Here is a 55,558-nt window from a genome sequence, read left to right as displayed (position 1 = left end):
ATCAGCTTCACCTGCGTCACGATTTTCATCGTCACAATCGCAGCATTGGTCTATGTCACCTCGATGGGAGCCAAACCCCAATATCCGCGGGGGTCGTAGCGTCGTCTACGCCCTCCATGCTCACTTGGTCTTCACGCCCAAGTATCGGCGTGGACCCTTCACCGACGAGATCCTTGAGCGCTGCGAGGAGGTCATGCGCGCCGTATGCGCGGACTTCGAAACCAAGTTGGTCGAGTTCAACGGCGAACGCGACCACGTGCACCTGCTCGTTCACTACCCGCCGAAGGACGCCCTGTCGCGACTGGTCGGTTCACTCAAAGGAGTATCCGCGCGCCGGCTCCGTCAGGAGTTCCCCGAGCACATCCGCAAGCACCTGTGGGGCGCCCACTTCTGGTCGCCCTCGTACTTCGCCTCGTCCTGCGGCGGCGCGCCGCTCGGCATCATCAAGGAGTACATCGAGAACCAGAAGCGACCCGACTGACCGTCACCCCGGAGGCGAGGAGAACTCCGGCGCTCCGCGCCTCCGGGTCAAGGATGCGATTCCTCCCGGGCCTGAAGGCCCGGGGTTCCTCGCAAGACCAGGCTGAACTGCAGAGGTCGCGCCGCATACGGGGCTCAAGGTGCTGAGGCATTAGGGGCGTTGTACAGGTCGACCATCGTGCGTACGGGAGGCGGCAGCCAGTCCTCGGACGATGAGTCGTTCTGGGAGAGCTGTTCGAGTACCTCGGTGGGCGTCGGGCGCCCGTTGGGGTCATGGTCGAGGCACCGGGTGATGGTGCCGACGAATCGAGATGGCAACAGGCTGAGGGCGGCCTCCAGGGATTCACCGTCCGTGAGCGGCATGGCTCCCGCGGCGTGGCACAGCACCATGCCAAAGGCGTAGACGTCCGTGGCATGCGTGATCGGTGCGCCGGTGAGCTGTTCCGGAGCGAGAAACCCAGGCGTGCCGACGACGTAGTCGGTACGGGTGAGTGCGGTGCTGTCGAGGGCTCGGGCGATGCCGAAGTCGATGATGCGGGGACCTGAGCTGGAGATAATGATGTTGCTGGGTTTGAGGTCACGGTGGATGATGCCGCAGGCATGGATGCGCTCGAGCGCTTCGGCGACGCCGAGGGCGAGAGTATGCAGGGTTCTTGTGGGCAGAGCACCCTGCTGCCCGAGGACGTCGTGCAGTGACGGGCCGGGGATGTACTCGGTGGCTAGCCAGAGCGGGTTGCCGTGGGCGTCAGCGTCGACCACCGGCGCGGTGTGGAATCCGCCGACACGGCGTGCGGCTTCGATCTCGCGGGTGAATCGCTCCCGGAACGTTGGGTCCGCAGCGAATTCCGGCCGGATGACTTTGACCGCGACCAGGCGCTGCCCCGGAGACCGGCCGAGATAGACCGTGCCCATCCCCCCTTGGCCCAGCAGAGCCGTCAGGTGGTAGCGGCCGATACGGCGAGGATCGTCCTGCCGCAGCGGCTGGTGTCCGGGGGCGGAGCCGGTCTGGACGGACGACTGTGGTGTGCTCCGCGTCGCTCTGCTCCCGCCGACGAGGCTGGCGGCACGCTTGTCCCGGTCGGTGCGCTTCTGCTTCTCCATCGAAGCCTGAATCGGGGTGGGCGGTGCGATCAACTTGATGTCGACGCGGTGGACGCGGATGCCCCAGCGTGTGGTGGTCTCGTCGAGAACGCCGCGCAGGGTCGCGGTGATCTCCCCGCGGGAGGTCAGGGTCCGTTCCAGGTCCATGCGGGCGACGATGCTGCGCAACCTGGTGACACTGAGTTCCTCGATTGCCTGGATGAAGTTTGTGACTTCGTAGGTGGCGGCCCTCGCGTCGGTCACCTGGTAGGAGATGACAGTGTCGATATCAACGACCAGGTTGTCCTGCGTGATCACCTGTTGCGGCGGAATCGTAAGGACCTGTTCACGCAGGTCGAGCCGGATGCGGATGGTGTCGATGAGCGGGACGACGATGTTCAGGCCGGCATTGAGGGTGCGAGTGTAGCGCCCGAAGCGTTCCACGATTGCGGTGCTGGCCTCCGGAATGACATGAATCGTCTTGACCAAGACTATGAAAACAAACACCACCAGAATGATCAGGACAATGATGATCGGTTCCACGGTGGCTCCCCCCGCCCCTCTGGTTTCCCTGCGCTGACGTCAGATCGTGCCGCGCAGGAGTCTTCCAGATCTATCTCATGAGTGGGCTTGTGTTCACTGACGGGGGCGCATGGCGCACCGGACGGGCTGACTGTCGATGGTGCGGGCGGCGATCTGCGTGAAGGTGGGCATACCGAGGTCGACCGCAGCGGTGTGGCGGGCCGGCTCGGCGTCGAGTTGCGCGAGTTTGTCCTCAGCGCCAGCGAGGCTCACTTGGAGACCTTCAACCTCGCCACGCCAGCCCTCCCGCTCGGCCTCGGCGATCCGGGCGAGAAGGGTTTCGCGGATCTCGACGAGCCGGTCGCGCTGGGTGGGGTCGGGCCGGCGGTGCCGGTCTGCTCGATGCCGCTGGCCTGCCACCGCTGCTGCTGAGCCCAACGAGTGACGGGCGCGGATGCGCGCTCCACGCTTCGAGATCATCCCGTGGCGGGTTTCCGGCGTATCGGGGTCACACCCCGACACCGGACCGCCGCCCGATCCCGCCCTCACCGCTCCCTGCCGTGCCGCGCCCGTCCGCGCCGTGCCGCGCCGGACCGCCACACGGACTGGCGGTTTGTGCACCATTGCGCCGAAATAGTCCTTTAGCTGGGTGATCGCGGCGGGTTCGGGGTAGGCACCCGGCATGATCACTGTTGGGGTCGAGGAGGAGTACCTGCTGGTCGACCCGCATACGCTCCTGCCCGCTCCGCTCGTGCAGGACGTGCGCGCCACGGCCCGGCTGGCACCGATCGCGGACGAGCGGGAGGTCCAGGACGAACTGCTCCAGGCGCAGATCGAGGTCGCCACCCCCGTGTGCACGGCCCTGGAGGAGGTGGGTGGTCACCTCCTGAGGCTGCGGCACGCGGTCGCCTCCGCCGCGCAGTCGAACGGCTGCCGCGTCGCGATCTCGGCCACCGCGCCGGTCAAGGGCGCCCTCCCCGTGCCGATCACGGGCACGGCGAGGTATCTGAAGATGCGGGGAGAGGCCCGGCTGCTGGTCGACGAGCAGCTGATCTGCGGGATGCACGTCCACGTGGGGATGCCCGACCGGGAGACCGGCGTGGCCGTCCTGAACCGGTTGCGCGTCTGGCTCCCCACGCTGCTGGCGCTCTCCGCCAACGGGCCCCTGTGGGACGGCCGGGACACCGGCTTCGCCAGCTGGCGCACGATCATCTTCGGCCGCTGGCCGGTCAGCGGCCCGGCACCGTACTTCGCGGGACTCGCGGACTACGAGGCACGGGCCGACGCGCTGCTGGAATCGGGCCTGGTCCCCGACCGGGGCCAGCTGTACTGGCACGCCCGGCTCTCGGAGCGGTATCCGACCGTAGAGGTGCGCTGCTGCGACGTGCAGCTGGAGGCCGACGACGCGGTGATGCTCGCCGGGGTGGTGCGCGCGCTCGCCGCCACCGCGATCGCCGAGGAGAAGGCGGGGGCCGCTCCGGCGCTGTGCCGGGCCGAGCTGCTGCAGGCCGCGACGTGGCACGCGGCCCGGCACGGGATGGCCGGCACGCTGATGGACCCGCAGGGTCGGCTGCGCAGCAGCGGCGACGTGCTGTGCATGCTGCTGGGCCACATCGCCCCCGCTCTCGAGGAGAGCGGTGACTACCGCGAGGTGAGCTCGCTCCTCCACCGGCTGCTCCAGCGGGGCACGGCGGCCGACCGCCAGCGCCGGGCGCTGGCCGAGGCCGGCCTGCCTGCGCTGGCGGCCCTGATCACCGCCGACGAGTCCACCGCGTGAGCGTCGGCCGGGGCGCGGATCGAGCGGCCGTCACGTGCGCAGACGGCTGTTGGTCCCGTCGTGGTCGTCGGCGCTCTCGTCGTTGAACCAGTAGTCGCCCGCGGCCAGGTAGCGGAAGGAGTGCACGCTCTTCCCCGGCAGGGCGACGGTGACGGCGCGCATGCCGTCGCGCCGCGGGGCCAGGGTGTGGGTGCCGGGCTTCCAGTCGTTGAAGTCGCCGACCACGCTGACGGGGCCGGGCGGGGTGTTGGCGGGCAGGACGAAGGTGACCTCGGTGCGGTCCTTGCACTGCTTGCGTTCGAGCACGGGGAGGGGCTCCTGACGGCAGGGCTGCTGTGTCTGCCCATGCTCGGACCGCCGACGGTGCCCGGCGCGCGGACGCGGCCGTGGCGCCGCGCCGCCTTCACCCGCCCGGCGCTCCACCGCGGAACGGCGTCCGGGCCCCGTGGTCCGGCGCGCGCGGCGGTGAGCGGGCCGGGCGGGCGGCCGTGGCGCGGCGTGCCCCGGTCGCAGGTGCCATGCTGGAGGGAAGTGGAGGGCCGACGCCCGGACCGCCGGGCGGGCCCCGTCAGCAAGGGAGAACGACGTGCCTGGTCTTCTTCGAGGAATCGCGCGGACCGCGGTGGTCGCCGGTACGGCGACGGCGGTCTCCAACCGCGTTTCGCGTCGGCAGGGCGGCCGGTGGGCCGAGCAGGAAGCCCAACAGCAGCAGGCCGCCGCGCCCGCCCCCGCTCCGGCTGCCCCTCCCCCTCCGCCCCCTCCGGCTCCGACGATGGCGGATGACATGAGCAGCAGGATCGACCAGCTCAAGGAACTCGGAGCACTGAAGGAGCAGGGGCTCCTGAGCGAAGAGGAGTTCGCGCAGCAGAAGAGCAAGCTCCTGGGCGGCTGAACGGTTCTGCCGTCCGGGAGCCGGACGGCAGAACAGGTGCCCGCCGGTGGAGGGACGTTTCCTCCACCGGCGGGCACCTGCGTCGACGGACCGCTGCTCGGCTACCCGCCTTCTCCCGCTTCCTCCGCGTCGAGGGAGGCGAGGATGGCCTGCACGGGAATGCGGCCGCTCGCCACCATCTGCGCGCCGGCGCGCCGCAGGGCCCGGGCGAAGGGTGCGGCCCACCGGTTCTCGTAGACCAGGATCGCGGCCGCGTTGCCCGGCTGGAGTGCGTGGCCGGCTTCGTCGAGGTCGTCCTGGTCGAGCAGATCGGATGACGCGCCGTCGAAGACGGACAGGCTCATGGAGCCCGCGTCGTCCTGGTCGAGGCCCTCGATTTCGAGGGCGGTGACGGTTCCGTCGGCATCCTTCTGCACGAAGCGGAGGTCGAGGATGCGAACGAGGCCCTTGTCCACCAGGTCGATCAGCAAGGGGAACGCCTCGCCCGTCAACCGGGTTCCGGGGAACTCGACGACCAGGTAGTCGACGGGGCCCATGTCTTCGATGTCGTCGTTCATGAACGCTCCTGGCTTCGTCGGGCGGGGAAACGCAGCGATGCCCGGACATGATCCTGTTCTCATTGCAGCACCCGCCGTGCGGCGCCGCACCTCCGCGCCGTGACCGCCGCGCAGGGCGTGCGGGGCTCGGATCAGCCCGTTCCGGTGAGCTGGTAGAGGCTCCTGGCGACGAGCCACAGCCCCAGGAGGAGGCAGGTGACGACGATCGCCGGGTCCTTGTGGCGCTCCAGCCACCCGCGCAGGCCCAGCAGGACGCTTTGGGCCTTCCGGGGTGAGAACACCATGTACAGCTCCATGGCCAGCAGGGTCGAGGTGGCCAGGACGCAGAAGGCCATGAGGGCCAGGAAGGACTGGGCGTGGGAGAGGTCGGCCTGCACGACGGTGGCGGCGGCGGCGCTGACCATCCCCCAGGGCTGGAGGAGCACGGCGAGGCCCGCGGCGGACCATCCGGTGGCCTCGTCCATCCTGGAGGTCACGGACGAATCGGGGGTGGCGGCGGAAGCTGCGTCCCCCTCCTGCGCGGCCCCCGCGGCCCCCTCCCGCGCGGCCGGCTCCGGGCCGGCCGCCCTGCGGCGGCGGCTCAGGCGCCTGCGGTGTTGGCTGTACACGACCAGGCCCAGCCCGATGACCAGCGTGGCCACGAGCGCTCCGATCGACGGGGGCGAGCGCGGTGGCGGCGGCTGGCCACCGGTGAGGAGCAGGACCAGCGCCATCACGGTCACCAGGCAGGCCAGCCAGGCGAAGATGAACGCCAGGCCGTTGCGCACGCCGCGGGACCCGGACACCACCAGCACGAAGGCCATGATGGGCAGCGGGAACAGCGTCACGGCCAAGCCGATGAGGAGCAGGTCGAGCACCATGGCAGCGGCTCTCGGGAAGGGAGGGCCCCGGCCCCGGCCCGGTCAGGCGGGCACCGGGGTGAAGGGGAACAGCCCGTCCGCTCCGGACCGCACGATGCCGTAACTGCTCTCCGGCACCTCGTGCCAGGCGCCGGGCAGGTCCCCGAGGGGCTCGGAGACGATGAGGCGGGTCTCGTCGGAGACCTCCTGGAGGAAGGCGACGTCGGGGTGCAGCCGGCGCAGCGCGTCCACCCGGCTGCTGTAGAACAGGGACCGGGATTCGTGCTGGCTGGAGTAGCGGAAGGCCCACACGCTCTCGCCGTCGGTGACGGCGACCGTCATCTGGAGGGGGAACTCCACCCCGTGGTCGTGTCCGGCGCGTTCCACGACGCCGGCCATCCGGGCGATGGCGGTGGGCGGGTCCTGGTCGAGGCCGAAGGTGAGGGCGAGGTAGAACATCGTCTCGGAGTCCGTGGTTCCCCCGATGTCGGCGTACAGCGCGGGGTCGACGAGCATCGTGAGGTCGCGGCGCATGAGGTGGAAGCCGTTGATGGCGCCGTTGTGCATGAACATCCAGCGGCCGTTGCGGAACGGGTGGCAGTTCGACTGCTGCACGGCCGTCCCGGTCGACGCCCGGATGTGGGCGAAGAAGAGGTGGGAGCGGACGTGGTCCGCCATCTCCCGCAGGTTGCGGTTGTTCCAGGCGGGACCGACGTCCCTGAGGAGCGCCGGAGTGGGGTTGTCCTCCGCGTACCAGCCGACTCCGAACCCGTCACCGTTCGTGGTCTCCACACCGAGCTTGGAGTGCAGGCTCTGGTCGATCAGCGAGTGGGCCGGTTTGTAGAGGATGGTGTCGAGCAGCATGGGCGTTCCCGAGTACGCGAGCCATCGGCACATGTGTCATCACCTGCGTCCCTACGGCATCGCGGGAAGCGGATACGTCTTCCCGCTCGCCCCCCGGATGTGCGGCCATCCCATTCTGGGGTGCCTCCTGCGGGAGCGCCACGCGACGCCGGGCGTCCCGGGCTCCGCCGCCCTTGCGCCTTCCGCCGCGGTCGTACGGGTTGCCGTGCGGGGTACCCCGGACGGACCTACGGTTGATGCAGGCCCGGCGCTCGCGGGATGCCCGATGCTCCCGCAACCAGCCCTCCCAGGCTCGGCGTCGGGGGCACACGGGAAGGCACCCGGAATGGCCACTGCATCAGAAACCCCGGTCCTGGACACCCTCGCCGCCATGACGATCGACTCGCTCGAACGGTGCGGGATGTCCCCGGACATGCTCATCCTCACGCGCATCGCGGCCCTCGCCGCCTCGGACGCTCCGCCGATCTCCTACCTGGCCCACATCGACCCCGCCATCAGGTCGGGCGTGACCGCCGAGCAGCTGCAGGACGTCCTGGTCGCGATCGCCCCGATCGTGGGAACGGCCCGCGTCATGACGGCGGCGGGCAACCTCACCTCCGCCTTCGGCGTAGCCATCGCCGTCGCGGACGCCGCGGCCGAGGCCGAGGTGGAGAGCAAGCGCTGAGAGCAGCCGCGCCCCCGCACCGGTGACGGAGCGGGGGCGTCGGCGCGGAGAGGGGCCACGGCGCCGCCCCGGCCGCCGCGCCCCGCGCGACTCGACGGCCGCAGGGCCGGACAGGAGGGCCTCGGATGTCCCAGCAGGCGACCACGGCGATGCGCGCGTCACTTCACGCGACCGCCGAGGAACGCGCGGCACTCGGCAAGGAGGCCCGGCGGCGCTCACCGCGGTCGGGACACGCGGCGTACGAGCCCGCTCCGGACAGACCGGATCCGCTCACGATCCTGGAGGCACAGTCCGCGACGCGGGTCCCGGAACTGGTGCCGATCCGCTACGGCCGGATGACCGAGTCCCCGTTCCGGTTCTACCGGGGCGCCGCCGCGATCATGGCCTCCGACCTGGCCGGCACCCCCGACTCGGGAATCACCGCCCAGCTGTGCGGTGACGCGCACCTGCTGAACTTCCGGCTGCTGGCCTCGCCGGAGCGGGGGCTGATGTTCGACATCAACGACTTCGACGAGACCCTGCCGGGCCCCTGGGAGTGGGACGTCAAACGCCTGTCGGCGAGCTTCGTCATCGCCGCGCGGGCCAACGGCTTCGAGGACGCCGAGCGCGCCCGCATCGTGGGCGGCACCGTACGTTCGTACCGCGAGGCGATGATCCGGTTCGCCGGCATGGGCAACCTCGACGTCTGGTACACGAAGATCGACGATGCCCGCCTCAAGGACCTCGTCTCCGGCCCGCGCCACAGGGAAAGCCGGCAGAAGCTGGACCGCGCCCTGGCGAAGGCGCGGTCCCGGGACACCCTCCAGGTCTTCGACAAGCTCACGCGGGTGGTGGACGGCCGGCCGAGGATCGCCGCCGACCCCCCACTGCTGGTACCGATCTCCGACCTGCTGCCGGACGCCGAACGCGCCGCGCTGGAGCGCCAGTTCAGGGGGCTCATCGAGCGGTACGGGATCACGCTGCCGACCGACCGGCGCCATCTGCTGGCCGACTACCAGCTGGCGGACGTCGCCCGCAAGGTGGTCGGGGTCGGCAGCGTCGGCACCCGCTGCTGGATCTTCCTGCTCCTCGGCCGGGACGGCGGCGACCCCTTGTTCCTGCAGGCCAAGGAGGCAGGCACCTCCGTGCTCGCCGAACACCTCGGGGCCAGCCTCTACCGCAACCAGGGCGAGCGCGTGGTCGCGGGACAGCGGCTGATGCAGGCCACGAGCGACATGTTCCTCGGCTGGGAGCGGGTCGACGGGTTCGACGGCAGACGCCGCGACTTCTACGTGCGCCAGCTGCGCGACTGGAAGGGCATCGCGATGCCGGAGACGATGACGCCCCTGCAGCTGGAGACCTTCGGCGGCATCTGCGGCCTCACCCTGGCACGCGCGCACGCCCGGTCCGGCGACCGGATCGCGATCGCCGCCTACCTGGGGGGCGGCGACGCCTTCGACCGGGCCCTCGTGACGTTCGCGGAGGCCTACGCCGACCAGAACGAGCGCGACCACCGGGCACTGCTCGACGCGGTGCGCACGGGGCGGCTGCCGGCGGAGGAGATCCCGGCCGCCTGAGGGGACGCATACACCATCCGCTCCGAGATGGGAAGACATTCAACCAACGGAGCAGGGGTGGACACGACTGGTTGCGCGTACGAAAACCCGGGGCCGGAAGTCGTCTTCCTTCATGGAATCAACCCACGTCAGGCTTGACGATGAACCTACGGCGTCGTAAATTCAAGCGAAGCGACTCGTGAGCAACTGGAAGGAGGCGAAGTCGGATGTCCACCATCTCCGCAGCGCCTCGCCCGGCTCACCAGATCGCCTGGGCTCCCGGTCGTGTCGCACACGGCTGCTGAACAGCCCCCCTCCCGGCGTGCCCGATAGCGGCCCCGGATCTCTCCACCTCTTTCACCCTTTACGGCACGTCATTGCGTGCTGCTCTGCTGCGCTCCGGGTTTTCGAGCTGCGCCACTGAAATAGAAAGCTCATGAAATGGCGACTAGGATAGTCAGATCAATCGCGCGCCGAAATGGGGACGTGCCATGGTAGCGGCGCGCATCACCGTCAACGGAAAAGAAACCCCCATCGCACCGGCCGCACCCCACACCACGGTGCTGGATTTCCTGCGCGATCGCGGTCTGACCGGAACCAAGGAAGGCTGCGCCGAGGGTGAATGCGGCGCCTGTTCGATCCTGGTGGCCCGTCCCGGGGTGAAGAAGCCCACCGACTGGGTGGCGGTCAACGCCTGCCTGGTCCCGGTCGCGTCGCTCGACGGTCAGGAGGTCATCACTTCCGAGGGCCTCGCCACCGTCGACGAATCGGGCACGCCGACCGCTCTGCACCCCGTGCAGGAGGAGATGGCCGTACGCGGCGGCTCCCAGTGCGGGTACTGCACGCCGGGATTCATCTGCAGCATGGCCTCCGAGTACTACCGGCCGGACCGCTGCGCGCACGCGGAATCGTCCGACACCGCCGAGGCCGACGCCGAACACGGTCCGAACGGTTTCGACCTGCACTCCCTGAGCGGAAACCTGTGCCGCTGCACCGGTTACCGTCCGATCCGCGACGCCGCGTACGCCGTCGGCTCGCCCGCCGAGGACGACGTCCTGGCGCAGCGCCGCGACCAGGCCCCGCCGGAGCCCGCCGCCACCGCGTACGAGCAGGACGACAGCGTGTTCCTGCGGCCGGGCAGCCTGGCCGAAGCCGCGCAGCTGCTGCGCGACCGGCCCGAGGCGGTCGTGGTCTCCGGAAGCACCGACTGGGGCGTGGAGGTGAACATCCGCTCCCGGCGTGCGGAGTGCGTGGTCGCGGTCGACCGGCTCCCGGAGCTCCGTGAGCTGCGTGTCGAATCCGACCACATCGAGATCGGAGCGGCACTGACGCTCACCGAGATCGAGCGCCGCCTCGACGGCAGCGTCCCGCTGCTGGCGGAACTGTTCCCGCAGTTCGCGTCCCGGCTGATCCGCAACAGCGCGACCTTCGGCGGCAACCTGGGTACCGGTTCCCCCATCGGCGACAGCCCGCCGGTGCTGCTCGCTCTGGAGGCGTCGCTGGTACTGGCCGACGCCGACGGCGAGCGCGAGGTCCCGCTGGCGGACTACTTCACCGGCTACCGGCAGAGCGTGCGCCGCCCCGGCGAGCTGATCCGCGCGGTGCGCGTCCCGCTGCCGCTGTCGCCGGTCACGGCGTTCCACAAGATCGCCAAGCGGCGCTTCGACGACATCTCCAGCGTGGCGGTCGCCTTCGCCCTCGACATCGAGGACGGGATCGTCCGCAAGGCGCGCATCGGCCTGGGCGGCGTCGCCGCCACCCCGATCCGCGCCCTCGCCACCGAGGCCCTCCTGGAGGGCCTGCCGTGGACGGCGCAGACCGTCGAGGCCGCGGCCGAGGTACTGAAGGCCCAGGGCACGCCGATGAGCGATCACCGCGCCAGCGCCGGATACCGCTCCGCGATGCTCGGCCAGAGCCTGCTGAAGCTGTACGCAGAAACCACCGAGGCGGTGTCGTCGTGAGCCATTTGTCCGAGATCCCCGAGAAGCCCGTCGTCGGCGTGTCCATGCCGCACGAGAGCGCCACCCTGCACGTCACGGGCACCGCGCTCTACACGGACGACCTGGTGTACCGCACCAAGGACGTGCTGCACGCCTACCCGGTCCAGGTCATGAAGACCCACGGCCTGATCACCGCGCTGCGCACGGAGCCCGCGCTCGCGGTACCCGGTGTGGTCCGCGTGCTGACCGGGGCGGACGTGCCCGGTGTCAACGACGCCGGCATCAAGCACGACGAGCCGCTGTTCCCCGACACGGTCATGTTCCACGGCCACGCGGTCGCCTGGGTGCTCGGCGAGACCCTGGAGGCGGCCCGGCTCGGTGCGGCGGCCGTCGAGGTCGAGCTCGACGAGCGGCCCTCCCTGATCACGCTGCAGGACGCGATCGCGGCCGAGAGCTTCCACGGCGCCCGGCCGCTGATGGTGGCCGGAGACATCGACGCAGGCTTCGCCGATTCCGCGCACGTGTTCACGGGTGAGTTCCAGTTCTCCGACCAGGAGCACTTCTACCTGGAGACGCACGCGGCGCTGGCCCACGTCGACGAGGCCGGGCAGCTGTTCATCCAGAGCAGCACCCAGCACCCCTCGGAGACGCAGGAGATCGTCGCGCACGTCCTCGGCCTGCACAGTCACGAGGTGACCGTGCAGTGCCTGCGGATGGGCGGCGGCTTCGGCGGCAAGGAGATGCAGCCGCACGGGTTCGCGGCCATCGCTGCCCTCGGCGCGAAGCTGACCGGGCGGCCGGTGCGGGTGCGGCTCAACCGCACCCAGGACCTGACGATGTCCGGCAAGCGCCACGGCTTCCATGCCACCTGGAAGATCGGCTTCGACGCCGAAGGTCACATCCAGGCCCTGGACGCCACGCTGACCGGCGACGGCGGCTGGAGCCTGGACCTGTCCGAGCCGGTGGTGGCCCGCGCGCTGTGCCACATCGACAACACGTACTGGATCCCCAACGCCCGCGTCGCCGGTCGCATCGCCAAGACCAACAAGACCTCCAACACCGCCTTCCGCGGCTTCGGCGGCCCCCAGGGCATGCTGGTGATGGAGGACATCCTCGGCCGGTGCGCGCCGCTGCTCGGCCTGGACCCGATGGAGCTGCGCGAGCGCAACTTCTACCGGGAGGGGCAGTCGACGCCGTACGGCCAGCCGGTGCCCCAGCCCGAGCGGATCTCCACCATCTGGCGGCAGGTCCAGGACGACGCGGCCGTCGCCGACCGCAAGCGTGAGATCGCGGCCTTCAATGCCGCGCACCCGCACACCAAGCGGGCGATCGCGCTCACCGGGATCAAGTTCGGCATCTCGTTCAACCTCACCGCCTTCAACCAGGCCGGTGCGCTGGTCCTGGTCTACAAGGACGGCTCCGTCCTGATCAACCACGGCGGCACCGAGATGGGACAGGGCCTGCACACCAAGATGATCCAGGTGGCCGCGACCACGCTGGGCATCCCGCTGCACAAGGTGCGCCTCGCCCCGACGCGCACGGACAAGGTGCCCAACACCTCGGCCACCGCGGCCAGCTCCGGCGCGGACCTCAACGGCGCCGCGATCAAGAACGCCTGCGAGCAGATCCGCGGGCGGCTGCTGCAGGTCGCCGGCACCCAGCTGGGCGGGAACGCCTCGGACGTGCGCATCGTCGAGGGCGTCGCACGGATCCTCGGCAGCGACAAGGAGCTGGCCTGGGACGACCTGGTGCGCACCGCGTACTTCCAGCGGGTCCAGCTGTCGGCGTCGGGCTACTACCGGACCGAGGGTCTGCACTGGGACGCGAAGGCTTTCCAGGGCTCCCCGTTCAAGTACTTCTCCTACGGCGTCGCCGCGTGCGAGGTCGAGGTGGACGGCTTCACCGGCAAGTACAAGATGCGGCGCGTGGACATCGTGCACGACGTCGGCGACAGCCTCTCCCCGCTGATCGACATCGGTCAGGTCGAGGGCGGCTTCGTGCAGGGCGCGGGCTGGCTCACGCTGGAGGACATGCGCTGGGACAGCAGTGACGGCCCGAACCGCGGCCGGCTGCTGACCCAGGCGGCGAGCACCTACAAGCTGCCGAGCTTCTCGGAGATGCCCGAGGAGTTCAACGTCCGGCTGATGGAGAACGCCACCGAGGAGGGCGCGGTCTACGGGTCCAAGGCGGTGGGCGAGCCTCCGCTGATGCTGGCGTTCGCGGTGCGCGAGGCCCTGCGGCAGGCCGCCGCGGAGTTCGGGCCCGCCGGTGCCAGCGTGGAACTCGGCGCTCCCGCGACGCCGGAGGCGGTGTACTGGGCGATCGAAGCGGCCCGCAAGGGCGGCGCGCTGCACGAGGGTCACGCGCCCGACGGCAGCGAGGTCTCCGCCGACGCAAGCGTTTTGAGCAATGCCTGACATGACGTGGGTGGCCGCGGTCGCGCGGTTGCGGGCTCGCCGGGAACCCGGCGTGCTCGTGACCGTCGCGACCGTGCGCGGCCACGCGCCCCGCCGGGCCGGTGCCAAACTCGTCGTGGGACTCAACGACAGCTGGGGTTCGATCGGCGGCGGCAACATCGAGGCCGTCGCCATCGACCGGGCGCGCGAGCTGAACGTCGCGCCCGACCCGGAGCCGGAGCTGATGGAGTTCGCCCTCAACGACAAGGTCACCGGCCCCCACGGCGTGCAGTGCTGCGGCGGCGCCGTGACCGTTCTGCTGGAACCGCTTCCGGTGGTCCAGGCGGTGGCGGTCTTCGGCGTCGGGCACGTCGGACTGGAGCTGGCGCGCATCCTCGCCCGCCAGAACCTCGATCTGTACCTGGTCGACAGCCGCTCCGACATGCTCACCGACGAGCGGCTCGGCGTGCTGGGGGACGCGATGGCACAGGTCCACGTGCGCCACACGCCCCTCCTTCCGGAGGAGGTGCTCGCGGAGCTGCCGCCCGGCACCCACGTCCTGATCATGACCCACGACCACGCCGAGGACGCCGCGCTGTGCGACGCCGCTCTGCGTACGCCCGGCCTCGGCTCGATCGGGCTGATCGGCTCGTCCGCCAAATGGACGCGGTTCCGGCAGCGCCTGTCCACCGAGGGCGGTCACGACGCCGCCACCATCGACAGGATCAAGACCCCGATCGGACTGACCGCGATCACCGGCAAGGAACCCGCCACGATCGCGGTGAGCGTCGCGGCGGACCTGCTCATGACCTTCGAGACGGAACGTCTCCGGGCGGTGCGGGAGACCGACGCGACCCCGGGCGGGCAGGGGCGGCAGGAGACGGCGGCGGCTTCGCCCGTACCGTCCTCTCCATCTTCACCCTCATCACCGTCCTTCGCGGCCCGGGCCGGTCTTCCGGCGCTCGGCGGCGCGGCGGACGGGGCTGCGACGGCGGACCAGCGGGCCGCCGCGGATCAGCGGGCCGCTGCGGATCAGCGGGCCGCTGCGGCCCTTGAGGACACGGCGCCGTTCCTCCGGCACCTCGAACCGGAGGTCCGCACGCGCCAGCGGCGCCCTGCCCGCGGCCGCGTGTGACACCGGGCCTGCGGACGCCGCCGGCGTCGGGACTCCGGCCCTTCCGGATTCCCGGCGTCAGCCGGCGTGGATGTGGGGGCGGCGGCTGCGGTCGGGTTCGGCCTCGCGGATGACCTCCCGGGTGACGGGGGCGACCTCGCCCTGCCCGAAGAGGAAGAAGCGGAAGAAGTTGGCCATCGGGTTGCCCTCGGTCCACTCGAAGTAGATGTGCGGGCGCTGCCCGGTCTCGTCCCGGACGTGCAGCAGCAGTGCGGCGAGCGCGTTGGGGATGCTGGAGCTCTCCAGGGTGAGGACCCGGTAGCGGTCGTGCAGTACCTCGCCGCGGACCTTCAGGCCGGATTCGAACTCGGACGCGTCCAGGACCGTGACCTCGACGAACATGACGTCGTCGGCTGCGGGGATGTCATTGTCCGCGCGGATCTGCTCCTTCTTCTGCCGGTACTCGGCGACGTCACGGCTGTCCGGCTCGTTGGCGATGAAACGGATCGTGCGGTTGGCGGTGTCGCGGATGAACCGCTGCGCCATGTCGTCGAATTCCAGGTGCGTGACGCGCAGCTCGAAGACGCGGGCGAGGCGGGAGAGCAGCGAGAGGGCCATGATGCCCGCGATGAAGCAGGCGCCGATCTTCACGCCGTCCGGGCGTTCGGCCACGTTGACGGCGGTGGTGTAGACGAAGACGGCGGAGATGATCCCGAAGCCGATCGTCCAGCGGCGTTCCCCCGCCCGGCGGGCCGCGATGGTCACCGCGACGGCCGCCGAGGTGATCAGCACCAGGACACCGGTGGCGTACGCGCCGCCCTGGGCGTCGACGTCGGCGTCGAAGATCCAGGTCACCAGGAAGGCGATGAGGGTGAAGACGATGACCATCGGGCGCAGGGCGCGGGCCCAGTGGGGCGCCATGCCGTAGCGGGGCAGGTAGCGCGGCATCAGGTTCAGCAGGCCGGCCATCGCGGAGGCGCCCGCGAACCACAGGATCAGGATGGTCGAGACGTCGTAGACGGTGCCGAAGGCGGAGCCCAGGTACTCGTGGGCGAGGTAGGCGAGCGCGCGGCCGTTGGCCTGGCCGCCCGGCTGGAACTGGGCGGGCGGGATCAGCAGCGTGGTGATGAAACTGCTGGTGATGAGGAAGACGCTCATGATCACGGCGGCCGTGGTCAGCAGCTTCTTGGCGCCGCGGATCCGGCCGACGGGCTGCTCCTCGGTGTCCCCGGGATCGCCGTGGACATGGGGCATGACCGCGACGCCGGTCTCGAAACCGGACAGGCCGAGGGCGAGCTTCGGGAACACGATGAGGGCGATGCCGATCATCATGAGCGGGTTCCCGTGCTCCGCGGTCAGTGCGGCCGTCCAGTCGGGGATGAGGTGCGGCTCGCTGACCACCTCCCCCAGGCCCACCGCCACGACGACCACGTTCAGCCCGAGGTAGAGGGCGACGAGCACCACGGCCACCCCGATGGCCTCGCTGAACCCCTTCAGGAACACCGCGCCCAGCAGCGCGATCATCAGCAGGGTGATCGGCACCTCGTGGCCGTGCAGGGTGCTGGTGAGGTGCGGGTTCTCCACCAGGTGCGCGGTCGCGTCGGCGGCCGAGAGGGTGATGGTGATCAGGAAGTCGGTCGCCGCGAACCCGAGCAGGGTCAGGACGAACAGCTTGCCCTTCCAGAACGACAGCAGCTTCTCCAGCATGGCGATGGAGCCCTCGCCGTGCGGGCTCTCCTCGGCCACCCGCCGGTAGACGGGCAGGGCGCCGAAGAGGGTGAGCAGGACGAGCACGATGGTGGCCAGCGGCGAGAGCAGTCCGGCGGCGAGCGCGGCGATGCCGGGCTGGTAGCCGAGGGTGGAGAAGTAGTCCAGGCCGGTCAGGCACATGACCCGCCACCACGGCCGCCCGTGGGGCTGAGCCGCGGCCTCCTTGGCGGCGGGCGAACCGCTCTGCGCGGTCAGGCCTTCCAGCATCCACGCGCGCAGGCGCGAGGAGCGGGCAGGAGTGGCCATCGTGGGGAGCTCCTGTCGGACGGCAGGGAGTCAGCCATCGACACCGACGGCTGGGCCAGCGTACGCAATCTGATCACTTATCAATGCAAATAGGATGATATCGGCGCATTCTTAATGCGGATGGCGGCCCGGCGCCCGCAGCAGTGCCCCCCCCATGGCGGGCGACACTCCGCCGGGGCCTGGCAGGGGCGCGTCAACATCGTGTAGCCGTCCCGTAAGCGACGCGTCAGGGCCCGGTGCCGAGCGCTCGCACCGCCCTAACCTCACCCCATGGAACGACGTTTCACGCAGGTCACGAAGGGTTCGGACGGCACCGGAGCAGCGGGTCCCGGCCCCTACGCACACGACGTCCACTGGGCCGGCGAGAGGCGCTCGGCATGGGCAGTCGCACTGCTGCTCTTCGGCGCCCTGCTCACCATGGACGCGGGTTTCGGCAGGCTCGACGTGGTACGGGGCGCCCTGTGGGCCGGGCTGGGCGGCCTCGTCTTCGCGATCATGCGCCCACCCCGGGTCTGCGTACGCCCCGGACTGCTGAGCGTCCGCGGGCTGCTCGTGACGGACACGGTCCGCACCGACTCGCTCGTCTCGGTCCGCTGGCCCGACGGGGTGGCCCAGCGGATGATCCTGCGCGACACGGACGGGAGCCGGGCCGAGATCGACCCGATGGTCCTCGTCCGCAATCCGGCGATGTGGCACCGCCTCGACACGGACGCCCGCACTTCGGCCGGGCGCGGGACCCTGCGGTGCGGCGCGACCGCCCTGCGGCGGCTGACGGAACGCATCGACGGCGAGACGGCCCGTGCGGTCTTCCGGGTTTCCGGACTGGGGTGACTCCCCGACGGGCCCGGCCCGCCTTGCGCAGGCCGGTCCCGCCCGGCTCCCGGCGCTCCGGTACGGGATCGGGACGTCGCCGTCACGTCGCGGGGATGGACCCGGTGGCCGAGAACTGGCTCAGTGGGAACAGCCCCTCGTCACGGTCTTCCATGTCCGCGGCGGCGGGGCCCTGTTCCGACCGGCCAGCATGCGACCCCAGGGGGTTTCGCGACATGAGCGACGGCAGAGGTGGACCGGACGTACCTCGTCCGGAGAACGACGCGTCGGTCCCGTCCCACGGGACCACCCCGGACGTCGGCGGAGGGTTCACAGACCCGACCCCGGGCGGGGACGGCATCATCGTCCAGGGAGGCCGCACGGCTTCAGGCTCGCACGACCCCGCGCGGGCCATCGGCCCGAAGCAGGACGACCCCCGGGCCATCGGGCCCAAGCAGGACGACCCCCGTTCGGTCGGCAAGGGCATCATCGTCCAGGGCGGGCGTACCGAGCACCCGGACGAGAAGGCGCGTCAGAAGCGGGCCAAGAAGAAGAAGATGAAGACGATGGCGCTGATCATCGGCGGTGTCCTGGTGGTCGCCGCGGGCGGGGTCTTCGTGGGGCAGCGGCTCGGCCACGACCCGGCCGTCCTCCGGCCCCAGGCGGTGGCCACGCCCTCCGGTGCCGCCTCGGCCGGGGCGCCCGGCGCCACCACCGCCCCCACGACCTCCCCCGACAGCGACAGCGACAGCGACAGCCCTGCGCCCGCCACCGGTCCGGGTGCCCCCGCCACGAAGGCGGGCACACCGACGGCCGACGCCTCCAACCCGCCCGCCCGCGGCGGCAACAGCCCCTCGCCGGCCCGAACGTCGCAGCCGCCGAAGCAGTCCGGCGCACCCGCCCCGGCCGCCGCACCGGTCCTGTCGCTGCGTCCGACCGGAGTCCAGGAGTACTGCGCGAACGGAGAGTGGCCCCACACCCTGGTGATCCGCAACAGCGGTGGCGGCAGCCTGATCTGGTCGGTCGGGCAGCTGCCCGCCGGGGTCACCGTCAGCGAGGACGGCGGGTCCCTCGCCGGCGACGCCTCTCAGGTGATCACGCTGGGCGGCCGGACCGAACTGCCGCCCGCCGACGGCCGGTTCACGATCGGCTTCGCCAGCAACGGCGGCAGTGGCCGGGTGACCGTCACCTGCGCATGACATGACGGGCCGGGGCCGGGGCCGGGGCCGGGGCCGGGAGCCGGGAGCCGGGAGCCGGGAGCCGGAACAGAAACAGGAGCAGGAACAGGAGCAGGAACAGGAACCGGCTCCCGCCCGGGTCTGGTGTGAAGCAGTGAATCACTGCTTCAATCCTTCCCATGCCCTACCGCCGACCGCCCGCCGTGCAGGCCCGCCTCGACGCCCGCCGCGACCGGGTCCTGGAAGCCGCCGTCCGCCTGCTCTCCCGGGAGGGGTACGCCGGCTGCTCCGTCGCCGCGATCGCGGCCGAGGCCGGGATCTCCACGGGGAGCGTCTACCAGTCGTTCTCCGGCAAGTCCGAGCTCGCCGCCGCCCTCTTCCGGACCCTCGTGGCACGGGAGGTGGAGGCGGTGACCGCCGCCGCGGACCGGCCCGGGACCGCCGCCCAGCGGGTGGCCGCGGCCGTCGAGACCTTCGCCTCGCGGGCGCTCCAGGCGCCCCGGCGGGCCTTCGCCCTGCTGGCGGAGCCGGCCGACCCGGCCGTGGACACCGAACGCCTCGTCTTCCGGCGGGCGTTCCGCGACGTGTTCGCCCGACAGGTCGCCGCGGGCGTGGCCATCGGCGAACTGCCGCCACAGGCACCCGAGCTGACGGCCGCCGCGCTGGTCGGGGCGATCGCCGAAGCGCTCGTCGGACCCCTCGCCGACGGCGACGCGGCCCCGGGCGAGGTCATCCCAGGCCTGACCACCTTCACCCTGCGTGCCCTTGGAGGACACGATGCCGCAGACGCATGAGGTCACCAACCAGGTACCCCCGCACCACGGTTACGACGCCGCCGCGGACCCTGCCCTGCTGGAGGCCCTCGACCGCGAGGGAGCCGGCTGGTCCGCGCCCGAGCTGCACCGCCTCGGCGTCCTCGCCGGCTCGGAGCGGGCGGCCGAGTGGGGCCGGCTGGCCAACGAGAACGAGCCGGTCCTGCACACCCACGACCGCTACGGCCACCGGGTCGACGAGGTCGAGTTCCACCCGTACTGGCACGAGCTGATGCGCACCGCCGTCTCGCACGGTCTGCACGCCGCCCCCTGGACGCAGAGCGAACCGGGGGCGCACGTCGCCCGCGCCGCGAAGTTCATCGTCTGGAGCCAGGTCGAGGCGGGCCACACCTGCCCGGTCTCCATGACCTACGCCGCCGTCCCGGCGCTGCGCACCACGCCCGCCCTGGCCGAGTGGCTGGAGCCGCTGCTCGCCTCCCGCACCTACGACTTCGGGCTGCGCCGGCCCGACACCAAGCGCGGGCTCATCGCCGGCATGTCGATGACCGAGAAGCAGGGCGGCTCGGACGTCCGCGCCAACACCACGACCGCCGTACCGGCCGGGGACGGCACGTACCGGCTGACCGGGCACAAGTGGTTCACCTCGGCGCCCATGTCGGACGTCTTTCTGACCCTGGCGCAGGCCCCGGGAGGACTGTCCTGCTTCCTGCTGCCGCGGGTCCTGCCCGACGGTACCCGCAACCGGCTGCTGCTCCAGCGCCTCAAGGACAAGCTGGGCAACCGCTCCAACGCCTCCTCGGAGATCGAGTACGACGGGGCGTTCGGCTGGCTGGTGGGCGAGGAGGGGCGCGGGGTCGCGACCATCATCGAGATGGTCAACACCACCCGCCTCGACTGCGTCCTGGGCGGAGCCTCCGGGATGCGGCTCGGTCTGGTCCGGGCGGTCCACCACGCCACCCACCGGCGGGCGTTCGGCAAGGCCCTCATCGACCAGCCCCTGATGCGCAACGTCCTGGCCGACCTGGCCCTCGAATCCGAGGCCGCGACGGCCGTCGCCATGCGCCTGGCGGGAGCCACCGACCGGGTCGCGCGCGGGGACTCGGACGAGGCGCTGCTGCGGCGGCTGGGCCTGGCCGTGACCAAGTACTGGGTGTGCAAGCGCGCCCCCGGGCACGCCGCCGAGGCCCTCGAATGCCTGGGCGGCAACGGCTACGTCGAGGAATCGGGCATGCCGCGCCTGTACCGGGAGGCTCCGCTCTCGTCCATCTGGGAGGGCTCGGGGAACGTCGCCGCCCTGGACTCGCTGCGTGCCATGGCGCGCCAGCCGGAGACCGTCGAGGCCTTCTTCGCCGAGGTGGGCCGGGCGGCCGGCGCCGACCGGCACCTGGACGCGGCGGTGGCCGGGCTCCACAAGCAGCTCGCCGATCCCGCCGGGGCCGAATACCGGGCCCGGCAGCTGACCGAGACCATGGCCCTGGCCCTCCAGGCCTCGCTCCTGCTGAGGCACGCCCCCGCCGCGGTCGCCGACGCCTTCTGCGCGTCCCGCCTGGGCGGCGAGCACGGCGGCGCGTACGGCACCCTCCCGACGGGAGTGGACACCGAGACCGTCCTCGCGCGGGCGGTGACGGCCACCGTGTGAGCCGGGGCCGGGCCGGGCGGGGCGGGGCCGATGGCACGCCACCACTTCCGGCCCGGCCCGGCCGCTCGATCACGGTCACCTCACCGCCGCAACCGGGGCGCCCTCCCGCAACGTCTGGGCCGTTGACGGCGGGCAGCAGGGGCGGGGCGACGGGCGACGGAACGGGGACGGGACATGAGACGCGCGTACGGCAACACGATGCTGGTCACCGCCGTGGCGGCGGCACTGGGGCTGTCGGCCTGCACCCCGTCCGGGGAGCCCGGCTCCGCGGCGCCCGCCCGGCCCACCGGCGGATCCGGGACGGCTCAGGCGTCCCCCTCCGCCCACGCGCCGGCCACCGGCGGCCCGTCCGGGGCTCCGCAGCCGACGGCCCACCCCTCGGCAGCCACCCCGGGAAGCCCCGCGCCGTCGGGGCACCCGAGCGCGACACCCCTCGTGCGTACGGGTGTCCCGTGGAACCTGGACCGGCTCGACCAGCGCACCCGCCCCCTCGACGGCCGCTTCACCGCGGCTACCGACGGCAGCGGGGTCCACGTCTACGTGCTGGACACCGGCATGGACCTCAGGCAGCCCGAGTTCACCGGCCGCGCCACTCCCGGTGCCGACTTCATCGGGATCCCGGACGAGGGCGACTGCTACGGCGGGGACGGACTGGGCCACGGCACGTTCGTGGCCGGCATCATCGGCGGCCGCACCTACGGGGTCGCCCCCAAGGCCGAACTCGTGCGCGTCCAGGCCATCGGCTGCGAGGAGGGCGGCAGCAGCGGACCGGGCAAGGACACCCCGCCGGCGGCCGAGGCCTCCGTCGTCAAAGCCGTCGAGTGGGTGACCGCCCACGCCCGGCGCCCGGCCGTGGTCAACATGTCCCTCAACCTCAAGACCCGCTCGCCGGCGCTCGACGCCGCCGTGCAGCACATGGTCGAGTCCGGGATCCCCGCCGTCGTCGCGGCGGGCAACTTCAACGACGACGCCTGCGGGCACTCGCCGGCCGGCGCCCACGGCGCCATCGTCGTGGCCGCCTCCACCGCCGACGACCGTCACTGGCGGGACACCGAGGGCTTCGGCTCCGGGTACGGATCCTGCGTGGACCTGTACGCCCCCGGGGACAAGGTCACCTCGGCGGTGGCCGGCGGCAGCGGTACGGTCACCAGCGACTCCGCCGCCACCTCCTGGGCCGCCCCGCACGTGACGGGCGCGGTGGCGCTCTACCTCTCGGCCCACCCCGGCGCCACACCCGCCCAGGTACGCACCTGGGTCACCCAGCAGGCCACCCGCGACGCCCTGGCGGCCGTCCCACCGGGAACCCCCAACCGGCTCCTGAACACCTCCGCCCTCTAGGCCGAGCTCTGGCCCGGCGGCGCGGGGGAACACGGGGAATAGGGGGTGTGGGGTGGCGGGTTGCCGGGACTGCAAGATCCACACACTGGTTCGGAGGGATCAATGGCAGTCCACGGCACGGTCGTCACCGGTTTCGAGGGGGTACGGGAGGAGTTCGCCGCCTTCCTCGCGGCCGAGGAACACGCGCCCGGCTCGCAGCTGGTGGTGTACCGGGGTGGCGAGCGCGTGGTGGACCTGTGGTCGGAGGGGGTGGGCGCCGAGTCCCTGCTCGGTGTCTTCTCGTCCACCAAGGGCGCGGCGTACCTGGTGGCGGCGCTGTTGGTGCAGGACGGCCTGCTGGACCTGGACCGGACCGTCGCCTCGTACTGGCCGGACTTCGCCTCGGCGGACAAGGACCGGGTCACACTGCGCGAGTTGCTGGCCCACCGGGCCGGGGTGATCGGCCTGGATGACGGTTTCACCGCGGAGGAGCTGGCCGACGACCGGGCGATGGCGGCCCGCCTGGCGGGGCAGCGCCCGTTCTGGCAACCGGGCCGGTTCTTCGGCTACCACGCCCTCGTGATCGGGGCCCTGGTCGGCGAGGTGGTGTTCCGGGCCACCGGGCGCACGCTGCACGACTGGTACGAGGAACGGGTCCGCGCTCCGTACGGGCTCGATCTGTGGCTGGGTCTGCCGGAGTCCGAGGAGCCCCGTTTCCTGAGCACGCTGCCGATGCTGCCGACGCCGGAGCAGGCGGCCGGGATCGAGGCGGCCGCCGAGAGCCCGTACAGCCTGGGTGGGATCGCCTTCAACGAACACGCGCCCGGTAACGGCGAGTTGTACGACTTCCCCAACTCGCGTGCCGTGCGCGCCGGAGGCCAGGCGTCGGCGGGCGGGCTCGGCTCTGCGCGCGGTCTGGCGGGCATGTACGCGGCCGCAGCCTTCGGTCTTGACGGGCGGGGGCCCCTGCTGAAGCCGGACACGGCCGCCGAGTTCGCCCGGATCCACTCCGAGGGCAAGGACCTCGTGGGCGGCACGGAGAAGGCGTTCGGCCTCGGCTTCCAGAGCTACGGCCCCTCCTTCCCCGCCGTCGGCGCGGGCGCCTTCGGCCACAGCGGCGCCGCGGGTTCCCTCGGCCTCGCCGACCCCCGGCAGGGCTTCGCGTACGGGTACACCCGCCGCCGGTTCGCCTACCCGGGCGGCGCGGCCCCGGAGAACGCGCGCCTGCTGTGGTCGGTGGTCCGCGCGCTCGCCTGACGACGGCGCGGGAGTCCGCTGCGGCGGCCGACAGGTGAGCCGTGGCAGCGGTTCGACCGCCCCGACCGGTCCCCATACCGTCCCCTCCCCGTCGTCGTCGGACACTTCGATCAAGTCGGTCACCGCCGGCGTCCACGCGCGACGATGTCCTTCGGGCCCCGGTCTGTCGATACGCTGGCCGCGGGTCGGGCATCGGGCGGCAGCCGGAGGGGAAACGAGTGGGTGTGGGCAATCCGTTGACGCAGGTACCGAGGATGCGACTGGACGAGCTGCTGGACGAGCTCCAGGTGCGCATCGACGAGGTGCGCGGTACCCGAGACCGGGTGCACAGCCTGCTGGAGGCCGTCGTGTCGGTGGGGCGGGAGCTGGATCTCGCCCAGGTGCTCCGGCGCATCGTGGAGGCGGCCGCGCTGCTGGTGGACGCCGAGTACGGCGCCCTGGGCGTGATCGGGCCCGACGGCCGCACGCTCGCCCAGTTCCTGACCGTGGGGCTCACCGACGAGGAGATCGCCGACATCGGTCCCCTGCCGGCCGGTCACGGCCTGCTCGGCGAGGTCATCCACCACCCGGAGCCCCTGCGGCTGACCGATCTCGGAGCGCACTCCTCCTCGTACGGGTTCCCGGCCCATCATCCGCCCATGCGCACGTTCCTCGGCGTGCCGATCCGGGTCCGTGACGAGGTGTTCGGAAACCTCTATCTGACCGACAAGCGGGGCGGGGTCGACTTCGACACCGAGGACGAGACCGTGATCTCCACCCTCTCCGTGGCGGCGGGCGTGGCGATCGACAACGCGCGGCTCTACGAGGGGGCGCAGCGCCAGCAGTTGTGGCTCAGGGCCAATGCGGAGATCACCGAGAGCCTGCTGTCCGGCAGTTCGCGCCCGGCGGTGCTGGAGCTCCTCGCCCGGCGTGCCCAGGAGATCACCGGGGCGCGGCTCGCGAACATCGCCGTGCCGGTGGACGGCGTCGACGGTCTGGTCGTGGAGTTCGCCGCCGGGGCGGACGGAGCCTCGTGGCAGGGCCTCGTCATCCCCTTCGACGGCACGCTCTCCGGGGCCGCGCACCGGGCGGGCAAGCCCGTGACGGCGCTGCAGGCCTCGGGCGACGGGCGCTACCCTGCCGAGGACCGGATGCGGGGGCGGGACGGTCTGGGACCTGCCGTGGCGGTGCCCTTGGGCACTGCGGGCGGCGAGAGCCGCGGTGTGCTGCTGCTCTCGCGCTCGGCGGGGGATCCGGCCTTCGGCGAGGGCGAGTTGGAGCCGATCGTCGCTTTCGCGGGTCAGGCGGCGATCGCTCTGGAGCTGGCGGAACGGCGCCGGGACGCCGAGCAGATAGCACTGTTGGAGGAACGCGACCGGATCGCCCGCGACCTGCACGACCTGGCCATCCAGCGACTCTTCGCCACCGGCATGACCTTGCAGAGCGCCGCCCGGCTGGTGGAGCACGAAGGGGCTGCCGAGCGGGTCGGCCGGGCGGTCGACGACCTGGACGAGACCATCAAGATAATCCGCTCGACGATCTTCGGGCTCCGCACCAAGGACCGCGAGGGCGGCCCCGGGCTGCGGGCACGCGCCGCCCGTGCCGTCGGTGACGCGGCGACCTCCCTCGGCCATCCGCCCCGCCTGAGCATGGAGGGGCTCCTCGACACCGACGTACCGGTGCAGATCGCCGACCACGTGGTGGCGGCGCTGGGCGAGCTCCTCAGCAACGCGGCCCGCCACGCGCGGGCGACCCGGGTCGGCGTGACCCTCAAGGCCGGACGGGGCGAGATCGTACTGACCGTCTCGGACAACGGCACGGGCATTCCCGCGCAGGGACGCCGGAGCGGGCTGCGCAACCTCGACGAGCGGGCCCGGAGTTCGGGCGGCAGCTTCACCGTGGAGACTCCCGAGGAGGGCGGCAGCACGCTCGTGTGGCGGGCGCCGCTTCCCGGCGGCGGCTGACGGGGCGGCTGGGGGGGCGGCACCGGGTCAGCGGCGGACCGCCAGGGCGGGTGGCGGCGGCGCGGCCTCCAGGCGGAATCCCGTGACGAGATCCGGGCGGATCCGCAAGGCGCGGGTCATCGGCCGTCCCACCCAGGGGCGCAGCAGGTGCGCGTACCGGTCGACGTCCTCGGCAACGGCCACCGGTCGCGCGTAGCCGGTGACGACCACGCTCCATCCGAGATGGGTGTCGGGATCGATGACGTCCGCTTCGTACGCCACCACCACGCCGGGGGCACCGGCGGGTTCCGCCAGGGACGCCAGTGCCCCGCCTTCGTGGATCCGGATGACGACGTCCTCGCCCTCGACGAGGTGGTTCACCGGCCGAACGTCGGGCAGCGCGTGCCGCGTGAAGACGATGCGGCCCAGCGACACCGTGGCGAGGAGCCTCAGGGCCTCCGCCCTGTCCAGTTCCCGCATGTGCCGGGCGGGCGTCGTACCAGCGGTCCGACCTGCGGCTCCGTTCGGCTCCGCGATCACGAGACGACGAACTTCAGGTCGTGGTCGGCGGCGAGCACCCGCATCGACTTGACCACCAGGGGCGGGACGTCGCACAGCAGGAGCCGCGTTCCCGCCGTACGGCAGTGGCGGTTGAGCCGGGTCAGGAGGTCGATGCCGGCGCTGTCGCAGAAGGAGAGGCCGCACAGGTCCAGGACGATGTTCCGGTGGCCGGACCCGGCGAGTTCGCTCAGGCGTGGCCCCACTTGCCCGGCCGTGTAGAAGTCGAGCTCTCCGGCCAGGGACATCCGCAGACCCCGGTCGTCCCGGGCCACGGTCTTCAGGTCGATCAAGGCGGTCGTCATGGCGTCCTCCACGCTGCGTGCGGCTCCGTGGAGTCGCGCCGTTCCCCGTGCCCCGTCAGTCCATCCGGTGCCACCCGCGCCCGGGAGGGCCCGGCAGGCCCTCGGGGCAGGGCCGAAGGTCCCTTTCCGCAGGGCCGGGCCGGTGCCGGTCGTCCGGGGCCCTGGGCCGATCAAGGCCGATCAGGGTCGATCAGGGCCGATCGGCCCTGGCCGTCCGGCCGGTGCTACGGGCAGGATGCCGGTGTTCGTGCGTCCAGGACGAACGAACCCAGGCGAAGGAGTTGCGTCATGACCGGCAGCGGTGCCCCCTCCCCCGCGACGGAGCCCATCCGCGTCTTCCTGCTCGACGACCACGAGGTCGTACGCCGAGGAGTGCACGACCTGCTGGACGCCGAGCCCGACCTGACGGTGGTAGGCGAGGCGGGCACGGCGGAACAGGCACTGATCCGCGTTCCGGCGCTGCGTCCCCGGGTCGCGATCCTGGACGTACGGCTCCAGGACGGCGACGGGGTGAGCGTGTGCCGTGAACTGCGCTCGCGGATGCCCGGGCTCGCCTGCCTGATGCTCACCTCGTTCGACGACGAGGACGCGCTGCTGGACGCCGTGATGGCGGGGGCCTCCGGGTACGTCCTGAAGCAGATCACCGGCACCGACCTGGTGACCGCCGTCCGGACGGTGGCCGCCGGCCAGTCGATGCTCGATCCCGGGGCCACCACACGGCTGATGGCGCGCATGCGGGGGGACGTGCCCGAAGAGGAGCGGGTCCCGGGGCTGCCCGGCTTCACGGACCGGGAGAAGGAGATCCTCCTCATGGTCAGCGAGGGGCTCACCAACCGGGAGATCGGCAAACGGCTGTACCTCGCGGAGAAGACCGTCAAGAACATCATCTCGCGGCTGTTCGTCAAGCTGGGGGTGGAGCGGCGCGTCCAGGCCGCCGTGATCGCCAGCCACGCCCTGACCCCACCCGGCCGGCACCCGGCCGCCGCCCAGGCTCCGGCGCAGGCCCCGGCCCCGGCCCCGGCCCCGGCCCCGGAGTAAGCCCGGCGTAGGCCCCGGCCCTCCCGGGCAGCAGGCACCTCAGCGGGGGTCCGCAGTGATGCGGAACCTCAGTCGGCAGATCACCGCGTCGGTGTCCCGGCGTACCGCGTGGGCGACCACCGAGCCGCGCTGGTTCTGCAGCATCCGCTGCCAGAGGCGTTCCGGCTCGGTCTCCGGGATCAGGACGGTCACCTGGGTCTCCGGCTGCCGCTCCGTCAGCTCGCGGACGTAGCCCGATACGGGACGGCCCAGCGAGCGGGTCGGTGAGGGGAGTTCGACGAGCTCGATGCCGGGGTTCCACAACTCCCAGTCCCGACGCAGCGCTTCGGCGGCCCGCCGGTCCTCGGGCGCCGGGTGGGTGACGGTCACCGCCAGGACCTCGTCGCCGAGCGAGCGGGCCGCGGTCAGCGCCCGGCAGGTCAGCAGCGACAGCCCCGACACGGGGACGACGACCAGGGAGCGGGAGCGCTCCGGGGGCTGCGGGACCCGGCCGAGTTCCAGGCGTTCACCGATCTGCCCGTAGGCGCGGTGCACCTTCTCGAAGGCCAGGACGATCAGCGGCAGGGCCACGACGATCAGCCAGGCCCCTTCGGTGAACTTGGTGGCCGTCACCACGACCGCGGACACACCGGTGAGCAGCGCGCCGAAGCCGTTGAGCACCGCTTTCGCCCGCCAGCGGGCGGGGCGTTCCAGCGACCAGTGACGGACCATGCCGACCTGGCAGATGGTGAAGCCGACGAACACCCCGATGGCGAAGAGCGGCACCAGGGTGTTGGCGTCTCCGCCGGAGAACAGCAGCAGGGCGGCGGACACCAGGGCCAGCCAGACCACACCGTGCCGGTGGACCTGCCGGTCGGCCTTGAGCGCGAACACGTGCGGGAGGTAGTTGTCCCGGGCCAGCAGGCTCATCAGGACGGGCAGCCCGCCGAAGGAGGTGTTCGCGGCGAGCGCCAGCAGCACCACGGTGGCGAACTGGACCACGTAGAAGGCCGCGTTGTGGCCGAAGGAGGCATCGGCGAGCTGGGCGAGGACGGTCACGCCCTCCACCGGCTGCAGGTGGAAGCGGCCGATGAGCAGGGACAGGCCGATCAGCATCACGCCGAGCAGCGCCCCGAGGGCGACCTCGGTGCGCTGGGCGCGGCGGGCGGCCGGTGCCCGGAAGGAGGGTACGGCGTTGGCGACGGCCTCGACGCCGGTGAGTGCGGAGCAGCCTGCGGCGAAGGCCTTGAGCAGGAGCAGCGCGCCGACGGTGGTGGCGCCGTCGCCGAGGGCGGAGGCGTGCCCCGCGGCGGTCTCGGTGGACACCGGCCCGTCGCGGAACAGACCGACGGTGATCATCGCGAGGATCGAGCCGACGAACACGGCCGTGGGCACGAGGAACGCCTTGGCCGAGTCGACGACGCCGCGCAGGTTCACGGCCGTGACCAGCACGAGCACGCCCGGGCAGATCCACACCCGCTCCCCGTACAGCGAGGGGAACGCCGAGGTCAGGGCGGCCACACCGGCGGTGACCGACACGGCGACGTTCAGGACGTAGTCCAGGATCAGCGAGGCCGCGGCGACCAGGCTCGTACGCGGGCCGAGGTGCCGCTTGGCCACCGCGTAGGAGCCGCCGCCGTCGGGGAACGCGGCGATGACCTGTCGGTACGAGGCGACCAGTACGGCCAGCAGCGCGGCGATCGCCAGGGTCACCGGGAGGGTGAAGCCGAGGCCGTACCCCCCGGCCGCGGCGAGCACGAGCACGATCGACTCCGGGCCGTAGGCGACGGAGGCCATGGCGTCCAGGGAGAGCGCGGCGAGGCCCTGGAGCGCGGTCAGCTTGTGCCGCTCCCCCGGCTCGGCCGCCGGCCCGGCGCCGGTATCAGGGGGCTCCTCCTGACCCGGCCCCTGGCCGGCAGCGGTCGGTTCTCCTGTGTGTATCGCCATGTCGCCGTTCCTCCGAAGTGGGCAGAGTGAGGACAGCGTCGGAGCCGCTCACCGCGGCCGCCGGCCACCTTGGCGAGATCCATACGCCGGCCGGACCACTCTTCACGCCTTCCGTACGCCGAACCCGGCAGATCGTATGGGACGCGTCAGGGCCTTGCCAGGGCACGTGTGATCGTCGCGCTGTGTCTGCTCGGCCCTCCGGTGACCGCGCTGATCAGGCCCGAGAGGTTCTGAATCCGGGGCTCCGCGTCAGGGCTGCGTCAAGGGTCGCCCCGCCCCCGTATGGACCCCGTCAAGGTGTCTTAACGCGGAGCCCCACTCGCGCTTTGCTCGATCTCGGCCACTCCGGCCGATTCCACTTCATCACTTCATCAGGAGCTCACGATGGCCGATCTGGCCTTCGTCGTCACCACGGTCGCGGTGTTCGCGCTGGTGGCTCTCATCGCCCGAGGGGTGGCCAAGCTGTGATCGTCGAGAACATCGTCGGCCTCGTCGTGGCCGTCTCCCTGCTCGGATACCTCGTCCTCGCCCTCGTGTACCCGGAGAGGTTCTGAGCCGGCATGAGTCCCCAGACCGCTGGTGTCCTCCAGCTCCTCGCACTGATCGCCGCGCTCGCCCTGGCCTACCGCCCGCTGGGCGACTACATGGCCCGCGTCTACTCCTCCGAGAAGCACTACAAGCCGGAGAAGTGGATCTACAAGGTCATCGGCGCCAACCCCTCGGCCGAGATGCGCTGGCCCGCGTACCTCCGCGCCGTCCTCGCCTTCTCGGCGGTCGGCGTCCTCTTCCTCTACCTGCTCCAGCGCCTGCAGGGCGTCCTGCCCGGCTCACTCGGCTTCGCCTCGATCGACCCGGACCAGGCCTTCAACACCGCCGCCTCCTTCGTGGCCAACACCAACTGGCAGTCCTACGCGGGCGAGCAGGCCATGGGCCACGTCGTGCAGACCGGCGGCCTCGCGGTACAGAACTTCGTCTCGGCCGCCGTCGGCATGGCCGTCGCGGTCGCCCTGGTACGGGGCTTCGCGCGCTCCCGTACCGGTGAACTGGGCAACTTCTGGGCCGACCTGGTCCGCGGCACCGTCCGGATCCTGCTGCCGCTCTCGGTGATCGGCGCGCTGGTCCTGGTCGCCTGCGGTGCGATCCAGAACTTCGCCGGCATCCACGAGGTCGGCCAGTTCCTGGGCGGCACCCAGCAGTGGAACGGCGGCGCGGTCGCCTCCCAGGAGGTCATCAAGGAACTGGGCACGAACGGCGGCGGCTACTTCAACGCCAACTCCGCCCACCCCTTCGAGAACCCCACCCCCTTCTCCAACCTCTTCGAGATCTTCCTCATCCTCGTCATCCCCTTCGCGCTGACCCGCACTTTCGGCCGGATGGTCGGCAACCTGCGCCAGGGCTACGCGATCCTCGCGACGATGGCCGTCATCTGGATCGGCTTCACCGCCCTGATGATGTGGACCGAGTTCGCCCACCACGGACCGGCGTTCGACGTCGCCGGCGGGGCGATGGAGGGCAAGGAGACCCGCTTCGGGATCGGCGGCTCGTCGATCTTCGCGGTGGCCAGCACCCTCACGTCCACGGGCGCGGTGAACTCGTTCCACTCCTCCTTCACCGGCTTCGGCGGCGGCATCGCGATGCTGGGCATGCAGCTGGGCGAGATCGCGCCCGGCGGTGTCGGCTCCGGTCTCTACGGCATGCTGGTCATGGCGATCATCGCGGTGTTCATCGCCGGACTGATGGTCGGCCGCACCCCCGAATACCTCGGCAAGAAGATCGGCACTCGCGAGATCAAGCTCGCCGCCTGCTACATCCTCATCACCCCGGCCCTGGTGCTCTGCTTCACCGCCGCCGCGATGGCCCTGCCCACCCCGCCGCACTCGATGCTCAACTCCGGCGCCCACGGCTTCTCCGAGGTCCTCTACGCCTACACCTCCGGCGCCAACAACAACGGCTCCGCCTTCGCGGGCCTGAACGCCGACACCCAGTGGTTCAACACCACCATCGGCCTCGCCATGCTGCTCGGCCGGTTCCTGCCCATGGTGTTCGTCCTCGCGCTGGCCGGCTCGCTCGCCGAGCAGAAGCCCGTCCCCGAGACGGCGGGAACCCTGCGCACGGACAAGCCGCTCTACGCCGGCCTGCTCGTCGGCACGATCATCATCATCACCGGTCTGACCTACTTCCCGGCCCTCGCGCTGGGCCCGCTCGCCGAAGGGCTGGCGTCATGACCTCCGACACCAGGAAGCAAGAGGACGTCATGTCGACCGTGACTCCGACCCGTGCCCCGCACCAGGACGTACCCACCGGCCAGAAGCCGGAAGGCGGCCGCGTCGGCGGAGGGCTGTTCGACCCCAAGCAGCTGCTGAAGTCCTTCCCGGACGCCGTGCGCAAGCTCGACCCCCGGATCATGATCAAGTCCCCGGTCATGTTCGTGGTCCTGATCGGCTCGGTGGTCACCACCGTGCTGGCCGTCAAGGACCCGACGGACTGGTTCGGCTGGGCGATCACCGCCTGGCTGTGGCTCACCACGATCTTCGCCAACCTCGCGGAAGCGGTGGCCGAGGGCCGGGGCAAGGCCCAGGCCGACACCCTGCGCAAGGCCAAGACCGACTCCGTCGCCCGCCGCCTGACCCAGGACGGCCGGGGCGAGGAACAGGTCCCCGGCACCGAGCTGCGCATCGGCGACCTCGTCGTCTGCGAGGCCGGCGACGTCATCCCCGGCGACGGTGACGTCGTCGAGGGCGTCGCCTCCGTCGACGAGTCCGCCATCACCGGCGAATCCGCGCCCGTCATCCGGGAATCCGGCGGCGACCGCAGCGCGGTCACCGGCGGCACCAAGGTCCTCTCCGACCGGATCGTCATCAAGATCACGACGAAGCCCGGCGAAACCTTCATCGACCGCATGATCGCGCTCGTGGAAGGCGCCGCCCGGCAGAAGACACCCAACGAGATCGCGCTCAACATCCTGCTCGCGTCCCTCACCATCGTCTTCCTGCTCGCCGTCGTCACCCTCCAGCCCTTCGCGATCTACGCCGGCGCCGAGCAGTCGATGATCGTGCTGACCGCCCTGCTGGTCTGCCTGATCCCCACCACCATCGGCGCCCTGCTGTCCGCGATCGGCATCGCAGGCATGGACCGCCTCGTCCAGCGCAACGTCCTGGCCATGTCCGGCCGGGCCGTCGAAGCCGCCGGTGACGTCTCCACGCTGCTGCTCGACAAGACCGGCACCATCACCCTCGGCAACCGCCAGGCCTCCGAGTTCGTCCCCGTCAAGGGCACGACGGAAGCCGAGCTGGCCGACGCCGCCCAGCTGTCCTCCCTCGCCGACGAGACCCCCGAGGGCCGCTCCATCGTGGTCCTGGCCAAGGAGAAGTACGGGCTGCGAGAGCGCCACCAGGGCGAACTCGCCCACGCCGAATGGATCGTCTTCACCGCCCAGACCCGCATGTCGGGAGTGGACGTCGACGGCCGCAAGGTCCGCAAGGGTGCGACCGGCTCGGTCATCTCCTGGGTGAACGAGCGCGGGGGTTCCGTCGCGGACGACGCGCAGGCGCTCACCGACGCGATCTCGCAGGCCGGCGGGACCCCGCTGCTCGTCGCCGTCGAGGACGAGAACGGTGCCCGGGTCCTGGGTGTCATCCACCTCAAGGACGTCGTCAAGGAGGGCATGCGCGAGCGGTTCGACGAGCTGCGCCGCATGGGCATCAAGACCGTCATGATCACCGGCGACAACCCGCTCACCGCGAAGGCCATCGCCGAGGAGGCCGGTGTCGACGACTTCCTCGCCGAGGCCACCCCCGAGGACAAGATGGCCCTCATCAAGCGGGAGCAGGCCGGCGGCAAGCTCGTCGCGATGACCGGCGACGGCACCAACGACGCCCCCGCCCTCGCCCAGGCCGACGTAGGTGTCGCCATGAACACGGGCACGTCGGCCGCCAAGGAGGCCGGCAACATGGTCGACCTCGACTCCAACCCCACCAAGCTCATCGAGATCGTCGAGATCGGCAAGCAGCTCCTCATCACCCGCGGCGCCCTGACCACCTTCTCCATCGCCAACGACGTGGCGAAGTACTTCGCGATCATCCCCGCCATGTTCGCCGTGGTCTACCCGGGCCTGGACAAGCTCAACATCATGGGCCTGGCCTCCCCCGAATCGGCCATCCTGTCCGCCGTCATCTTCAACGCGCTGATCATCATCGCCCTCGTCCCGCTCGCCCTCAAGGGCGTCCGGTACAGGCCGACCAGCGCCGACAAGATGCTCCGCCGCAACCTCGGCCTCTACGGCGTCGGCGGCCTGATCGCCCCGTTCATCGGCATCAAGATCATCGACCTGCTCATCTCCCTCATCCCCGGAATCGGCTGATACCCGCCATGAACAACTCCGCAGGCAACACAGCACGCCTGATCGGCGCGGGCCTGAGGGCCCTGCTCGTCCTGACGCTCGTGTGCGGCGTGCTCTACCCCCTCGCCGTCACCGGGGTCGCCCAGGCCCTGTTCAACAACAAGGCCAACGGCTCCGAGATCAAGGACAAGAGCGGCAACGTCGTCGGCTCCTCCCTCATCGGACAGAGGTACGACCTCCCCAAGAACGACCCCGACGACGCCGAAGAGGCGGCCAAGCCGGACCTCAAGTGGTTCCAGCCCCGGCCCTCCAACGGCCTCGGCAGCAACAGCGTCAACACCCAGTACTCCCTGATCCTCTCCGGCGCCACCAACAAGGCCGGCGACAACCCGGACCTCGTCAAGCTGGTCACCGACGCCAAGGAGGCCGTGGTCGACGACAACTCGACGGCGACCCACAAGGTCAGGCCCCAGGACGTACCGGCCGACGCGGTCACCTCCTCCGGCTCCGGCCTCGACCCGAACATCTCCCCCGCCTACGCCGAACTCCAGGTCCACCGGGTCGCCGAGCGCAACGGGCTCGACGTCAAGCGGGTCGAGGAGCTCGTCGCCGACCACACCCAGGGCCGCACCCTCGGCTTCATGGGCGAACCCCGCGTCAACGTCCTCGAACTCAACACCGCCCTCAAGGCACTGACCGAGAACTGATGGTTCGCCTCACACGGGCCGGGAGCCGGCGGGGTGCGCACCGTTCGCACCCCGCCGGCTCCTCACCGTTCCGCCCACGAAGAAGGAAGGCTGCACGCCGATGACCCGGGTGCTGGTGGTGGAGGACGATCCCCAGCTCGTCCGCGCGCTCAAGATCAATCTCCAGGCGCGGAAGTTCGAAGTCGAGGAGGCCCCCGACGGCAGCTCCGCCCTGCGGCTCGCGGCGGCCCGCAAACCCGACGTCATCGTCCTCGACCTCGGGCTGCCCGACATGGACGGCATCGACGTCATCAAGGGGGTGCGGGGGTGGAGCCGCGTCCCGATCCTCGTCCTGTCCGCCCGGCACACCTCGGAGGAGAAGATCCGGGCACTGGACGCCGGTGCCGACGACTACGTCACCAAGCCCTTCAGCATGGACGAACTCCTGGCCCGGCTCCGCGCGGCCACCCGGCGGCAGGCGGATCCGGAGCAGCGGACCAGCGACATCACTCTGGTGGCGACCGACGGGTTCACCATCGACCTGCTCGCCAAGAAGGTCCAGCGCGGCGACCTGACCGTACGGCTCACCCCGACGGAGTGGCACCTGCTGGAGATCCTCGTCACCCACCCGGGTCACCTGGTCTCCCAGAGCCGGCTGCTGCTCGAAGTCTGGGGCCCGACCTACAGCGACAACACGAACTACCTGCGCGTCTACATGGCCCAGCTACGGCGGAAGCTCGAAGCGGACCCCTCCCACCCCCGGTACCTGATCACGGAACCGGGCATGGGTTACCGCTTCGAACCCTGAAGGGAGGTCGACCGGGGCCCGCCGGAGCGGGCCCCGCCGTCAGCAGATCGTGCCCGGGGCAGCCGCCACAGCCCTCAGCAGGTCGCGTACCAGGTCGAAATCGATGTCCCCCGGCTTGCGGAACCGCAGACACCCCTTGCCCATGTCCTGTCCGGCCAGCCGCTCCTCGAACGCCTCCCGGACATCGCTGCGCATGAGGTAGAAGGAGACGTACTGCTTCTGACTCGCGAAGGCGATCTCGGCGGCACCCTCCCGCTCGTAGGCGGGCATGCCGTACGCCATGACCTCGTCGAACCCCTTGAGCTCGGCCCGGCACAGCCGCCTCAGCCTGGTCAGGGCATCCCTGCGCCCGTCCGGCAGCTCGGCCAGATACCCGTCGACGTCGCCCGCACCGCTCCGCACCATGCTCTGAGCCTAGCCAGTCCAGCCCCCGGGTGCCGGATCCTTCTGTTGCGGCCCCGCCCGGGTCGACGCTCTCGTCGGGGGCGTCGACGAGGCAGCGCGGCTCCTCCACTCCCGAACACCGAAACAGCCACGCGACACCAGCCTCTCGCATCGGCACCGGCGAAGTTCTGGATGTCCCACCCTCGCCCCCATGGATACGGGCCCCGGGAACGGGGCAGCGGGCGGCGGCCCCCCGGAGTATCGACAACAGCCGCCCCCTGACGGTACTTTCCATACATGTATAAAAACTCACGAGGGCGCCCCGGCGCGGTGCTCGCCGCAGCAGCCGTGGCCCAGTTCGTCGTTGCCCTGGACATGTCGGTGGTCAACGTCGCACTCCCCGCGATCCGCACCGCACTGGGATTCGCGCCGCTCGACCTGTCCTGGGTCGTCCACGTCTACGCGCTCACGTTCGGCGGGTTCCTCCTGCTGGGCGGCCGCGCCTGCGATCTGTTCGGCCGCCGACGGCTGTTCGTGCTGGGCCTCGCCGTCTTCGGCCTGTGCTCGCTGGCGGGCGGGCTGGCCCAGCTGCCCTGGCAGCTGATCGCCGCCCGGGCCGGTCAGGGCCTGGGCGCCGCCGCGGCCGCGCCGGCCGCGCTGGCTATGCTCACCACGACCTTCCCCGAGGGTCCACGACGCGTCCGCGCGCTCGGAGTGTGGAGCGCCGTGAACGCCGCGGGGGGCGCACTGGGCGTGCTGGCGGGTGGACTGCTGACCGAATACGCGGGCTGGCGCTGGGTGATGCTGATCAACCTCCCCATCGTCGCGGCGGCTCTCGCGCTGGTCCCCGCAGGCGTGCCCGCCTCGACACGGCCCGCCCGGCGCGAGAGGCTGGACGGGCTCGGCGCGGTCCTCGCGACCGGCGGAATCGGGCTGCTGGTGTTCGGTGTCGTACGCACCGACACCCGTGGCTGGGGCTCCCCGGCCACGTTGACGACCCTCGCCGCCGCGGCCGCGTTACTGGTCGCCTTCGTCTTCGCCGAATCCAGGGTGTCCAGCCCTCTCCTGCGGCTCGGCCTTCTCCGCAGCCGCTGGGTCGCCGGCGCCAACGTGCTCGTGTTCCTGGCCGCGGCCGGGCAGTTCGCGGCGTTCTACTTCGTCTCCCTGTACATGCAGCAGGTCCTGGGCATGGGTGCGGCGGCGACCGGCGCCGCGTTCCTGCCCTTCTCCGCGGGCCTGGTCGCGGGCACCATCGTGGCAACCCGCGTCACCGCCCACCGCAACCCCCGTACGTCCCTGGTGCCCGGCGCCCTGATGGCCGCCGCGGGCCTCGGCTGGTTCGCCTTCATCACCCCCGACGGCGGCTTCCTCACCGACGTACTCGGCCCGTCCATCATCACCAGCGTCGGCGCCGGACTGGTCCTGGCCCCGGTCGCCGCCGCCGCGACCACCGGAGTCGCCCCGCACGAGGCCGGCATGGCCTCCGGCCTCATGAACAGCTCCCGCCAACTCGGCGGCTGCGTCGGCCTGGCAGCCCTCGCCACCATCGCCGCACACCGCACCGGGACCGCCACCGATCCCGCCGCGCTCAACGACGGCTACGCCCTGAGCCTGGCCGTCACCGCCGCCCTCTTCGTACTCGCGGCGGTCGTGGCCATCGGCGCGCTGCCCCGACGCCGGGCCGCCGCACCCGTCCCGCAACCCACCATCCCCGCGAAGGACCGGATGGAAGGAACCAGGTCGTGACGAGCGCCACCGTCGTGCCGCCGGCACTTCGAGAGGCGAACTGACACGCGCCGACCGGCGGGTGGCCCGGCAGATCACTGCCGGGCCACGTCGGCCGCGGGCCGCCCTCGACCAGGACGGCAGGTCAGTCCTCGACCGCCCGGTAGAGGGTGGTCCAGAAGTCGCTGATGAGGCGCGCCGAATCCGGAGTGGACATCCCGGTCTGGGTGAGGAGGATGCCGACGATCCCGTTGTCCGGGTCGGCGTACGTGGTGGTGCCGGTCCCGCCGTCCCAGCCGAACTGGCCGATGGGCGCGTAGTCGCCGCGGTAGGTGCGCACCGCCATCCCGAAGCCCCAGCCGCCGTGCTGCCCCTGGCCGTGCGACAGGTGGACGACCTTGCGGGCGCGGTCTTCCCGGTCGGCCAGCTGCTCGGCGGGGAGACGGTTGGTGGTCATGAGCTCGACGGCGGGCCGGGACAGGATCCGCCGGCCGCCGTGCGTCCCGTGGCCCAGCAGCATCCGGAAGTAGGCGTGGTAGTCGTCGACGGTGGAGTCGAGTCCGCCGCCGCCGGACTGGAACGCCGGGGGCCTGCTGTGGTGTCCCCCCTCGGCCTCGTCCGCAACGGTGAACTCCCCGGTCCGCGGATCGGGGGCGTACAGGGGCGGCAGCCGGTCGATCTTGTCGGCGGGCACGTGGAACCCCGTGTCCTTCATCCCCAGCGGCTCGAAGACGCGCTCGCGCAGGAACGCCTCGAACGACCGGCCGGTGACCCGGGCCACCAGCACTCCGAGCACGTCGTCGCCGACGTTGTACAGCCACCGTTCCCCCGGCTGGTGCATCAGCGGGAGCGTGCCCAGGCGGCGCATCCACTCGTCCGGCTCCGGCGCCGGCAGCAGCCATCCGTCCTCCTGGCCGTACACCCCCCGCTCGAAGAACGCGCCCATGATCGGCGAGGTCGGCGCCGTCATGTCCAGCCCCAGCCCGAGCGTGGAGGTGAGCAGGTCCCGAACGGTGATCGGACGCCGCGCCGGCACGGTGTCCTCCAGCGGGCCGTCGGGCCGCCTCAGCACCTTCCGGTCGGCGAGCTCGGGCAGCCACCGGTCCACCGGGTCGTCCAGGCGTATGCGGCACTCGTCCAGCAGGACCATCGCCGCGGCGGACGCGACCGGCTTGGTCGTCGAGGCCATCCGGAAGATGGTGTCCCGGCTCATCGGCCGCCCGCCGTCATGACGCATCGTCCCCATCGCTTCGACGTGCGTCTCCTCGCCCCGGCTCACCAGGGCGACGAGCCCAGGAATCCTTCCGGACTCCACAGGCCGTAACAGCACCTCCCACAGCCTGCGCAGGCCTTCTCCGGAGAAGCCCTTGTCGCCTTGTCCCACTGTGAATCCCCCTGCTCGATCTTGCGAACTCCAGTTCGATGCGACGGGCGCGATGCGCGCCGTCGCCTTTGCGGTGCTGCCGCCGACATGCGGCGGGGGTGACCCGCCGGGAGCCTCCCCCTCGGCCACGCGCCGTGCCGCGGTCAGGCCGCGCCGTCGGCTTCGGCGGCTGCGCGCTCGATGTCCTCGGTGAGCCGCTTGCGCGCCCGGGCGGGGACGTACCCACCGTCCGAGTAGTTCTGGGCGAAGGCCTCGACGAACTCCACCGGGTCCTCCCCGACGATCTCGCGGATCGGCGTGCCGTCCGCGGCGGCCTGCTCGAACAGGTCCGCCAGGTCCTCGAACATCGACGCGTTGCTGTCGGCGTCGACCGGCACGAAGTGCATCAGGTGCCGCTCGATCGCCTCGACGGACGCCCGGTACCCCCCGGGCAGCTCCTTGACGCGCGCCTTGTACGCCCTCCACCGCTTCTTGGGCCCGATCACCTTCGCGATGATCCCGCTCTTCTCCACCTCGGACATGACTACCCGCCCTCCCCTTCGCGGAGCTGTTCCAGTCGTTCCGCGAGGAAGCTCCACGTCCCCCAGAACTCTTCGAGATATTCCCGCCCCCGGGCGTTGAGGGAGTGCACCTTGCGCGGCGGCCCCTTCTCCGAGGCGACCTTCTCCACGTCGACGAGACCACGCTTCTCCATCCTGATGAGCAGCGCGTAGACGGTCCCCTCGGCGATGTCGGAGAAGCCCTGCTCCCTCAGGCGTGCCGTGATCTCGTACCCGTAGGCGGGCCTGCCGGCCAGTGACGCGAGGATGATGCCCTCCAGCGTGCCCTTGAGCATCTCGGTCAGCAGCTTGGCCATGGAACGCCTCCTCCCCGAGCTATTCAGCGTCGTTGACTACCAGTAGAACGTAACACTGACTACCGGTACTCAACAAGACCGATTAGCGATGAAGGAGGGTACGCCCCGCAACCGTGAACGGGCCCGAAGGCGCCGTGAGTCGGAGTACCCGGAGTGCGATGCGTACTGCTTCCCGGCCGTCCGTGAGGTCGACCTGGACCTGCGCGGGGGCGAGATCACCGCGCTCATGGGCCGCAACGGCTCGGGCAAGTCCTCCTTGCTGTGGGCCCTCCAGGGCTCCGGGCCGCGCAAGGCCGGCTCCGTGGCCGTCGTGGCACCCGACGGCGCCCGGCCGCACCGGGATCCGCGGAAGCTGTCCGCCGCCGAGGCCCGGCAGCTGGTCGGGCTGGTCCCGCAGACCCCCACCGACCTCCTCTACCTGGAGAGCGTGGAGCAGGAACTGGATCAGGCCGACACCGAGTCCGGGGTCGCCGCCGACGGGGTCCGGGCCCGCGCCGTCCTGGACCGGCTGGCGCCCGGCATCCCCGACGCCACCCACCCCCGCGACCTGTCCGAGGGCCAGAAGCTCGCCCTCGTCCTCGCGATCCAGCTGACCGCGGCACCCGGGGTGCTGCTCCTCGACGAGCCCACCCGCGGCCTCGACTACCGGGCCAAGACCGAGCTGATCCGCATCGTCGACGACTTGGCCGCCGAAGGACGCGCCGTGGTGATCTCCACCCACGACGTCGAGTTCGTCGCCCGCGCCGCCGACCGCGTCGTGGTCATGGCCGAGGGCGACGTCGTCGCCGACGGTCCCACCACCGAGGTCATCGTCGCCTCCCCCGTCTTCGCCCCGCAGACCACGAAGATCCTCGCCCCGCTCCCGTACCTCACGGTCGCCCAGGCGACAGCCACCCTCACCGACCTTGGGACGGACCGGGCCTCATGACCGCACGTGCCGCAGCCATCCGGATCAAGGCACGCGCCGGCATCGTCATCGCCATGGCGGCCTTCCTCGGCGTCGTCGCCTTCTTCTGGCCGTTCCTCGTGGCCCCGGGAACATCCTGGTCCTCGCCGGCCGGGTCTACGGTCCGGGCTTCGGCTTCACCCTGGGCTGCACCTCGCTGTTCGCCTCCGCCCTCATCACGGGCGGGCTCGGGCCCTGGATGCCGTACCAGATGTTCGGCTGCGCCTTCGTCGGCATGCTCGCGGGCTTCCTCCCCCGGGCGACGGGCCGCCGCGAGGTCCTGATGCTCGCCGTCTACGGCTCCGTCTCCGGCTACCTCTTCGGCTTCCTCCTCAACCTCTCCTTCTGGCCCTTCTCCCTCGACCCGAACAGCTCCATCGCCTACCTGCCCGGCCTGCCCTTCACCGAGCAGTTCCAGCGCTACCTCGCCTTCGACCTGGCCACCTCCCTCGGCTGGGACACCGGCCGCGCCGTCACCAACTTCGTCTGCATCTGCCTGGCGGGCCCGGCCGTCCTCACGGTCTTCCGCCGCGCCGCGCGCAAGGCCCGCTTCCAGGCCCCCATCCGCTTCGCTCCCCGTAGGGCGGCGGACGGGGTCCCTAGGACACCGACCTCCGCGCGATAGCAAAGCCCCAGGTCAGCGACCTGAGGCTTGCTCGTTTCCCTGGGCCGGCGGGAAGGTTGCCCCCGCTGGTGGTCAGGCGTGCTTGTCCGCGGGGTGGCGGGTGGGCTGGACCGACCAGGTCGGGGGCTCGTCGTTGCCCGAGTCCTCGTCGCGTTCCGCGTCGGCGAAGGTCGCGTGGATCTTGCCCGGGGCGTGGTGGACGGGGGCGTAGACGGCGTAGAGCTGCAGGGGCTCGTCACCCGTGTTGGTGACGTTGTGCCAGGTGCCGGCGGGTACGAAGACCGCCCAGCCGTCCTCGACCTCCTGGTCGAAGTCGAGGTTGTCCTTCGCACTGCCCATCTGGACGCGGCCGCGGCCCGCGTCGAGCCGGAGGAACTGGTCGGTCTCCGGGTGGGCCTCCAGGCCGATGTCCTCGCCCACCGGGATCGACATGAGGGTCAGCTGGAGGTACTTCCCGGACCAGGCGACCGAGCGGTAGTTGGTGTTCTCCAGCGTCGCCTGCTCGAGGTCGAAACTCTGGGGTTCGGGCCCGATGTCCTTGATGGTCATGCTTCTCTCCCGGTCGACGGAGGCGGTACGCGTTCGGGCGCAGGTTTTGCGCCGGGCCAACCCTTCCAGATTCACCGGGGTGTCGTGACCCGACGCCAGTGACACTCGAGCCGGGCGGTCCCGGGCACCATTGCAGCCCCGACGAGAGCCGTTGGCCCCGACATCTCACCCGCCCACCGTGATCGGGCTCGTCAGCACCCGTCGCCGAGGTTGATCCCCGCCGCGGCGGCCGTGTGGACGACGTACAGCTGGATCAGTTCCATCGGGATCGCCAGAACGTTGAACCAGACGGTGGTACCGGCGACGAGACCCGACCAGCTCTCCCCGAGCCGGCGGCCGTACCGTCCGCGCAGCCGCCGTGCGAGCAGCACGCACACGGCCACCGCCGCCAGGCCGAGGCCGACGCCGGCCCACCCCGCAACGTACTCCGCCACCGGGAAGGGCAGGTGCCGGCAGGCTTCGCGCTGCCGGTCGGCCCACCCGTGCTCGATCTCCTGCGTGTGCAGGGAGGTAGCCACACCGGCCACGGTCAGCAGCGGCACCAGCAGCGCCGCCGTCACCGTGCCCGGCGTGACGGCACGCGGGCGCGCCGTGCCGTCGCTCGCGGCGGGGGAGGGCGAGGTGGTGGCCATCAGTACCAATCCGGTTCCGGGCGGACAATCCGGATGCGCTGCTCGCCCCCGTTCCTGTTCGCGATGTGTTCCCGGCTGTCCAGACTCACGTTCCGGAACGAGCTCGTGTGCTGGGTCAGCTTGATGTCTCCGTCCGGGGTGACCGAGGTGACGACGGCGGCGTGGTGGGTCTCGCCGGAGGCGGTTTCCGTGCCGGGAGCCACCTGCTCGTAGAAGACGATGTCACCGGGCCGTGCCTCCGTCCTCGGCACCTCCTTGCTGCCGTGGCGCAGCAGGAAGTTCTGCAGTCCCTCGGCCCGTGCCCATGACTCGGAGTGGTACGCGTGCTGGTCGAGCCAGTCCCAACCGGTCCCGCTCTGGCGGCCCCAGGCGTCGTCGCCCGTCAGCCCCGTCCAAGGGTCGATCTTCTTCCTCATGCCGCTCGCGTCCAGGCTCGACGACACGAAATTGGTGCAGTTGCCGAGCGCCCCGTAGTCGAGGTCGTCCTTCTTGTCCCAGTGGTCGGCGGATCCTTCCCGACGGGGATATCCGCCCTGAGGATGTCGAATTCGACGTGCGACGCCTCGACGAGGATCTCGTTGTGCGCCTGCGAGGTGTCGGAGACGTTGATGGTCTTCGCGAGCTTGTCCAGTTCGGCGGAGGCTTTCGCGTCCGCCTCGTAGGCTTCGCGCAGGGCCTCCTCTATCAGCCCGTTGACCTCGGATATCCGGCCCAGTTCCTTGGTGTGGGCGTCGCGAACGTTCTGCGGGACGTTCGGGCCGACGGGTGCAGCTCCCGTGTACGCGCCCACGGCTCGGCCGTCCTCGATGCTCAGCCCGTGCTCGCGCGCCAGCTCGGTCGCATGGAAGAGCGTTCGCTGGGCGAGGCCCAGCCGTGGTGGGCGCCGGCTGCCGTGTCGCTCGAATCTAGGGACTTCCGGAGATTCTCCAACGCCTTCTCGGCGGCTGAGCTCGCACCTCCCGCGCCTTGCCGCACGTAGTACGTCCCAATGTCCACATTCACGAATTCCCCCCCCGTGATCACTCCATCCACATCCTAAGCCGCCCTGATCATCACTCCCGGCCGCGACTCGTACAGCGCGACCGCGTCCACCTCGAACTCCGGCGGACACTTCTTCATGACCACGAGATGTCCGTTCTCAGATCCGGGGTTCCGGCAGCCAGCACTGCGGGCGACCTTGTCCTGGTCCGCCTTCGGCGAGGCGGGATCCCAGACCTCGGTGAGGAACAGCCGCAAGGTGTCACCCAGGGCGGCCGAGGATGCGGCGGACCGGGGCGTCAGGGTCGTCGTTGGTGACGAAGTCGACCCAGGTGGTGACGTGTTCGTTGCGGGTGCTGGTGCCGTCCCCGTCGGCGGCCGCGAGGTCGCTCGGCGCCCGCCACCAGCCGCGGAACTCCTTGCGCCATCTCCCGGGCCTCGGGGCAGTCCGCGGGGACGTTGCCGCCTGGAGGCGCACCGGACCGGCTGCCGCAGCGACGAAGGCACTGCTGCTGCGGCAGCCGGGCGTACGCCCCGTACCGCTCAGAGGCGGTTGAGGTACAGGCCGGCGTCGATGGAGTGGTCGACGGTGCCGGGGGCGCCGGTGGTCACTTCGGCGGTGGCGTACTGGCCGGTGTTGGTCGTGTCGGGAACCGCGTCGGAGTTGAGGTCCGCGGGTGCCCCGTTGGCTTGTACGGGCGACCAGACGAGGCCGCTCGCAGCGGGCGGGCGGCGGGAGTTGATCACGCTGGTGTCCGCGGTGGACTTGTCGAAGCGGACCTTGTACTTGGTGTTGGGGCGGACGCCGTGCTCGGGGCCGAAGTAGTAGGCGCCGTCGACGCCCGTGCGGACGGTGGCCATCACGGTGCCGTCCTCGGCCAGGAGCTGGACGGTGACGCCGGGGATGCCGGGTTCGTCGTCGTCGACGCTCTGGGCGCCGCCCTTGTTCTTGTCGTACCAGACGCGGCTGCCGATCTGGACGGCCGGTTCGTCGCAGAGGACTTCCAGATCGCCGAGGCCGTTGGCCTTGCCGAAACCGCCGTCGAGGGGGTCGTTGAGCTTCTGGAGCGTGAAGCCGTGCTCGCCGGGGTTGGCTCCGCGGCCACCGTTCTGGCGGTCGAAGTAGGCGGTGCCGCCGGTGAAGAACTGGCTGGCCGGGTCCATGGCGGTGGAGGCGATCCGCTGTTCGCGCAAGTGGAGGCCGATGGCGCCCTGGGCGGTCTCCAGGTGGGCGTTGGGCACGAAGTCGCCGGGGTAGAACTCGACGACGTTGGCGGGCTGGCCGCCGTTGGGGCGGGTGGGGGCGTTGTTCGGGCAGTTGCCCGTGCCCTCCCACTCGAAGGTGCCGTCGGCCTTGCGGCAGGCGCGGTTGAGGTCGCCGCCGGAGTCGGTGGTGCCGCTGTTGCCGTAGGCGGGGTTGGCGTTGGGCATTTCGTGGCCGGTCATGTCCGCGAACCGGTCGCGGAATCCGAGGACCATGTCGCCGTTGCTCTCGATGGCGATGTCGCTGAGCAGGGGCTCGGGGTGTGCGATGAGCTGCTGGGGGAAGCTGGATGCGCCCACGGTCCACGGGAACCAGCGGTTGTAGCCGGGGACCTGGACGTTCGCCTCGCCGCGCGGGAAGGTGAGCGGCTGCTGGTGGAGGGGTGTCGGGGCGAAGGTCGCGGTGACCGGGTTGTACGTCCAGACGACCGCCTTGAGGTCGGCGGCGTTCTGCGAGGACTCCGCGGAGCAGACTCCGCCGACGTAGACGACCCCGTCGCGGACGCCGAGGCCGAAGGGCCGCCAGTCGGAGGCGGCCCGGCAGCCGGGGTTGGGGATGGCGACCGAGGTCACCGGGGCGGCGGCGGTGGGCTGGCTGGTGTCGTAGGTGTAGAGCCTGCGGTCGTTGAGGTTGACGACGTACAGCTGGCGGTTGTCCTCGGAGATGTCGATGTCGCCGAGGGACTCCTTGCCGACCACGCCGACGAAGGGGCCGTCGAAGCGGACGGAGTCCTGGTGGGCGGTGGTGCCCGCGTTCGGGACAACGGTGAAAAGGGTGGTGGCGCCGCCCGCCCGGGGGGTGACGTAGATCGCGCCCTGCCCCGAAGGGCCGTAGACGGTGTGCCGCTTGGCATGGGCGCCGGTGAAGATGCGGCGCTGCGTCTTGTGGTACGCGACGCCGTAGGTGTTGCCGGTGTCGTTGCGGGTGGACAGAGTGGTCGTGTTGCCGGTGTTGCTGTCGCCGCGCTCGCGGAACGGGAAGGTGACCGTGGTGCGGACGCCACCGGACTTGGTGGCGGCGACCTGGCAGACCGTGCTGAGCCGGGCGTCGTCCTCGCACCAGTCGGCCGGGTTGCGCACACCCATGGTGAGCTCGGCGTCTCCGTCCAGAACGTCGATGATCGTGGCGTTGGACGCGAGGCCGCCGGCGGCTCCGAAGGTCGGCTGGAGGAAGGAGCCGTTGGGCATCCTCATCCGGACGTAGTACTTGCCGCCGGTCAGAACGGTGTTGGGCGGGAAGGTCGCGACTCCGTCGGAGCCGGTCACACCGGTGACCACGTTGCCGTCGACATCGGTCAGCTCGACGGTGATGCCGGCCGCGGGCACCTCGGATGCGGCGTCGTAGCGGCCGTTGGTGTTGGAGTCCCGGATGACCTTGATGCGGGCGGTGCCGTCGCTGGGATCGGCGCCGAGGGCGGGCTGTTGGAGCACACCGGTGGTCAGGGCAAGGCCGGCGGCGGCTGCCACCAGGGCCTTCCTCAGGGCTTTCAAGTCACTCCTCCATGTCACGCGTAGTAGCGGTGAACACGTTGAGTGACCATCGTTTCGCGTACCCGATCTTCACCGGAAGCCTCCCGCGACCGGTTCGCACTATTGAGTGACCCGTCACGCGAGGGAGGGCCTGTGCAGAACGGATTCAGCTCCGCTCCCCCAAGAGCTCCGCCCCAAGCGGCCGTTCGGGGGTGAAGGCGGGCGGGACGTAGAAGGCCCCGGAGGCCGTGGCGGTGACGAACCGCATGAGGTCATCACCCTCGTCCAGGCGTCGCTGGGTGGCGGTGAAGGTGCGCAGGCGGCGCTGGAAGCTGACGAACAGCAGCCCCTGGTCGTCGGGGCCATTGCGGTAGTCGTATCCCCGGCGGAGCATCCTGCCGCTGCCCGTGGCGTTCGGGTTGGCGCGCCGGGCATGGGCCATGGCGGGCACCAGGTAACGGCCGCGCGCCGACTTCGCCGAGAGGTCGAGCCTGCCCGACGGGCCACCGCCGCTCAACGGCGCACCGTCCCCCTTGCGGCGGCCGATCACCTCCTCCTGCCGGACCGGGGACTGGGCGAGGAAGCCGGGTACGTCGACGCGCAGCCGCCGCACGACGGCGACCGTGCCGCCGGCGAACGGACCGGGGCCGTCCAGCCACACCTCCCGGTCGAGCTCGGAGCGGGTGCGGGGGTTCTCGATCCCGTCGGGGAAGCCCAGCAGGTTGCGGACCGGACCGTTCCCCGGCAACCGGAAGCCCGCCTGCGACCACCGGCGGGAGGCGCCCTCGGCGGCGACGGTCTCGCCGAGACGCTCGTCCGCGAGAACAACGGCGGCGGCATCACGCCCGCACACCTGCACCATGAGGTCGCCGCCCCAGGTGCGGTCGCTCCGCTCCTCGCGCGCGAAGGCCGGCAGTTCCAGCCCGCCGGGCACGCCGCGGCCGGCGAGAGCCGCCACCCGCGGCCCCAGCCCGACCGTCACCGTCAAGTCCGCTGCCTCCGCCTCCTTGCGCAGCACCCCCAGTGCCTCCAGCAGGACTTCGCCGACGCGCGCGACCGCGGGAGCCAGGCCGGCCCTCGCGGGAAGTCCGTAGACCGACAGCAGCACATGTCCCTGCGGCTGCACCGGTAGGTCGACTCCGGCCTGGCGGGCGGGCACCTGCCGGGATGCGCCCTGCGCGGTGGAGTCGGCGGTGCCGGGCCCCGGGACCGCAGCGGTTCCGGAGGCCCCTGAGCGGCAAGCGGCCAGTGCCGCCATGGCGGGCAGCGCACCCAGCAACGACCGGCGAAGCATCGAGGAGTTGTCACCCTGCGTGGTCATGTGAGTACTCTACGCAGGAATGATCGGCTGCCGGTCACGCGGCCGACTCCACCCGCCCCCGGACGAGGACTCACGTGTCCGCTTCCCCCCTTCCCCGCCTGCTCCGGCTCACCGCCGTTCTGCTCGCCTGCGCGGCATCGGCCGCCTGCACGGCCCGGCCCGCCGGATCCACGGACGACGCGGGCCGCGCTCCGGCGACCATCCGCGTGCCGGCCGAGGCACCGACCATCGGCGCGGCACTCGCCCGCGCCCGCCCCCGTGACCTGGTACTGGTCTCCCCGGGCCGGTACCGCGAGACCGTCCGCGTACGAACGCGGCAGGTCACCCTGCGCGGCACCGACCGCAATCAGGTGATCATCGATGGCGAGGGCAGGCGCGGCAACGGCATCGTGGTCACCGCGCCCGGCGTGACCGTGGAGAACCTCACCGTCCGCAGCCATCTCCAGAACGGGGTACTCGTCACCGGCCTGAAGAACGGCGACGAGGGCGTGGGCCGCGGCAGCGACGGTTACCACCGCCTCGACCCGGCCGCCGACCCCCCGCTCGACGGCTTCCGCGTCCGGTACGTCACCGCGGCGAACAACGGCCTGTACGGCATCTACGCGTTCAACGCCCGCCGGGGCACCATCGAGCACAACTACGCTTCCGGCAGCGCCGATTCCGGCATCTACGTCGGCCAGTGCAAGCCCTGCGGGATCCTCGTGCGCGGCAACACCGCCGAGCGCAACGCCGTGGGCTACGAGAACACCAACGCCAGCGGCCCGCTGTGGATCGTCGGGAACCGCTTCACCGGAAACCGGGTCGGAATGACCGTCGGCTCCGACTACCTCGAAGCCCTCACCCCCCAGACCGGCGCCACCGTCGTCGGCAACCTCGTCGCCGACAACACCGCTGCCGACACGCCCGAACAGGCCGACGGCGGATACGGAATCGGCATCGGGATCGCCGGCGGTCGCGACAACACCGTCACCCGCAACCGCATCACCGGCCATCCGCGGGCCGGCCTGGTCCTCACCTCCAGCGAGGACCTGCCCCCCATCGGCAACCACGTGACGGCCAACGCCTTCGCCGCCAACGCGCTCGACGCCGCCTACGTCGCCCCGGCGCACGCCCCCGGGAGCGGCAACTGCTTCACCGGCCCTGTCGGGCACACCCTCCCCGCGGACCTTGCGAGGGTCATGGCCTGCCCGGCGCCCGCCACACCGGCTCCGGGCCCACGCACGCTCCCGGACACTCCCCCGGCGCCTCCCGGACTGCCGTTCCTCGACGTTCCCCTGCCTCCCGACCAGCCCCAGCTGCCCGGTGCCGCGACGGCCCCGGCCACTCCGTTCACCGGCGGGCCCGCCCCCATCGATCCGGCAGGTGTCCCCGTGCCCGCGCCCAACCTGCTCGCCGAGCACAGCCGGGACCGCCGATGAACCGCCGCACCGTACTGTCCGCCGTCCTGGTGTCCCTCCTGACACTGGCAGCCTGCTCCACCTCCGGCGACGACCCCAAAGCGTCCGCGCCCCGGCGGCTCACCCCCGAGGAGGCCGACCGCATGGCCGTGGCCCGGTTCACCGCCTACCGCCGTGGCACCGGCGAGGTCACCGCCACCATCCCCTCCGGCGGCCGGACCATCACCCTCACGGCGCGCGTCGACTGGCGCCGCCACCGGGGGTACGCCGAGGTCCGTGACAACGCCGAGCCCCCGGCCCGCGAGCTCGTGCACTGGACCCCCCACCACGTCGCCGCCCTCCCACAGTGGACCGGTGGGCTGCCGGACCGGCCTCCCTCCTCCGGTTGGGAGGTCCACCGGCTCCTTCCGCACGGGGGCGCGCTGGACTCCGTGCTCCTGCTCCTCCTCCACCTCGGTGCCGACCGCCCCGACAACGCCCAGCTCCTGGCCCGCAGCGACGCCCGCCGGCTCCGCGACGACCGGATCGGCGCAGTCCCCGTCCTCGTCGCCACCGGGCCGGGAGCCCCGGGCGCGCCCGCGGGACAAGGGCGGCCCAGCAACACCCGTTACTGGATCGACGGCGAGGGCCGACTGCTCCGCTTCCAGGCCCGGGTCGCCGGCGAGGCCCAGTGGTTCACCGCCGACCTCCCCGGGAGCGGCCCGGCCGAGCCCCTCCCCGCCGCACCCGCGCAACTTCCGCCGGCAACGGCGCCCGCCCGGTGATCCCCTCCAACCTGACCACTCATCAGTGGGAAATGGCAGGTCAACGCGCCCTTCCCCTGGGCTTCAGGTGGGTCGGAGGCAGTTCCGGGGAGGGGATCGGGGGGCCGTCGTAGCCCTTCACCTCGCCGAAGCGCGACCCGTTCATCCAGTCCTCGCGGGCCTGGGCGATGTCATCGTGCGAGCGCCCGATCCAGTTCCAGAACATGACGATCTCCTCCTCGAACGGCTCGCCCCCCAGCAGCATCAGGCCCGCGTCCGAGACGGCGCGCAGGGGGAGTTCGGTGCGGCCGCAGCCGAGGTAGAGCATCGAGCCCGGGAGGACGGGGACGTCGTCGACGCGGGCCTCGCCCGACATCGACAGGACCGCGTACTCGAAGTCCGGGTCCAGCGGCAGGCGGGTCTCGGTGCCGGCCGCGAGGGTGAGGTCCGCGCCGACGATGGGGGTGTACGCCGTGCCGGGCGAGGTCGCCGTGTCGAGGGTGCCCAGGATCACGGTCGCGGTGAGGCCCGGGGCCGTGACCGTCGGGAGGCCGGCGTGGTGCTGGAAGTGGGGGTCCACGTCCCGGTGGGCGTCCGGCAGGGCCACCCACAGCTGGGCGCCGTGCAGGAAGCGGGCGTGCGGGCGGGGGCTCTCCTCGGAGTGGCTGATGCCCCGGCCCGATGTCATCAGGCCCAGCTCGCGCGGGCGGATCGTGGCGAGGCTGCCGACGCTGTCGCGGTGCAGGACCTCGCCCTCGTGGAGCCAGCTGACCGTCTGGAGGCCGGTGTGCGGGTGCGGGGCGACCTGCATGCCGGGCTCGTCCGCGATGTCGTCCGGGCCGTAGTGGTCGACGAAGCACCAGGCGCCCACCATGCGGCGGCCCAGGTTCGGCAGGAGGCGGCGGACCTCGGTGGCCTCCCCGAGCTTGACGGTGCGCGGACTGAGGAGCTCGCGGACCGGTTCGGCGACGACGAAGCCGCGGCCGCCGCAGGTGGCGAGAGCGGGCTGGCGATCGAGATTGCTCATACGCCACAACTTAACGCCGCCGGGCCCGGCGGATCCCGTTCCGCTTCTCGGAATGTCCGCCCCCGCGGCGGTGTTGCAGCCACCGATGACCGACAGCGGCCACGAAAGCGAGCGGAAGGAGCCTGCGGGCATGGACGTGAGGACGGGAAAGACGACGCCGGGCACGGGTGGGGACGCCTACCACCTGCACGGGAGTGCCGCCGAGCGCTGGGCGCGCGGGCAGCTGTTCTTCGACGCCCGGGAGTACACGACGGCCGCCCGCGTCCTGGTGTCGGTCGCCGAGGAGACCCCGGAGCAGCTCGCCCCCCGGCTGCTGCTGGCCCGCGCCTACTACCACTCCGCGCAGCTCTCCCGCGCCGAGTCCGAGCTGCGCGCCATCCTGGAGCGGTGGCCGGTGGAGGACTACGCGCGCCTGATGCTCGGCCGCACCCTGGAGCGGCTCGGGCGGGCGGACGAGGCCCGTCCGCACCTGCGGCTGGCGGCGGCGATGTCCGGCGAGTTCCCTCAGTAGTGGGCCGTCCGGCCCCGCGTGTGCGGGGCCGGGGGGCGGCCTCGGCTAGCCTGGGTTCCATATGAACCGCCTGACCACGCCTTTCGGCTCCTACGAACTCACCCGATTCCCCGTCGACCCGCGCGACCAGCTCCGTGCCTGGGACGCCGCCGACGAGTACCTGCTGCGTCATCTCGACGCCGGTACCGGCGAGCGCGGCCCGGTGGACCTGGCCGGCGCCGGGCAGGTCACCGTGGTCGGCGACCGCTGGGGGGCGCTGACGACGGCCCTGGCCGCGTACCGTCCCACGCAGATCACCGACTCCTCGCTGACCCGCGCCGCCACCGAGGCGAACCTGGACCGGGCCGGCATCGGCACCGCGAAGTCCACGGTGACCCTGCTGACCACGCAGGACGCGCCGCCCGGGCGGATCGACGTCCTGCTGATCAGGGTGCCCAAGAGCCTGGCGCTGCTGGAGGACCAGCTCTACCGGCTGGCCCCGCACGTGCACGAGGGCACCGTGATCGTCGGCACCGGCATGGTGAAGGAGATCCACACCTCCACGCTGCGCCTGTTCGAGAAGATCCTCGGGCCGACGAAGACCTCGCTCGCGGAGAAGAAGGCCCGCCTGATCTTCTGCACCCCCTCCGGCCCGGGCGCGGCCCGGCCGGCGGGCGCGGACCCGTGGCCGGTGACGTACACGGTGGACGAGGACGGGGGCTCGGGCGCCGGGCTGACCGTGGTCAACCACGCCGGGATCTTCTGCGCGGACCGGCTGGACGTCGGCACGCGCTTCTTCCTCCAGAGCATCCCGACCAACACGGACGGGGCCCGGGTCGTGGACCTGGGCTGCGGCAACGGTGTCGTCGGCACGGCGGTCGCCGTAGCCGACCCGGACGCCGAGGTCGTCTTCACGGACGAGTCGTACCAGGCGGTCGCCTCGGCGCGGGCGACCTACGAGGCCAACGTCCGGCCGGGCCGGCGCACGGCGGAGTTCCGGGTCGGTGACGGGGTCGCGATGCTGGAGCCCGGTTCGGTGGACCTGGTGCTGAACAACCCGCCCTTCCACTCGCACCAGGCGACGACGGACGCGACGGCGCTGCGCATGTTCGCGCAGTCCCGCAAGGTGCTGCGCACCGGTGGCGAGCTGTGGGTGGTGGCCAACCGCCACATGGGGTACCACACACACCTGCGGCGGCTCTTCGGCAACAGCGAAGTCGTCGCGAGCGAGCCGAAGTTCGTGGTCCTGCGGGCGGTCAAGCGGGAGGCGCGGCAGCGCCCCATGTGACCTGCCGGTACGTCCTACACTCGGCCGCGTGAGCAACGGGGCGCGGACGGACACGGGCGGGGAGCGGCGCTACCGCCGCGAGGAGGTGGCCCGGGCGGCCGGCGTCAAGGTGCGCAACCTGCGCTACTACCAGGAGCGCGGGCTGCTCCCGCCGCCGCGCCGCGAGGGCCGGATCGCCTGGTACTCCGACGACCACCTGACCCGGCTGCGCCTGGTCAGCGACCTGCTGGGGCGCGGCTACACGGTCAACGGCATCGCGGAGCTGCTCTCCGCATGGGAGCAGGGCGGCGGTCTGTCCCAGCTGCTGGGCCTGGAGCGGGAGATGACCCGGGACTGGGTGCAGGAGGACCCGGTGTCGATGACCCGGGCCGAGCTGCGGGAGCTGTTCGGCCCGGCGGCTTCGGCCGAGGACACCCGGCGCGCGGCCGAGCTGGGCTACGTACGCCTGGACGGGGACCGGGTCACGTATCCGAGCCGGCGGCTGCTGGAGGCCACGGTGGCCCTGGTGCGGCAGGGGGTGCCGCTGGCGGAGATCCTGGACGCCGGCGACTTCGTCCAGGCACAGGCCGCCGCGCTCGCGGACCGTTTCGTGGGACTGTTCCGCCGGCATGTGATCGGCCCGGACGGGCTGGAGCGGCTTTCGGCCACCCAGCTGGATCACATCCGCGAGGCGGTGGCGGCCCTGCGGCCGGTCGCGGGTGAGGTGGTGGCCGCGGAGTTCGCGCGGGCGATGGCGCGGCGGGTGGAGGCGGAGGTAGCCGAACTGCTGCGTACGGAGCAGTAGGAGTCGGCCGAAAAGGTGCGCTCACGCAACCTTGCCAACCACCATTGGCACTCTTACATTCAACTCGTCGGTAACAAAGGTGCACAGCCGAGATAAGGGACGATCTCATGGCAAGCTCACCGAACTTATCCGAACCACCCGGCGGGGAAGGCGCGGCCTCCCCGGACGCCGCGGACACCGCCGACAGAGGTGAGGGCCGGGTCCGCTGGCGCCGGTTCGCCCTGTTGACCCTGCCCGCCGTGGCGGTGACCGCGGGGCTGGGCATCGCCTTGGCGCAGGGGGCGCTCGCCGCTTCCTTCGCGGTGTCGGGGCAGCAGTTCAAGGTGTCGGCGACGAGCCTGGAGGGCGAGGGCTTCGCCCAGTACGGCAGCGTCGACGTCAACGCCCGCGAGGAACTGATCCCGGTGGCGGTCACCGCCATCAAGGAGGCCAAGCTGCACAGCCTCTGCCAGTCGGTGGTCACCACCCTCCCGGTCGTCGGCGACATCTCGCTCAACCTGACCGCGGGCAAGAAGGACCCCGTCGAGGCCAGCAACCTGTTCGTCGACGCGACCCAGCTCGCCGGCGACGCGGTCTTCAAGAACATCGAGATCGGCCGCGACGCCTCCACCCTCGACAAGGGGCCGGCCGAGGCGGTCGGCATGCAGGACCTCTTCGCCCAGCAGGCCGACACGGTCACCATCTCCAACCTGCAGCAGACGGCGTGGGCGACCAACGCCGGCACCTTCAAGCTGTCCGGGCTGAGCATGAACATCAGCAAGGGCAAGAAGGAATGCTTCTGAGCCGCTGGCGGCGGTGGCGGCGCGGCCGGCCCTTCTGGGGCGGCCTCTTCGCGGTCCTGGCCGGGGCCTGGATCTGCGTACTGCCGCTGGCACCGCTGAAGATCATGCTCCAGCAGGGGGTGGCGGGGATCCCGTCCGTCCTGATGGGGATCATCATGATCGTCCTCGGTCTCACCGCCTGGTTCTCCCCCCGGCAGCGCTCCCTCGCCGGGGTCCTCACCACGCTCATCGCCACCGCCGCGCTGGTCCTGTCGAACCTCGGCGGGTTCCTGATCGGCACCCTGCTCGGCATCCTCGGCGGCGGGCTGATGTTCGCCTGGCAGCCCTACGCCGCCCCGCGCACCGGGGGCTCCGCCGCCCCCGCCCGGCCCTCCCCCGCCGGGGACTCCCCCACTCCGCACCCCGATCCCCAAGGAGCACAGCCATGAGCCGTACGCGTACCGCGCTCGCCCTCGGCATGGCGGCCGCGGCCGCCCTGACGGTGGCCTCCGCCTCCGCCACCGCCGCGCCGTTACCGCTGGCCGGGTCGACGACCGTCACCCCGGCCGGGCACGCCTTCCAGGCCACCCTCAGCGGGAAGGCCACCCTCAAGGCCGGTTCGGTCACGGTGACCTGCACGGTCTCCGTCTCCACCGGCACGGTGCCGGCCGCCCCCGGCAACCACAACGCGGCCGGGCCCGTCTCCTCGCCCATCTCGCCGCCGACCTACAGCTCGTGCACGTCGAGCATTCCCGGCGTGACCCCGACCGTGACCACCAGCGGCGCCTGGTCGGTGTCCATGCAGAACGGCTCCCCGATCACGGCCACCATGACGGTGCCGACCGGCGGTCTCGTCGTCCACACGACCGGACTCGCCACCTGTACCGTCACCGCCGCCCCCGGCGGTCCGGCGGCCGTGCCGGGTACCTGGGCCAACGGCGCCCCGTCGAGCCTGACCTTCACGAACGCCTCGGTCCCGGTCACGGTGACCGGTGGCTTCGGCTGCCCGACGAGCGCGACCTCGTCCACCTTCAACGCCGTCTACAAGGTCGCCGACACCACCGACCCGGCGCAGCAGATCACCGTCGCCCCCTGACCGGGGCGTCCCCCTGGCACCGCCGTCCCACCGTCGCCGGGAACCCCCGGTGACGGTGGGACGTTCGGCTGCCCACGCCGCTACGGCCGGTTCACGACCACCCGGTAGTGCGTCGTCAGCCGCCCGTCGTCGCCGATCACGTGGAAGGCGACGGCCGGCGGCTCGTCGAGGTGGACGTGGTGGTCGGGATCCGTCTGCGTCTCCCAGGGCAGGCGCAGGGTGGACACCACCCCGGGCGCCACCAGCAGCGGGCGGCCCGCGAAGGTGGTCACGGCCGCCGTGTGGGCGTGACCGCAGAGGAAGGCGAGCAGGTGGGGGTGGCGCTCCGCGAGGGCGGCGAGCCGCTCCTCGCCGAACTGCCGGATGTCGTCCACGTACGGGGTGTGCAGCGGGACCGGCGGGTGGTGGAAGGCGACCAGCACCGGGACCTCGTGCGGGGTCCCCGTGAGGATGCCGTCGAGCCAGGCGAGCGTGGAGTCCTCCAGGTATCCGTGGTCCTTGCCGGGGACCGAGGAATCGCACACGGCCAGGACGAAGCCCTCGCCGCGCAGCACCTGGTCGACGGGCTCCGCGGACGGTTCCTCCTGGCCCAGCAGGACCCGGCGGA

At 71.5% G+C, this 55,558-nt stretch carries 51 protein-coding genes and 5 pseudogenes (1 of these 56 cut by a window edge); 32 read left to right on the top strand and 24 right to left on the bottom strand.

All coding sequences use genetic code 11. From position 1 onward, the window contains the following. The first annotated feature begins 52 nt into the window (after window positions 1-52). Window positions 53-481, top strand: coding sequence for an IS200/IS605 family transposase (gene tnpA / locus ABZW32_RS14495; RefSeq protein ID WP_356215360.1), 429 nt, complete (start codon window positions 53-55; stop codon window positions 479-481). Window positions 482-615: 134 nt separating this feature from the next. On the opposite strand, the pseudogene ABZW32_RS14490 reads toward tnpA, so the two are convergent. The 3 genes and pseudogenes from ABZW32_RS14490 to ABZW32_RS14480 form a co-directional block, all read right to left on the bottom strand. Further along, a pseudogene (locus ABZW32_RS14490) lies at window positions 616-1,413 on the bottom strand (serine/threonine-protein kinase); the annotation flags it as partial. Window positions 1,414-1,533: 120 nt separating this feature from the next. Further along, window positions 1,534-2,103, bottom strand: a pseudogene (locus ABZW32_RS14485) (paraslipin); the annotation flags it as partial. A gap of 93 nt (window positions 2,104-2,196) precedes the next feature. Next, window positions 2,197-2,766, bottom strand: a complete 570-nt coding sequence (locus ABZW32_RS14480) for a hypothetical protein (protein ID WP_356215344.1) — start codon at window positions 2,764-2,766, stop codon at window positions 2,197-2,199. On the opposite strand from ABZW32_RS14480, the gene ABZW32_RS14475 reads away from it, so the two are divergent. Next, window positions 2,765-3,859 (top strand): glutamate--cysteine ligase, encoded by a 1,095-nt coding sequence (locus ABZW32_RS14475; RefSeq protein ID WP_356215342.1) that lies wholly within the window; start codon window positions 2,765-2,767, stop codon window positions 3,857-3,859. The two genes, ABZW32_RS14480 and ABZW32_RS14475, sit on opposite strands and share 2 nt — an antisense overlap. A gap of 30 nt (window positions 3,860-3,889) precedes the next feature. Here ABZW32_RS14475 and ABZW32_RS14470 read toward each other — a convergent pair whose 3' ends face one another. Beyond that, window positions 3,890-4,165, bottom strand: coding sequence for an isoamylase early set domain-containing protein (locus ABZW32_RS14470; RefSeq protein WP_356215340.1), 276 nt, complete (start codon window positions 4,163-4,165; stop codon window positions 3,890-3,892). Between the two features lie 280 nt (window positions 4,166-4,445). Between ABZW32_RS14470 and ABZW32_RS14465 the strand changes: the two genes are divergently transcribed. Next, entirely contained in the window at window positions 4,446-4,751 is a 306-nt protein-coding gene (locus tag ABZW32_RS14465; RefSeq protein ID WP_356215338.1) for an SHOCT domain-containing protein, read from the top strand. Window positions 4,752-4,852: 101 nt separating this feature from the next. On the opposite strand, the gene ABZW32_RS14460 is transcribed toward ABZW32_RS14465, so the two are convergent. The 3 genes from ABZW32_RS14460 to ABZW32_RS14450 all read right to left on the bottom strand — a co-directional run bounded on the left by ABZW32_RS14460 (window position 4,853) and on the right by ABZW32_RS14450 (window position 7,044). Further along, window positions 4,853-5,308 carry a DUF6325 family protein gene (locus ABZW32_RS14460; protein WP_356215336.1) on the bottom strand — a complete coding sequence of 152 codons (456 nt, stop codon included), beginning with the start codon at window positions 5,306-5,308 and terminating at the stop codon, window positions 4,853-4,855. Window positions 5,309-5,439: 131 nt separating this feature from the next. After that, the gene (locus tag ABZW32_RS14455) at window positions 5,440-6,168 is read right to left on the bottom strand and encodes a GAP family protein (RefSeq protein ID WP_356215334.1); all 729 of its coding nucleotides are present in this window, start codon (window positions 6,166-6,168) and stop codon (window positions 5,440-5,442) included. Window positions 6,169-6,210: 42 nt separating this feature from the next. Next, window positions 6,211-7,044, bottom strand: coding sequence for a class II glutamine amidotransferase (locus ABZW32_RS14450; RefSeq protein WP_356215332.1), 834 nt, complete (start codon window positions 7,042-7,044; stop codon window positions 6,211-6,213). A gap of 292 nt (window positions 7,045-7,336) precedes the next feature. On the opposite strand from ABZW32_RS14450, the gene ABZW32_RS14445 reads away from it, so the two are divergent. The 5 genes and pseudogenes from ABZW32_RS14445 to xdhC form a co-directional block, all read left to right on the top strand. Beyond that, a complete protein-coding gene (locus ABZW32_RS14445) occupies window positions 7,337-7,675 on the top strand; it encodes a carboxymuconolactone decarboxylase family protein (protein ID WP_356215330.1) in 339 nt (112 codons plus the stop codon). A 125-nt stretch (window positions 7,676-7,800) separates the two neighbouring features. Next, window positions 7,801-9,231 carry a DUF2252 domain-containing protein gene (locus tag ABZW32_RS14440; RefSeq protein WP_356215328.1) on the top strand — a complete coding sequence of 477 codons (1,431 nt, stop codon included), beginning with the start codon at window positions 7,801-7,803 and terminating at the stop codon, window positions 9,229-9,231. A gap of 470 nt (window positions 9,232-9,701) precedes the next feature. Then, window positions 9,702-11,171 carry an FAD binding domain-containing protein gene (locus ABZW32_RS14435; RefSeq protein ID WP_356215326.1) on the top strand — a complete coding sequence of 490 codons (1,470 nt, stop codon included), beginning with the start codon at window positions 9,702-9,704 and terminating at the stop codon, window positions 11,169-11,171. Next, window positions 11,168-13,567, top strand: a complete 2,400-nt coding sequence (gene xdhB / locus ABZW32_RS14430) for a xanthine dehydrogenase molybdopterin binding subunit (RefSeq protein ID WP_356215324.1) — start codon at window positions 11,168-11,170, stop codon at window positions 13,565-13,567. Before ABZW32_RS14435 ends, xdhB begins: the two co-directional genes overlap by 4 nt. A gap of 1 nt (window position 13,568) precedes the next feature. Next, window positions 13,569-14,369: pseudogene (xdhC, locus tag ABZW32_RS14425) on the top strand (xanthine dehydrogenase accessory protein XdhC); the annotation flags it as partial. A gap of 369 nt (window positions 14,370-14,738) precedes the next feature. Here xdhC and ABZW32_RS14420 read toward each other — a convergent pair. Beyond that, entirely contained in the window at window positions 14,739-16,676 is a 1,938-nt protein-coding gene (locus ABZW32_RS14420) for an amino acid transporter (protein ID WP_356215322.1), read from the bottom strand. A gap of 270 nt (window positions 16,677-16,946) precedes the next feature. Between ABZW32_RS14420 and ABZW32_RS14415 the strand changes: the two genes are divergently transcribed. The 7 genes from ABZW32_RS14415 (at window position 16,947) to ABZW32_RS14385 (ending at window position 25,593) form a co-directional block, all read left to right on the top strand. Further along, entirely contained in the window at window positions 16,947-17,507 is a 561-nt protein-coding gene (locus ABZW32_RS14415; RefSeq protein WP_356215320.1) for a hypothetical protein, read from the top strand. 215 nt (window positions 17,508-17,722) lie between these two features. Continuing rightward, window positions 17,723-18,685 (top strand): hypothetical protein, encoded by a 963-nt coding sequence (locus tag ABZW32_RS14410; protein WP_356215318.1) that lies wholly within the window; start codon window positions 17,723-17,725, stop codon window positions 18,683-18,685. A gap of 158 nt (window positions 18,686-18,843) precedes the next feature. Continuing rightward, entirely contained in the window at window positions 18,844-19,458 is a 615-nt protein-coding gene (locus ABZW32_RS14405; RefSeq protein ID WP_356215316.1) for a TetR/AcrR family transcriptional regulator, read from the top strand. Next, complete coding sequence (locus ABZW32_RS14400) at window positions 19,442-21,076, top strand: isovaleryl-CoA dehydrogenase (protein ID WP_356215315.1); 1,635 nt, start codon at window positions 19,442-19,444, stop codon at window positions 21,074-21,076. The genes ABZW32_RS14405 and ABZW32_RS14400 overlap by 17 nt, the downstream gene beginning before the upstream one ends. Before the next feature lie 174 nt (window positions 21,077-21,250). Beyond that, complete coding sequence (locus ABZW32_RS14395; RefSeq protein WP_356215313.1) at window positions 21,251-22,414, top strand: S8 family serine peptidase; 1,164 nt, start codon at window positions 21,251-21,253, stop codon at window positions 22,412-22,414. 102 nt (window positions 22,415-22,516) lie between these two features. Further along, window positions 22,517-23,650 carry a serine hydrolase domain-containing protein gene (locus tag ABZW32_RS14390; protein ID WP_356215311.1) on the top strand — a complete coding sequence of 378 codons (1,134 nt, stop codon included), beginning with the start codon at window positions 22,517-22,519 and terminating at the stop codon, window positions 23,648-23,650. Between the two features lie 254 nt (window positions 23,651-23,904). Then, on the top strand, window positions 23,905-25,593 hold the full coding sequence (locus ABZW32_RS14385) for a GAF domain-containing sensor histidine kinase (RefSeq protein ID WP_356215309.1): 1,689 nt from the start codon (window positions 23,905-23,907) through the stop codon (window positions 25,591-25,593). 27 nt (window positions 25,594-25,620) lie between these two features. Here the strand turns inward: ABZW32_RS14385 and ABZW32_RS14380 are convergent, their stop codons facing one another. Further along, the gene (locus tag ABZW32_RS14380) at window positions 25,621-26,052 is read right to left on the bottom strand and encodes a pyridoxamine 5'-phosphate oxidase family protein (RefSeq protein ID WP_356215307.1); all 432 of its coding nucleotides are present in this window, start codon (window positions 26,050-26,052) and stop codon (window positions 25,621-25,623) included. 56 nt (window positions 26,053-26,108) lie between these two features. Then, window positions 26,109-26,435 carry an STAS domain-containing protein gene (locus ABZW32_RS14375; protein WP_356215305.1) on the bottom strand — a complete coding sequence of 109 codons (327 nt, stop codon included), beginning with the start codon at window positions 26,433-26,435 and terminating at the stop codon, window positions 26,109-26,111. Between the two features lie 288 nt (window positions 26,436-26,723). On the opposite strand from ABZW32_RS14375, the gene ABZW32_RS14370 reads away from it, so the two are divergent. After that, window positions 26,724-27,473 (top strand): response regulator transcription factor, encoded by a 750-nt coding sequence (locus tag ABZW32_RS14370; protein WP_356215303.1) that lies wholly within the window; start codon window positions 26,724-26,726, stop codon window positions 27,471-27,473. A 39-nt stretch (window positions 27,474-27,512) separates the two neighbouring features. Here ABZW32_RS14370 and ABZW32_RS14365 read toward each other — a convergent pair whose 3' ends face one another. Further along, on the bottom strand, window positions 27,513-29,399 hold the full coding sequence (locus ABZW32_RS14365) for an APC family permease (RefSeq protein WP_356215301.1): 1,887 nt from the start codon (window positions 29,397-29,399) through the stop codon (window positions 27,513-27,515). A gap of 464 nt (window positions 29,400-29,863) precedes the next feature. Here ABZW32_RS14365 and kdpF point away from each other — a divergent pair, with 464 nt between their 5' ends. The 5 genes from kdpF to ABZW32_RS14340 all read left to right on the top strand — a co-directional run bounded on the left by kdpF (window position 29,864) and on the right by ABZW32_RS14340 (window position 35,232). Then, entirely contained in the window at window positions 29,864-29,953 is a 90-nt protein-coding gene (gene kdpF / locus ABZW32_RS14360) for a K(+)-transporting ATPase subunit F (protein ID WP_356215300.1), read from the top strand. A 6-nt stretch (window positions 29,954-29,959) separates the two neighbouring features. After that, entirely contained in the window at window positions 29,960-31,624 is a 1,665-nt protein-coding gene (kdpA, locus tag ABZW32_RS14355; RefSeq protein ID WP_356215298.1) for a potassium-transporting ATPase subunit KdpA, read from the top strand. Further along, window positions 31,621-33,759, top strand: a complete 2,139-nt coding sequence (gene kdpB, locus ABZW32_RS14350; RefSeq protein ID WP_356215296.1) for a potassium-transporting ATPase subunit KdpB — start codon at window positions 31,621-31,623, stop codon at window positions 33,757-33,759. Before kdpA ends, kdpB begins: the two co-directional genes overlap by 4 nt. Window positions 33,760-33,767: 8 nt before the next feature. After that, window positions 33,768-34,445: a potassium-transporting ATPase subunit C gene (locus ABZW32_RS14345; RefSeq protein ID WP_356215294.1), complete on the top strand. Its 678-nt coding sequence runs from the start codon at window positions 33,768-33,770 to the stop codon at window positions 34,443-34,445. Window positions 34,446-34,545: 100 nt separating this feature from the next. Then, complete coding sequence (locus ABZW32_RS14340) at window positions 34,546-35,232, top strand: response regulator (RefSeq protein ID WP_356215292.1); 687 nt, start codon at window positions 34,546-34,548, stop codon at window positions 35,230-35,232. Between the two features lie 39 nt (window positions 35,233-35,271). Here the strand turns inward: ABZW32_RS14340 and ABZW32_RS14335 are convergent, their stop codons facing one another. Continuing rightward, window positions 35,272-35,637, bottom strand: coding sequence for a DUF1801 domain-containing protein (locus ABZW32_RS14335; protein WP_356215290.1), 366 nt, complete (start codon window positions 35,635-35,637; stop codon window positions 35,272-35,274). 276 nt (window positions 35,638-35,913) lie between these two features. On the opposite strand from ABZW32_RS14335, the gene ABZW32_RS14330 reads away from it, so the two are divergent. Then, window positions 35,914-37,362, top strand: coding sequence for an MFS transporter (locus ABZW32_RS14330; protein WP_356215288.1), 1,449 nt, complete (start codon window positions 35,914-35,916; stop codon window positions 37,360-37,362). A gap of 124 nt (window positions 37,363-37,486) precedes the next feature. Here ABZW32_RS14330 and ABZW32_RS14325 read toward each other — a convergent pair whose 3' ends face one another. The 3 genes from ABZW32_RS14325 to ABZW32_RS14315 form a co-directional block, all read right to left on the bottom strand. Next, window positions 37,487-38,725, bottom strand: coding sequence for a serine hydrolase domain-containing protein (locus tag ABZW32_RS14325; RefSeq protein ID WP_356215286.1), 1,239 nt, complete (start codon window positions 38,723-38,725; stop codon window positions 37,487-37,489). A 143-nt stretch (window positions 38,726-38,868) separates the two neighbouring features. Continuing rightward, window positions 38,869-39,246, bottom strand: a complete 378-nt coding sequence (locus ABZW32_RS14320) for a DUF1048 domain-containing protein (RefSeq protein ID WP_356215284.1) — start codon at window positions 39,244-39,246, stop codon at window positions 38,869-38,871. A gap of 2 nt (window positions 39,247-39,248) precedes the next feature. After that, a complete protein-coding gene (locus ABZW32_RS14315; RefSeq protein ID WP_356215282.1) occupies window positions 39,249-39,581 on the bottom strand; it encodes a PadR family transcriptional regulator in 333 nt (110 codons plus the stop codon). Between the two features lie 172 nt (window positions 39,582-39,753). Here ABZW32_RS14315 and ABZW32_RS14310 point away from each other — a divergent pair. Both ABZW32_RS14310 and ABZW32_RS14305 read left to right on the top strand, forming a co-directional pair. After that, window positions 39,754-40,509, top strand: a pseudogene (locus tag ABZW32_RS14310) (ATP-binding cassette domain-containing protein); the annotation flags it as partial. After that, a pseudogene (locus ABZW32_RS14305) lies at window positions 40,506-41,152 on the top strand (hypothetical protein). The pseudogenes ABZW32_RS14310 and ABZW32_RS14305, both read left to right, overlap by 4 nt. 72 nt (window positions 41,153-41,224) lie before the next feature. On the opposite strand, the gene ABZW32_RS14300 reads toward ABZW32_RS14305, so the two are convergent. The 7 genes from ABZW32_RS14300 to ABZW32_RS14270 all read right to left on the bottom strand — a co-directional run bounded on the left by ABZW32_RS14300 (window position 41,225) and on the right by ABZW32_RS14270 (window position 47,365). After that, on the bottom strand, window positions 41,225-41,701 hold the full coding sequence (locus ABZW32_RS14300) for a cupin domain-containing protein (protein ID WP_356215281.1): 477 nt from the start codon (window positions 41,699-41,701) through the stop codon (window positions 41,225-41,227). Window positions 41,702-41,892: 191 nt separating this feature from the next. Then, window positions 41,893-42,333 carry a hypothetical protein gene (locus ABZW32_RS14295; RefSeq protein WP_356215279.1) on the bottom strand — a complete coding sequence of 147 codons (441 nt, stop codon included), beginning with the start codon at window positions 42,331-42,333 and terminating at the stop codon, window positions 41,893-41,895. Next, complete coding sequence (locus ABZW32_RS14290) at window positions 42,333-42,881, bottom strand: amidase domain-containing protein (protein ID WP_356215358.1); 549 nt, start codon at window positions 42,879-42,881, stop codon at window positions 42,333-42,335. The genes ABZW32_RS14295 and ABZW32_RS14290 overlap by 1 nt, the downstream gene beginning before the upstream one ends. Before the next feature lie 487 nt (window positions 42,882-43,368). Continuing rightward, complete coding sequence (locus tag ABZW32_RS14285; RefSeq protein ID WP_356215277.1) at window positions 43,369-43,569, bottom strand: hypothetical protein; 201 nt, start codon at window positions 43,567-43,569, stop codon at window positions 43,369-43,371. A gap of 4 nt (window positions 43,570-43,573) precedes the next feature. Next, on the bottom strand, window positions 43,574-43,789 hold the full coding sequence (locus tag ABZW32_RS14280) for a hypothetical protein (protein ID WP_356215275.1): 216 nt from the start codon (window positions 43,787-43,789) through the stop codon (window positions 43,574-43,576). 65 nt (window positions 43,790-43,854) lie between these two features. After that, window positions 43,855-46,065, bottom strand: coding sequence for an SdrD B-like domain-containing protein (locus tag ABZW32_RS14275; protein ID WP_356215273.1), 2,211 nt, complete (start codon window positions 46,063-46,065; stop codon window positions 43,855-43,857). Between the two features lie 145 nt (window positions 46,066-46,210). Continuing rightward, window positions 46,211-47,365: a Dyp-type peroxidase gene (locus ABZW32_RS14270; RefSeq protein ID WP_356215271.1), complete on the bottom strand. Its 1,155-nt coding sequence runs from the start codon at window positions 47,363-47,365 to the stop codon at window positions 46,211-46,213. 74 nt (window positions 47,366-47,439) lie between these two features. Here ABZW32_RS14270 and ABZW32_RS14265 point away from each other — a divergent pair, with 74 nt between their 5' ends. Both ABZW32_RS14265 and ABZW32_RS14260 read left to right on the top strand, forming a co-directional pair. Continuing rightward, a complete protein-coding gene (locus tag ABZW32_RS14265) occupies window positions 47,440-48,783 on the top strand; it encodes a NosD domain-containing protein (protein ID WP_356215269.1) in 1,344 nt (447 codons plus the stop codon). Further along, entirely contained in the window at window positions 48,780-49,526 is a 747-nt protein-coding gene (locus ABZW32_RS14260) for a hypothetical protein (protein ID WP_356215267.1), read from the top strand. Before ABZW32_RS14265 ends, ABZW32_RS14260 begins: the two co-directional genes overlap by 4 nt. A 40-nt stretch (window positions 49,527-49,566) precedes the next feature. Here the strand turns inward: ABZW32_RS14260 and ABZW32_RS14255 are convergent, their stop codons facing one another. Continuing rightward, on the bottom strand, window positions 49,567-50,532 hold the full coding sequence (locus ABZW32_RS14255) for a pirin family protein (RefSeq protein WP_356215265.1): 966 nt from the start codon (window positions 50,530-50,532) through the stop codon (window positions 49,567-49,569). Window positions 50,533-50,662: 130 nt separating this feature from the next. Between ABZW32_RS14255 and ABZW32_RS14250 the strand changes: the two genes are divergently transcribed. From ABZW32_RS14250 to ABZW32_RS14225, 6 genes are all read left to right on the top strand, one after another. Further along, entirely contained in the window at window positions 50,663-51,043 is a 381-nt protein-coding gene (locus ABZW32_RS14250; protein WP_356215263.1) for a tetratricopeptide repeat protein, read from the top strand. A gap of 70 nt (window positions 51,044-51,113) precedes the next feature. Next, a complete protein-coding gene (locus ABZW32_RS14245) occupies window positions 51,114-52,310 on the top strand; it encodes a methyltransferase (RefSeq protein ID WP_356215356.1) in 1,197 nt (398 codons plus the stop codon). 28 nt (window positions 52,311-52,338) lie between these two features. Continuing rightward, complete coding sequence (locus ABZW32_RS14240) at window positions 52,339-53,094, top strand: MerR family transcriptional regulator (protein ID WP_356215262.1); 756 nt, start codon at window positions 52,339-52,341, stop codon at window positions 53,092-53,094. Between the two features lie 224 nt (window positions 53,095-53,318). Further along, window positions 53,319-53,876, top strand: a complete 558-nt coding sequence (locus tag ABZW32_RS14235; RefSeq protein WP_356215354.1) for a DUF6230 family protein — start codon at window positions 53,319-53,321, stop codon at window positions 53,874-53,876. Further along, window positions 53,867-54,304 carry a DUF6114 domain-containing protein gene (locus tag ABZW32_RS14230; RefSeq protein ID WP_266846886.1) on the top strand — a complete coding sequence of 146 codons (438 nt, stop codon included), beginning with the start codon at window positions 53,867-53,869 and terminating at the stop codon, window positions 54,302-54,304. Before ABZW32_RS14235 ends, ABZW32_RS14230 begins: the two co-directional genes overlap by 10 nt. After that, on the top strand, window positions 54,301-54,951 hold the full coding sequence (locus ABZW32_RS14225; RefSeq protein ID WP_356215260.1) for a hypothetical protein: 651 nt from the start codon (window positions 54,301-54,303) through the stop codon (window positions 54,949-54,951). Before ABZW32_RS14230 ends, ABZW32_RS14225 begins: the two co-directional genes overlap by 4 nt. Before the next feature lie 80 nt (window positions 54,952-55,031). On the opposite strand, the gene ABZW32_RS14220 is transcribed toward ABZW32_RS14225, so the two are convergent. Beyond that, a protein-coding gene (locus ABZW32_RS14220; protein WP_356215258.1) for a metallophosphoesterase crosses the window boundary here: on the bottom strand, window positions 55,032-55,558 show its 3' portion. Its footprint extends 238 nt past the window's final position; only the last 527 of its 765 coding nucleotides appear in the window; the start codon falls outside the window, past its right edge; the stop codon is at window positions 55,032-55,034.

The sequence above is a fragment of the Streptomyces sp. NPDC004667 genome (genome assembly GCF_040609475.1).
Taxonomy (GTDB): domain Bacteria; phylum Actinomycetota; class Actinomycetes; order Streptomycetales; family Streptomycetaceae; genus Streptomyces.
This window is presented reverse-complemented; position numbering and strand designations above follow the sequence as displayed.

What these genes read in the sequence shown, in the direction of transcription:
- kdpA (WP_356215298.1), top strand. Translation starts at nt 29,960, where the DNA reads ATGAGTCCCCAGACCGCTGGTGTCCTCCAGCTCCTCGCACTGATCGCC.
- ABZW32_RS14390 (WP_356215311.1), top strand. Translation starts at nt 22,517, where the DNA reads ATGGCAGTCCACGGCACGGTCGTCACCGGTTTCGAGGGGGTACGGGAG.
- ABZW32_RS14445 (WP_356215330.1), top strand. Translation starts at nt 7,337, where the DNA reads ATGGCCACTGCATCAGAAACCCCGGTCCTGGACACCCTCGCCGCCATG.
- ABZW32_RS14450 (WP_356215332.1), bottom strand. Translation starts at nt 7,044, where the DNA reads ATGTGCCGATGGCTCGCGTACTCGGGAACGCCCATGCTGCTCGACACC.
- ABZW32_RS14345 (WP_356215294.1), top strand. Translation starts at nt 33,768, where the DNA reads ATGAACAACTCCGCAGGCAACACAGCACGCCTGATCGGCGCGGGCCTG.
- ABZW32_RS14255 (WP_356215265.1), bottom strand. Translation starts at nt 50,532, where the DNA reads ATGAGCAATCTCGATCGCCAGCCCGCTCTCGCCACCTGCGGCGGCCGC.
- ABZW32_RS14365 (WP_356215301.1), bottom strand. Translation starts at nt 29,399, where the DNA reads ATGGCGATACACACAGGAGAACCGACCGCTGCCGGCCAGGGGCCGGGT.
- ABZW32_RS14475 (WP_356215342.1), top strand. Translation starts at nt 2,765, where the DNA reads ATGATCACTGTTGGGGTCGAGGAGGAGTACCTGCTGGTCGACCCGCAT.
- ABZW32_RS14455 (WP_356215334.1), bottom strand. Translation starts at nt 6,168, where the DNA reads ATGGTGCTCGACCTGCTCCTCATCGGCTTGGCCGTGACGCTGTTCCCG.
- ABZW32_RS14340 (WP_356215292.1), top strand. Translation starts at nt 34,546, where the DNA reads ATGACCCGGGTGCTGGTGGTGGAGGACGATCCCCAGCTCGTCCGCGCG.
- ABZW32_RS14230 (WP_266846886.1), top strand. Translation starts at nt 53,867, where the DNA reads ATGCTTCTGAGCCGCTGGCGGCGGTGGCGGCGCGGCCGGCCCTTCTGG.
- ABZW32_RS14375 (WP_356215305.1), bottom strand. Translation starts at nt 26,435, where the DNA reads ATGACGACCGCCTTGATCGACCTGAAGACCGTGGCCCGGGACGACCGG.
- tnpA (WP_356215360.1), top strand. Translation starts at nt 53, where the DNA reads ATGTCACCTCGATGGGAGCCAAACCCCAATATCCGCGGGGGTCGTAGC.
- ABZW32_RS14415 (WP_356215320.1), top strand. Translation starts at nt 16,947, where the DNA reads ATGGAACGACGTTTCACGCAGGTCACGAAGGGTTCGGACGGCACCGGA.
- ABZW32_RS14300 (WP_356215281.1), bottom strand. Translation starts at nt 41,701, where the DNA reads ATGACCATCAAGGACATCGGGCCCGAACCCCAGAGTTTCGACCTCGAG.
- ABZW32_RS14440 (WP_356215328.1), top strand. Translation starts at nt 7,801, where the DNA reads ATGTCCCAGCAGGCGACCACGGCGATGCGCGCGTCACTTCACGCGACC.
- ABZW32_RS14260 (WP_356215267.1), top strand. Translation starts at nt 48,780, where the DNA reads ATGAACCGCCGCACCGTACTGTCCGCCGTCCTGGTGTCCCTCCTGACA.
- ABZW32_RS14335 (WP_356215290.1), bottom strand. Translation starts at nt 35,637, where the DNA reads ATGGTGCGGAGCGGTGCGGGCGACGTCGACGGGTATCTGGCCGAGCTG.
- ABZW32_RS14380 (WP_356215307.1), bottom strand. Translation starts at nt 26,052, where the DNA reads ATGCGGGAACTGGACAGGGCGGAGGCCCTGAGGCTCCTCGCCACGGTG.
- ABZW32_RS14395 (WP_356215313.1), top strand. Translation starts at nt 21,251, where the DNA reads ATGAGACGCGCGTACGGCAACACGATGCTGGTCACCGCCGTGGCGGCG.
- ABZW32_RS14315 (WP_356215282.1), bottom strand. Translation starts at nt 39,581, where the DNA reads ATGGCCAAGCTGCTGACCGAGATGCTCAAGGGCACGCTGGAGGGCATC.
- ABZW32_RS14295 (WP_356215279.1), bottom strand. Translation starts at nt 42,333, where the DNA reads ATGGCCACCACCTCGCCCTCCCCCGCCGCGAGCGACGGCACGGCGCGC.
- ABZW32_RS14400 (WP_356215315.1), top strand. Translation starts at nt 19,442, where the DNA reads ATGCCGCAGACGCATGAGGTCACCAACCAGGTACCCCCGCACCACGGT.
- ABZW32_RS14385 (WP_356215309.1), top strand. Translation starts at nt 23,905, where the DNA reads ATGCGACTGGACGAGCTGCTGGACGAGCTCCAGGTGCGCATCGACGAG.
- ABZW32_RS14435 (WP_356215326.1), top strand. Translation starts at nt 9,702, where the DNA reads ATGGTAGCGGCGCGCATCACCGTCAACGGAAAAGAAACCCCCATCGCA.
- ABZW32_RS14480 (WP_356215344.1), bottom strand. Translation starts at nt 2,766, where the DNA reads ATGCCGGGTGCCTACCCCGAACCCGCCGCGATCACCCAGCTAAAGGAC.
- ABZW32_RS14405 (WP_356215316.1), top strand. Translation starts at nt 18,844, where the DNA reads ATGCCCTACCGCCGACCGCCCGCCGTGCAGGCCCGCCTCGACGCCCGC.
- ABZW32_RS14225 (WP_356215260.1), top strand. Translation starts at nt 54,301, where the DNA reads ATGAGCCGTACGCGTACCGCGCTCGCCCTCGGCATGGCGGCCGCGGCC.
- ABZW32_RS14370 (WP_356215303.1), top strand. Translation starts at nt 26,724, where the DNA reads ATGACCGGCAGCGGTGCCCCCTCCCCCGCGACGGAGCCCATCCGCGTC.
- kdpB (WP_356215296.1), top strand. Translation starts at nt 31,621, where the DNA reads ATGACCTCCGACACCAGGAAGCAAGAGGACGTCATGTCGACCGTGACT.
- ABZW32_RS14320 (WP_356215284.1), bottom strand. Translation starts at nt 39,246, where the DNA reads ATGTCCGAGGTGGAGAAGAGCGGGATCATCGCGAAGGTGATCGGGCCC.
- ABZW32_RS14410 (WP_356215318.1), top strand. Translation starts at nt 17,723, where the DNA reads ATGAGCGACGGCAGAGGTGGACCGGACGTACCTCGTCCGGAGAACGAC.
- ABZW32_RS14460 (WP_356215336.1), bottom strand. Translation starts at nt 5,308, where the DNA reads ATGAACGACGACATCGAAGACATGGGCCCCGTCGACTACCTGGTCGTC.
- ABZW32_RS14330 (WP_356215288.1), top strand. Translation starts at nt 35,914, where the DNA reads ATGTATAAAAACTCACGAGGGCGCCCCGGCGCGGTGCTCGCCGCAGCA.
- ABZW32_RS14250 (WP_356215263.1), top strand. Translation starts at nt 50,663, where the DNA reads ATGGACGTGAGGACGGGAAAGACGACGCCGGGCACGGGTGGGGACGCC.
- ABZW32_RS14420 (WP_356215322.1), bottom strand. Translation starts at nt 16,676, where the DNA reads ATGGCCACTCCTGCCCGCTCCTCGCGCCTGCGCGCGTGGATGCTGGAA.
- ABZW32_RS14270 (WP_356215271.1), bottom strand. Translation starts at nt 47,365, where the DNA reads ATGACCACGCAGGGTGACAACTCCTCGATGCTTCGCCGGTCGTTGCTG.